The sequence below is a fragment of the Salmonella enterica subsp. diarizonae genome, from assembly GCF_008692785.1.
In the GTDB taxonomy this organism is placed as follows: domain Bacteria; phylum Pseudomonadota; class Gammaproteobacteria; order Enterobacterales; family Enterobacteriaceae; genus Salmonella; species Salmonella diarizonae.
Map to the genome: position 1 here is coordinate 346,028 of NZ_VXJV01000006.1, position 56,726 is coordinate 402,753.

Consider the following 56,726-nt stretch of genomic DNA (forward strand, 5'->3'; position numbering starts at 1 on the left):
CCTTCTTCGATATCCACCAGCCATAACTCACTGACAGGTAACTCATCATAGCGTTTAATAAATCCATCAAGAAGTTCAGGAGTGTAACTACTTCCTCCTCCAATAGTCACTACTTTTAATTTTTTCATATATACTCCTGCTGTGAGCTCGCCAATTTCCGTCGGTAATTGCCTGGGGTGAATGAGGTCATTTTCTTAAAGTTATTGATAAAAATTCCAGGACTACTAAATCCGGCCTCAAAAGCAATATCAGCAACCGAAAAATTAGTGGTCTCCAGTTGTTTTTTACAATAGTTGATCCGAATAGCATTTATTATCTGACCGGGCGTCTTGTGATAATAACGATTAGTAGCCCGTGTAAGATAAGATTGCGTTTTCCCGGAAAGCCTTACCATATTATTCAACGCATCATCGGAAAACATTGATTTTTTGTGCATGTCGCTGACGAGTTGTTTTAGCCAGCCGGGTATTGCATCCGACCGTGAATTATCCTCATAATGCTGCAAACGATTGACGATATAAAAAGTGAGTAATTTATTGAACTCATCACATTCTCGTTGATGAATATCCATTGTTGATAAGGTCTGCTCTATAAAAGTTAAGAAAGCATTAGACATTGCATAAGGCTGAGACGCCACAAAACATGACGGGAGTATCGCCAGATAGTGTTCATCAAAATAGCGTCTACCTACCCCCATATTTAATATTCGCGTAACTCCATAGTCATAAAACGTTTGATGGTAAGACCCTACCGGGATAAAGACAAAATCACCACGTTCCAGCATTACACGTTTACCATTTATCTCCTGACTACAGCTTCCTGTCAGAACTAGCGTAAATTCATAGTAGTCATGCTGATGCAGTCCACTCACACTCTCCGTTTTGTCCAAAATAAAGAAATAAAAATCTTTACCTTTTAAAAACTGGCTTTCATGTACCGTGTTGATTTCCATGTTCACACCTCATCAAAATTTTAAGGCATTGGCGATATCTTCTTCGCTCTCATCCTCATCAATAATGTTTTGTGCTTTATTGGCAATAATGACAAAAGGGAGATAAATTAAGGTCGCTATGGCAAGGTTCACTAATGCCATAATGAGTGCAGCGATACTGCCGTTAGAATTGAAGAATGCCCCCAGCCCTACTGGCATTGTCCACGGCGCAAAATTTGTAGAGGGTGGAATAATACCTACTGAATAGACTAATAATGTGATACCAGCCAGAATAGGCTGAATGAGTACGAAGGGAATCATTAACGCCGGATTCATGATAATGGGCAGGCCAAACAGAATCGGCTCATTAATATTAAACAGTCCGGAGGGTAATGCCATCTTAGCTACCTGCCGATAGTCAGCACGGCGTGAGGCGATAAAAATAGCGAAAATCAGACTCAACGTTGCACCAGTCCCGCCGAGATAGACGTAAGACTCCAACATTGGCCCGGTCCAGAAATGAAAGGTTTTACCCGCAGCCAGCGCTGCGTCGATAGAACCATACTCAGTATAGGTCGCCATATTTTCCATTCCCCATGGGCCCAGAATTCCACTATTGAGCGCAGTTAATGCCAGTCCTCCATGTACGCCAAAAAACCACAGTAAGGCATTAAATATCACATATGCCCATCCAACGATGCTACCGAGCGACGCTAGTGGTGTCGCAATCGAATTCATAATCACCTGATGAAAATGGGTGCCAGCCAACGACAGCCCCCATGCAATCAGTCCCATCATGAAAAGAATAATAAAACCTGGGATTAATGCCGTAAATGAGCGCGAAACCGATTCCGGTACGCTGTCAGGTAATTTGATAACCCAGTTCTGACGGATAATAAAAGTGAATATCTCAGCAACGACCAGACCAATAATAATACCCGATATAATATTTGCGCCGCCAAGCCAGTTTGCGCCAATAGCGCTAACATCTCCTACTGTAAACGGCGTAACCGTCATAAAAGAGGCAATCGATAATAAGCCGGCAGCGAGCGCATCCACTTTACGCTCTTCAGCCAACGCCATGCCAATAAAAAATGGCGTCATCAATGACATTATTCCCAACGTTCCATTATATACGCTACTGCCTATAACTTTTAGTTGTTCCAGTGATGCAAGAGTATTCGCATCCAGGCGAATACCCATAGACCAGAAAAATGATCCTTCACCAAAATTCAACAAAACATTATTTATCAGAACAAATATCGCTCCAACAAGCGTTAATGGCATTAGCCTGATAAAACCATTTTTAATAGCGTTAACATGTATCTGTTTACCCAGCGTTACCGCAACAGGTAAAATCACCCTTTCCAGAGAACTTATTGCGCCAGACATAATGAATACCCTCAAATGGAACACTTGATATGGAAAAAATGTAAATCTCTTTGACGGATAAAAACACAAACTGAATATTTCTCTCTGAATGACAAACAGGATACATGAGGCCCCTAAAAGGCAGTAATGAGCCAGATCCATAAATTCTTTTTCATTGACCTTTTGACATGACGATTTTCACATTTCAGGGAATTAAGTAGAAGTGCTAAGCCAATGAGCAAGGTGAGAGAATCTTCGCGAATAGCTTGTTTAGTCACCAATAGCGGCAAGATTTAATTTGGTCTGATGACCTGGGTTATGCCTGATGGATTCTCACTCTTAGTACCTAAACACAACCTCTCATTAACACATACCTTACACTCAAGCCCAATTTTCGCTATTGTATAAGGATAAGCGTTGCCGCTGATGCATTACGGCAATATAATGAGAATTATTATCATTACATATGATTTATAGGAGTGAGAGTATGGCTGTAACTAAGCTGGTTCTGGTACGTCACGGTGAAAGTCAATGGAACAAAGAGAACCGTTTCACCGGCTGGTATGATGTTGACCTGTCTGAAAAAGGCGTAAGCGAAGCAAAAGCAGCAGGTAAACTGCTAAAAGAAGAAGGTTTCAGCTTTGATTTTGCCTACACTTCCGTACTGAAACGCGCTATCCATACGCTGTGGAACGTACTGGATGAACTGGATCAGGCGTGGCTGCCGGTGGAAAAATCCTGGAAACTCAATGAACGTCACTATGGCGCATTGCAGGGGCTGAATAAAGCGGAAACGGCAGAAAAATATGGTGACGAGCAGGTTAAGCAGTGGCGCCGCGGTTTTGCCGTGACGCCACCGGAACTGACCAAAGATGATGAGCGTTATCCGGGTCACGATCCACGTTATGCCAAACTGAGCGAGAAAGAACTGCCGCTGACCGAAAGCCTGGCGCTGACCATCGACCGCGTTATTCCTTACTGGAACGACACCATCCTGCCACGTATGAAGAGCGGTGAGCGCGTGATCATCGCAGCTCACGGTAACTCATTGCGTGCGCTGGTGAAATACCTGGATAACATGAGTGAAGATGAGATTCTTGAGTTAAACATCCCGACCGGCGTGCCGCTGGTATATGAGTTCGACGAAAACTTTACGCCGATAAAACGCTACTATCTGGGCAATGCTGACGAGATCGCAGCGAAAGCGGCTGCCGTGGCGAATCAGGGTAAAGCGAAGTAATCACGTTTGCCGTATCCGGCCTACGAGCAATGGGTAGGTCGGATAAGCGCAACGTCATCAGGCAACAGTCTTAAACATCGATCACTCCGTCAAGCACCACCTGTAATCTGCCCTGCGAACAGCGCTCCACGCGTCCTCGTACCCGGTACACTTCAGCCAGACGTTCCGCGGTAATCACCGTCTCCGGCGCGCCGCTGGCGACCAGCCTGCCGTCTTTTAGCATCAGTACATGTTCACCATGACGCAGTGCAATATTAATGTCATGCACCACGACTATCGTCACCCTATTTTGCGCCTGGGTATCCCGACGCACGAGATCCATTACGTGAAACTGATAGTTTAAATCCAGCGCGCTGAACGGCTCATCCAGTAACAGCAGTTCAGGGCAACGAATCAGCGATTGTGCCAGACCAACTAACTGCCGCTGACCGCCGGAAAGCTGGTCGAGATACTGCAACGCCAGGTGCGTTATGCCTAATTGCTCAAGGATAGCCAGTATCTGCGCCCTGTCCTGCGCATCGCCTCTGCCGCCTGATGCCCGCTGCGCCACGATAATCGACTCCAGTACATGCAGATGCACACCCTGCGGTAAGGACTGCGGCAAAAACACGACCTTCTGCGCCCGCTCGGCAAACGATAACGACATAAGATCCTCGCCATCAAGTCGCGCCTCGCCGTCGGCGTTATTCAGCCCGGCCAGCGAACGTAGTAACGTCGATTTACCACAGCCGTTCGGCCCCAGCAAAACGGTAATTTTCCCGCGCGGCAGTAAGGGAACGTTGAGATCTGCAATAACCGGCTGAGTGGAATAGCCGGCGCTAAATGACCGGAGCATTAACCCACGCATCAGAGACTCCCCCGATGTCGCAATACAATGCTTAAAAAGAACGGAACCCCGACCAGCGAGGTGACAATCCCCACCGGCACCATTACGCCCGGAACACTATTTTTCGCCACAATAGAGGCCAGCGATAACACCAGCCCGCCGATCAGCGCGCTGCCCGGAAGGTAGAAACGGTGATCTTCCCCCAAAAGTATTCGCGCGATATGCGGCGCAACGAGACCAATAAAACCAATCGGCCCGACGAAAGCTACCGCCAGCGCTGATAACAAGCTGATACGCAACAATGACAGCAGACGTAAACGGCGGACATGAATCCCAAAGCTCAGCGCCCTCTCTTCGCCCAGACGTAATGCCGTTAGTTGCCAGGCGCTTCGTAACGACCCAAAAAGCACAGCAATAAACACAACGGCCAGTACGCCCAATTTTTCCCACGACGCACGGACCAGGCTCCCCATCGTCCAGAATACCAGCCCCTGCAGCGTATCTTCATCAGCCACAAACTGCATAATGGCGACCAATGCGTTAAAGGTGAATACCAGCGCAATACCGAACAATACTACCCCGGATGCGGCGACGCCTGTCCAACGGGTAATACCGTCCAGGAGTAACGCGGACAAAAGCGCAAAGATGAACGCATTGGCCGGGATAAACCAGGCGGCAGGAATACCGGGAATACCGAGCCCCAGCACAATCGCCAGCGCAGCGCCAAAAGCCGCGGCGGACGATACGCCGAGGGTAAACGGCGTTGCCAGCGGATTATTTAAAATGGTTTGCATTTCGGCACCCGCCAGCCCTAGCGCCATGCCCACCAGCAGCGCCATCAGGGCGTAGGGTAAGCGAATATCCCAGACAATAACGTGTACGCCCGCATTCACCTTTTCCGGCTGGAAAAGCGCCTGCCACAGCGCGCTGAGCGGTAAACCAGAAGACCCACAGGTTACATCCACCATCAGTGAAGCCATCATCGCCAGCGCAATAGCTAACATGAGCACGGCCCTTTTGCGGATGATCTGGCGATAACGCGGAATGACTGGCGTGGAAGCGAGACTGGGCGCTAAAAGTGATTTGTCCTGACAGGTCATGGTTCGGGCTACGTTATTAATCAGAGGAGAATTATAGCGCCGAATGATTTCGTTATATATTTATTTATATTTCGAGTAATGACACGGTGGGCTATCTCATCTGTCTCCGATAAAAAACCGGCCTTGCAGGCCGGTTTAACACGTAATGAAGATTAACCACGGCGGGCTTTTACCGCTGCCGACAACTGACGTAGCAGCGCATCGGTATCTTCCCAGCCAATGCAGGCGTCAGTAATGCTTTTACCGTAGGTCAGCGGCTGACCGCTTTCCAGGCTCTGGTTTCCTTCTACCAGATGACTCTCTACCATCACGCCAATAATCGCTTTTTCACCGCCCGCTATCTGCTGGCAGACATCGGCACAAACCTCCATCTGTTTTTGAAATTGCTTACAGGAGTTAGCATGGCTGAAATCAATCATGACCTGCGGCGTCAGTCCCGCTTTGGTGAGGCCTTCTTTCACCTCCGCAACATGCTGCGCGCTATAGTTTGGCGCTTTACCGCCGCGCAGAATGATATGGCAGTCGCCGTTGCCGCTGGTATTCACAATCGCTGAATGACCCCATTTAGTGACGGAGAGGAAGCAGTGCGGCGCACCGGCGGCGTTGATCGCGTCAATCGCGACTTTAATCGTGCCATCAGTACCATTTTTAAAGCCGACCGGACAAGAGAGGCCGGACGCCAGTTCGCGATGAACCTGGGATTCAGTAGTCCGCGCGCCAATGGCGCCCCAGCTCATCAGATCGGCCAGATATTGCGGCGTGATCATATCGAGGAATTCACCGGCGGCAGGAAGACCGCTGTCATTAATATCCAGCAGCAGTTTGCGCGCAATACGCAGACCGTCGTTAATCTGGAAGCTGTTATCCATGTGCGGATCGTTAATCAGCCCTTTCCAGCCGACGGTGGTACGCGGTTTCTCAAAATAGACGCGCATGACAATTTCAAGCTCGCCTTTAAGCTCATCGCGTAGCGCCAGCAAACGGGCGGCATACTCTTTCGCCGCTGCCGGATCATGAATTGAACAAGGACCAATCACCACCAGCAGACGATCGTCATTGCCTTTGAGTATTTTATGGATGGCTTTGCGCGCGTGGGCAACGGTATTTGCTGCATTTTCCGTTGCGGGAAACTTTTCCAGCAGCGCGACCGGAGGTAATAACTCGTTGATTTCTTTAATGCGTAAATCGTCGTTCTGATAATTCATGTTTATTCCAGTGTTGCCGTACTTATCCCAATGAATGCAATCCCTCCAATCTATCTCTTCAATTAAATAGTGTAAACGGGCTTTTACACTTTGAACGGAATAATCCTGGAATTCAGGAAAAAAACGCACAAATGTAGCGAAAAATGGGATCTAACCTACAATTTTTAACTGTAACCACTCTGTTTATGAATTATTGCAAGATTCTCTGCTGCGTTACCAGGCGGCGGCGAAAGCTTTTTATCCCTTATTTGAGGATTTGACTGACACGTGCACTGTTGGAAGAGGTTATCCGACATATCCACCATAACAGGAGCATCTTATGAAAATGACAAAACTGACTACGCTTTTACTCACCGCTACCCTCGGCCTTGCCAGCGGCGCAGCGTTAGCTGCTGAATCTAACGCGCAGTCCAGTAATGGCCAGGCGAACTCGGCGGCAAATGCCGGCCAGGTTGCCCCGGACGCCCGCCAGAATGTGGCGCCGAATGATGTGAATAACAACGACATCAATACCAACGGCAATACTAACAGTACGATGCAGCATCCTGACGGTTCAACCATGAATCATGACGGAATGACCAAGGAAGAAGAGCATAAAAATACCATGTGTAAAGACGGTCGCTGCCCGGATATTAATAAAAAAGTGGAAACCGGTAATGGCGTCAATAATGACGTGAATACCAAAACCGACGGTACCACACAGTAATTCAGAAAAAAGTCTGATAACGGGAGAGCTTTCGCTCTCCTTTTTATTTTGTCAGCGAAAAATCAGTATGATGTCTACAGTATTGATGAGAATAACAAAGGAATGACGTTATGGCGCACTCACACTCTCATGCCGATTCACACCTGCCGAAAGATAATAATGCTCGTCGCCTGCTTTTTGCCTTTATCGTCACCGCCGGATTTATGCTCATTGAGGTGGTGGGCGGGATACTCTCCGGCTCGCTGGCGTTGTTGGCGGATGCGGGACATATGCTCACCGACGCGGCGGCCCTTCTCTTTGCGCTGCTGGCGGTTCAGTTTTCCCGTCGCCCCCCGACGGTTCGCCACACTTTTGGCTGGCTAAGACTCACCACTCTGGCGGCCTTTGTGAATGCCATTGCGTTGGTGGTCATTACCCTCCTTATTGTCTGGGAAGCGATAGAGCGCTTTTACACGCCACGTCCGGTGGCAGGCAGTCTGATGATGGTGATTGCGGTCGCGGGTCTGCTGGCGAACCTGTTTGCGTTCTGGATTCTTCATCGGGGAAGCGATGAAAAAAACCTGAACGTTCGCGCTGCCGCGCTACATGTGATGGGCGATTTGCTGGGCTCCGTCGGCGCAATAGCCGCTGCGCTGATTATTATCTGGACCGGCTGGACGCCAGCGGACCCGATTCTCTCTATTCTGGTTTCGGTACTGGTGCTACGCAGCGCCTGGCGTTTGTTAAAAGATAGCGTCAACGAATTGCTGGAAGGCGCGCCGGTTTCACTGGATATTAATGCCTTACAGCGCCATTTAAGCCGGGAAATCCCCGAAGTTCGCAACGTACACCACGTGCATGTCTGGATGGTCGGCGAAAAACCGGTCATGACATTGCACGCTCAGGTCATTCCGCCGCACAACCATGATGCGCTGCTGGAACGTATCCAGGATTTCCTGATGCACGAATACCATATTGCGCACGCTACAATTCAGATGGAGTATCAAGTGTGTCACGGCCCGGACTGCCATCTGAATCAGATGGCATCCGGGCATGTTCATCACCATTAAGGGGAAAGCGCGCGCGATCCTCGCTCCCGCGCGCTGTTTATCCACATGCGGCTACCGTTCACGGCGATAAATGTCAGGATCAGATACTCCAGCGACATCGCATAGACGCCCTGCAAAGCAAAAATCACCACGCTGATCACGTTGATTATCACCCACAGTAGCCAGTTTTCGACATATTTGCGTGTCATCAGAATCATCGCCGCGATAGACAGCACCATCATGCAGGAGTCCCAAAACGGGAAGGCGTCCGGTTGCAGTATGGGCATTGTCACCTGTAACCCCAGCATCTGCATAATGGCGACGGCCACTCGCGTCAGGACGGCGAATACGGGATCGATATATCGCGTCATCAAACCGATGGCTATCACACATATCGCCAGCCATGCCATTGCTTTTGACAACGGCAGCCAGCGGATTTTAAGCTCGGCTTCATTATCATTTGTTTGCCGCGACCACGCATACCAGCCATAAATATTGGCGGCAAAGAAAAAGAGTTGCAGCAACAGACTGGCATAGAGCTGGATCTGAAAGAAAATAATCGCAAACAGGGTGACGTTAACCAGCCCAAAAAAGTAGTTGCTGATCTTCTCCAGACTGGCAAGCCAAATACAGAGCAGGCCGGCGATGGTTCCTACCGCTTCGATCCACGAAAGATCGTAACCGCCGGTGCCGATCGGAATATGAACCAGTATGTTGTGCGTACTAAAAAAATCCATTCTCTCCCCCCAAGATTTCCGTTTTTATGCCCGAAGTGTAGCCGCAAAATCCAGCATCCGGTTGAGGGGCAGTAATGCGCCCTCGCGTTGCGCCGTATCAACCTGTATCTCATGCGCTGCGCCTCCCTGCTCCAGCCCTTCAGCGATGGCTTTCAGGCCATTCATCGCCATCCACGGACAGTGCGCGCAACTACGGCAGGTCGCCCCCTCGCCAGCCGTAGGTGCTTCAAGCAACTCTTTTTCAGGCACCGTCTGCTGCATTTTGTAAAAAATGCCGCGATCGGTCGCCACAATAAGCTGTCTGTGCGGCAGCGTTTTTGCCGCCTTAATGAGCTGACTAGTTGAGCCCACCGCATCGGCCATCTCGACAATGGACTGCGGCGATTCAGGATGAACCAGAATAGCGGCATCGGGATAGATTTTTTTTAAACGGGTCAACGCCTGGGTTTTAAACTCATCATGTACAATACACGCCCCTTGCCAGCACAGTACATCGGCCCCGGTCTGTTTTTGCACATAATTCCCCAGGTGTCTGTCCGGCGCCCAGATAATTTTTTCCCCCAAACTATCCAGATACTCAATCAGTTCTACGGCAATACTGGAGGTCACAACCCAGTCTGCACGCGCTTTAACAGCAGCCGAGGTGTTAGCATAGACCACTACGGTTCTGTCAGGATGGGCATCACAAAAAGCGCTAAATTCGTCTATTGGGCAGCCTAAATCCAGCGAACATTCCGCCGCCAGGGTAGGCATAAGAATAGTTTTTTCCGGGCTGAGAATTTTGGCGGTTTCCCCCATAAACCGTACGCCTGCTACCAGCAGCGTGGATGCGGCGTGCTTCGCGCCGAAACGGGCCATTTCCAGCGAGTCGGAAACACACCCACCTGTTTCTTCAGCAAGTTGTTGAATTTCCGGATCGGTATAATAATGCGCCACCATCACCGCATCCCGTTCGCTGAGGAGTCGTTTGATTTTCTCACGATAAAATTGCTTTTCCTCAACGCTTAACGGCGCTGGCTTTAGCGGAAACGGATAGATTGCGGCTTGTGGGTCAAACATTACGCTCATCGTGGCTTCTCGTTTTACTGGCTTAACGAAACAACCGAATGAAAGCGCAATAAACGCTACAATCGGTTAATTTGTTTTATATGCTAAACAAGATAGCCGATCAAATAAGGAAAGTCACAATAATTACGTAGCCCGTGTCTGATGGCGGCGTAACGTCTTATCTGGCCTACGTGAGCGGTACCGTCTGTAGGCCTGATAAGCGCAGCGCATCAGGCAAGACCCAAACCTGCTGCAGGTTCGAATCTTCCATATTGCAGATAGCAAAAAGGCGCCTTTAGGGCGCCTTTTTACATTGGTGGGTCGTGCAGGATGACTCGGCTTCGCCTCGCCCTACGGGCCGTTGCTGGCGCAACGTTATCCTTCACGCTCAACATCTGAGTTTGATGTTAAATTGGTGGGTCGTGCAGGATTCGAACCTGCGACCAATTGATTAAAAGTCAACTGCTCTACCAACTGAGCTAACGACCCCTTAGATAAGGGTTACTGCTTCAATCATTCAGGATGGTGGGTCGTGCAGGATGATTCGGCTTCGCCTCGCCCTTCGGCGCCGTTGCTAAAGCAACGTTATCCTTCACGTTCTCTACCAGTTACCACCTTGTATATTGGTGGGTCGTGCAGGATTCGAACCTGCGACCAATTGATTAAAAGTCAACTGCTCTACCAACTGAGCTAACGACCCATACGGGTGCTGCCTGAAAGATTTTACTCGGACCATCTAAAGATGGTGGGTCGTGCAGGATTCGAACCTGCGACCAATTGATTAAAAGTCAACTGCTCTACCAACTGAGCTAACGACCCGAGTGGTGGGTGATGACGGGATCGAACCGCCGACCCCCTCCTTGTAAGGGAGGTGCTCTCCCAGCTGAGCTAATCACCCGATACTACGCTGGATATTACTGACTAACCGAAATTAGTGGTGGGTCGTGCAGGATGACTCGGCTTTGCCTCGCCCTACGGGCCGTTGCTGACGCAACGTTATCCTTCACGTTTTATTCTCGTTTCCACCGAACGATTGGTGGGTCGTGCAGGATTCGAACCTGCGACCAATTGATTAAAAGTCAACTGCTCTACCAACTGAGCTAACGACCCACTTTTACGTTGCTTTCGAGTTGTTTAATATCCCGTGGCAACGGCGGCATATATTACTGATTTCAGATTTGAGCGCAACAAAAATTTCGACGCAAGGGGCTCAACTGCTTAGGAATCGCACGACGCGACCAGAAAAAAGGCGTTTTCTGGTCGCATGGTACGCATTACATTGCGTTAAGACGCTTCTGCGCCTGTTTCGCGCCATCAGTGCCAGGATATTTGCTAATTACCTGCTGATAAACCGCTTTCGCTTTTGCCGTATCACCTTTGTCCTGCATGATAACGCCAACTTTGTACATCGCATCCGCAGCCTTCGGCGACTTAGGATAATTTTTCACTACCGAGGCGAAATAATAGGCAGCATCATCTTTTTTACCCTTGTTATAATTCAACTGGCCCAGCCAATAATTGGCGTTCGGCTGATAAGTAGAATCAGGGTATTTCTTGATGAAGTTCTGAAACGCCACAATCGCATCATCCTGGCGGGACTTATCCTGCACCAGCGCAATTGCCGCATTGTAATCGGTATTCGCATCGCCACTTTGTACCGGCACCCCGGAGGTTGCCGTACCGGCATCCGGGGCGGGGGTCGTAGCGGTTGCCGCCCCGCTCTGGTCGCCGGCCGCAGGCTGCGCTGCGCCGCCATTATTCAAGTTCCCTAGCTGCAGCATGATTTGCTTCTGGCGCTCCATCACCTGATTCAGTTGATACTGATTTTCCTGGATTTGACCGCGCAAAGAATCGATATCGGACTGATTATCGGAGAGCTGTTGCTGAAGTTGGGTTAAAAGCTGGCTGTGAGCGTTAGAGATACGCTCAAGTTGAGTGACGCGGTCTTCGACCGAGCCTGAGCCGACACTACTGATTGGCGCCTGAGCAAAAGCGGCCCAGGGGGCCGCTATGCCAACCAGTAACGACAGACTCAACAGATGATGTCTGAAGTTACTGCTCATGCAATTCTCTTAGTAAACCAGTACAGCGCGACGGTTCTTAGCGTAAGCCGCTTCGTCGTGGCCCAGTACTGCAGGTTTTTCTTTACCGTAAGAAACGATGGAGATCTGGTCTGCTGAAACGCCTTTACCCTGCAGGTACATTTTAACGGCGTTAGCACGACGTTCGCCCAGGGAGATGTTGTACTCAGGCGTACCGCGTTCGTCCGCATGACCTTCTACGGTGACTTTGTAAGACGGATTGCTACGCAGGAAATTAGCGTGCGCGTCCAGCATTGCCGCGAAGTCAGAACGGATATCATACTTGTCCAGATCAAAGTAGACGATATTGTTCTGCTGCAGCTGCTGCATCTGCAGACGCGCTTGCTCTTCAGATGACATGTTGCCGTTACCGTTAGCGTCCATACCCGTGCCGGCACCGTTCAGCATGCCGCCTTCGCTACCGTCATTGCTGGCGTTCTTGTTAGAAGAACATGCCGCGATTGCCATAACAGGCAGGGCAATCATCAGGCCCTTCAGCACTTTGTTCAGTTGCATTTCTTTAATTCCTTTAGTAATCAATTAATTATTATCACAGATACGGCGACCAGGCAGGCGATTTCACCTGACCATCAGTTGCCGGAAGACGCGCTTTGAAACGCCCATCTGTAGAAACCAAATTCAGCACAGATCCCATCCCCTGAGAAGAGCTGTAGATTACCATCGTGCCGTTAGGTGCCAGACTTGGCGTTTCATCCAGGAACGTTGACGACAGAACCTGTACGCCACCCGTCACCAGATCTTGTTTGGCAATGTGCTGCTGCCCGTTATTTGAGCTTACCATTACCATAAATTTACCGTCGCTGCTGACATCCGCATCCTGGTTTTGCGAACCTTCCCAGGTAATACGCTGCACCGCACCGCCGTTAATGTTCATTTTATACACTTGCGGACGTCCAGCCTGGTCAGAGGTAAAGGCCAGAGTCTGGCTGTCAGGGAACCAGGTCGGCTCCGTATTGTTGCTACGCCCGTCCGTTATCTGACGAATCTGGCCGGAGGCGAGATCCATGATATACAGGTTCAGACTCCCGGTTTTCGATAACGCGAACGCCAGTTTCGTCCCATCCGGCGAGAAGGCCGGCGCGCCGTTGTGACGCGGGAAGGACGCAACCTGACGTACTGCGCCGTTTGCCAGCGTCTGGATAACCAGCGCGGAGCGGCCGCTTTCAAAAGTCACGTAAGCCAGTTTTGAGCCGTCCGGAGACCACGCCGGAGACATCAACGGCTGCGGAGAACGGTGCACCACGAACTGATTGTAGCCATCGTAATCTGACACGCGCAGTTCATACGGGAACTGACCGCCGTTAGTTTGCACCACGTAGGCGATACGGGTACGGAACGCGCCCTTAATACCCGTCAGTTTTTCAAAAACTTCGTCACTGGCGGTATGGCCTGCATAACGCAGCCACTGCTTGTTCACTTTATAAGAGTTTTGCGCCAGTACAGTACCCGGCGCGCCACCAGTGTCAACCAGTTGATAGGCGACATTGTAGGAACCGTCCGGATTCGGCGTCACCTGCCCAACGACGACGGCGTCAATACCCAGCGCAGACCATGCGGCAGGCTGAACTTCCTGAGCGGTGGCTGGCTGCTGCGGCAGTCGGGACCGGTCTAACGGATTAAATTTACCGCTGTTGCGTAAATCTGCCGCCACGATGCCGCCGATATCTTCAGGCGCAGCACCCGGCCCGGCCCATTTAAAAGGCACAACGCCAATCGGGCGCGCCGAGTCCACCCCCTGGGTGATCTCGATATGGACTTCTGCGTGCAGCACCGCCGCCCACAGCATCAGAAAACCAAATGCTACTCGTAATGCCTGCTTCATCATATCTCCCATACCTGGACCTGTGGCCCACGATAATTTAGCAGAATGTTAACAAACTCAAATACACAAAACCACCAGGACCAGTAACAACTCAACCGCTCCAACTTCCATAGAGGAAAGTATCTACAGTTTAAAGTCTAGTTTGGCATCCTTTATTTTCTCATAAACAGCCTGGCTTGGCGGTTTAGGAATTTTCGCGGTTTTTGCCGCCATTAACGCCGCCTGACAAAGCGCCGGATCGCCGCCCTCAGACGTAATGCTTTTTAATGAGCCATCCGGCGCCAGGCTTATATGCAAGACACATTGTTTGCCCTGGTACAGACTCGCATCATACAGACGGCTCTGAATCGCGACCTGAATCTGTTTCGCGTAGGCGCTGATATCAGCGCCTGTCGCCCCACCGTTAGCGCCCGATGTACCGCTATCTTTAGATGGCTGACCATTCCCTTTCGCGCCGCCACCGGTTTTCGGCGCATTCTTACCCGAGCTGAGATCGCCAAGCAGATCATCGACCCCCTCTGCGGCGGCCGCTTTTTCGGCAGCCGCTTTTTTAGCCGCTGCTTTATCCGCTGCGGCTTTCTTCTCTGCTGCCTTTTTATCCGCCGCGGCTTTCTCTGCGGCGGCCTTTTTGTCAGCCGCAACTTTTTCGGCGGCGGCTTTCTTCGCTGCCTCAGCCTGAGCCTGCTTCGCCGCCTCGGCTTCCGCTTTCTTCTTCGCATCCGCCGCTGCTTTCTGAGCCTCGGCCTCCGCTTTTTTCTTCGCGTCCGCCGCTGCTTTCTGAGCCGCTTCAGCCTCGGCTTGTTTCTTCGCATCGGCTACCGCTTTCGCTGCTTCAGCCTCAGCTTTCTTCTTCGCGTCCGCCGCTGCTTTCTGAGCCGCTTCTTCGGCCTGTTTCTGTTGCTGTTGCGCCAGTTTTGCCGCTTCTTCGGCCTGCTTTTGCTGCTCCTGAGCCGCTAAACGTTCCTTTTCAAGTTGTTTCAATCGCTCCTGTTCGGCAGCCTGCTTCTGCTGAAGCTCCTCTGCCTGCTGCTGTTGCAGCTTTTTACGCTCTTCTTCCGCGCGTCTGGCGCTGGCCTGTTGATCCTGCTGACGGTTGTACTGCTGCACAACGGCGCCAGGATCGACCATCACCGCGTCGATAGCGGAACCACCGCCGCCGCCGGCAGAAGTCTCTATATGCTCATCAAACGAACTCCAGATCAGCACTGCAAATAAGATGATATGCAGCACGGCTGAAATCATTATCGCCCGTTTGAGCTTGTCGTTTTGTTCGGTTGCCTTTGACACTCTCGGTTCCCAAAAAACTGTTCGCCTGTTACTCGCCGTCTTTCAAGCCAGCGGGACGCAGACTTCAGATTGGCTGCGTCATTAAGCCAACCGATTTTACGCCCGCGCTGTGTAACAAGTTCAGCGCTTTAATTATTTCATCGTACGGCACCTCTTTCGCGCCGCCGATTAAAAAGACTGTTTTCGGATTAGCCTGCAGGTGACGCTTTGCTTCTGCGATCACCTGTTCAGACGGCAGTTGATCCATTCGCTCTTTATCAACCACTACGCTGTATTGCCCTACTCCGGAAACCTCAATAATGACCGGTGGATCGTCGTTACTACTGACCGCCTGCGACTGATTCGCCTCCGGCAGATCGACTTCCACGCTCTGGGTAATAATCGGCGCGGTTGCCATAAAGATCAGCAGCAGCACCAACAGTACGTCGAGCAGCGGTACAATATTGATTTCGGACTTAAGTTCGCGACGACCTCGTCCACGCGTTCTGGCCATGGCTTACCCCTTGTTGCTTTCGCTTACGGTAAACGCCTGGCGGTGCAGAATCGCGGTGAACTCTTCCATAAAGTTGTCGTAATTCAGTTCCAGCTTGTTCACGCGCTGATTCAGTCGGTTGTAAGCCATAACCGCAGGAATGGCGGCAAACAGACCAATCGCCGTGGCAATCAATGCTTCTGCAATACCCGGCGCAACCATTTGCAGAGTCGCCTGTTTCACCGCCCCCAGGGCGATAAACGCATGCATAATCCCCCATACGGTGCCAAACAGACCGATATAAGGACTGATAGAGCCTACCGTGCCAAGAAACGGAATATGAGTTTCCAGCGTTTCCAGCTCTCGATTCATGGAGATACGCATCGCACGCGACGCCCCTTCTACCACTGCCTCCGGCGCATGGCTGTTGGCGCGATGGAGCCGGACAAACTCTTTGAAACCGCTATAAAAGATTTGTTCCGAGCCCGACAGACTATCGCGTCTCCCCTGGCTTTCCTGATACAGGCGCGATAGTTCGATTCCGGACCAAAATTTATCTTCAAACGCTTCCGCCTCACGCGCAGCGGCGTTCAGAATACGCGTTCGCTGGATAATGATGGCCCAGGATGCTATTGAAAAACCAATCAAAATCAACATGATAAGTTTAACCAGAAGGCTTGCCTTCAGGAACAAATCAAGGATATTCATGTCAGTCACTGCTTAAACTCCGCGACAATAGACTTAGGAAGCGCACGAGGCTTCATTTTGAGTGGATCAACGCAAACAATCAGAACCTCTGCTTCATTTAGCAGCGTGTTCTCTGCGTTGACAATGCGTTGCGTGAAAACCAAAGCGGTGCCACGCATTGACGTAATTTCTGTTTGAACTTCAAGCATATCGTCGAGCCGCGCAGGCGCATAGTATTCCAGCGTCATCCTGCGCACCACAAAGGCGACCCGCTCCGCCAGCAGCACCTGTTGGCTGAAGTGGTGGTGACGCAGCATCTCCGTGCGCGCTCTTTCATAAAAAGCGACATAACTGGCGTGATAAACTACACCGCCGGCGTCCGTGTCTTCGTAATAAACCCGAATCGGCCATCGAAACATATACTTATTCATTCCTGTTGCCTCTTTGTTAGCTTCATCCGCTCACCGCAGGTACTTATTCTTATAAGTTCCTGGTGGTTCGCGCACTCGCCGCCGCAATGCTTCAAGAATGCCCTTGTATATCGCGTTGTATTCACTTTACATCCCGGTAATGCAACAAAAGTAGAGCTTTTAAACGTTGCTACTATACGCGTGGGAATGAGGCTTGGGAATGGGGGAAAGTTAAGGGAGAGTAAAAATATATGGGCTTATGCAAGCCCCTATATTTTTAAGGAGGTTTTCTTATTCACAAGAAGAAGAAAATCAGGCCGACGATGAGGACGATATCCGCAAGCAGCGGACAAAAAATCCCTTGCCAGTGTACGGATTCAAGGCAAAAACCCACGCCGTGGATTATGCCTGCGCAAACCGCCCACATCAGCAATAATCCGTGCCAGATTTCAAGCGTGCTGGTCCTCGCAGCAAATCGTGACGGGTCCCAGAACATACATCCTGCCAGCACTATCGCCATCACGAAGGAAAGCGCCCTTAACGGGCGCTTGTCCATTACCGCATACAGTTTTGCGATAATAGGGGTCATTAGCTTTCTTCTTGACCGGTTTTACCCGCTTCAACGTGCTCAAGCGCCAGGGCGGTAATGATCCCGAATGCACAGGCAAGAAGCGTTCCCAGAATCCATGCGAAATACCACATTTTAAGCTCCTTACTTAGTACAAAGAGTGGGTATTGCTTTCAATATGTTCTTTGGTGATACGACCGAACATTTTCCAGTAACACCAACTGGTGTAGATCAGAATGATCGGTACGAACACCGCCGCAACCCAGGTCATCAGGTTCAGCGTCATCTGGCTGGATGTCGCATCCCACATGGTCAGGCTGGCATTCATCATCGTGCTGGACGGCATCACAAACGGGAACATAGCGATACCCGCCGTCAGAATAATGCAGGCCAGAGTCAGCGAAGAGAACAGGAATGCCCACGCGCCTTTCTCCATACGGGAAGTCAGGATAGTCAGCAGCGGCAGAACCACGCCCAGTGCCGGAATCAACCACAGGATCGGAGCATTATTAAAGTTCACCAGCCAGGCGCCGGCTTCACGCGCCACTTCTTTAGTTAGCGGGTTAGAGGCGGCATGATGGTCAATCGCGGATGTCACGACATAACCATCAATACCATACATTACCCAAACGCCCGCCAGCGCAAAGCACACTAATGTCACCAGCGCCGCAATCTGCGAGGTGGCGCGCGCGCGCAGGTGCAGTTCGCCAACGGTACGCATTTGCAGGTAAGTCGCCCCCTGCGTGATGATCATCCCTACGCTTACGATGCCCGCCAGCAGACCAAACGGGTTCAGCAACTGGAAGAAGTTACCGGTGTAGTACAGACGCAGATACTCATCTACGTGGAACGGTACGCCCTGCAACAGATTGCCAAAGGCCACGCCAATCACCAGCGGCGGCACAAAACTACCGATGAACACGCCCCAGTCCCACATGTTGCGCCAGCGCGGGTCTTCAATCTTAGAGCGGTAATCAAAACCGACTGGACGGAAGAACAAAGACGCCAGCACAAGGATCATCGCCACATAGAAACCGGAGAACGCCGCGGCGTAAACCATCGGCCAGGCGGCAAACAATGCGCCACCCGCCGTGATCAACCACACCTGGTTACCGTCCCAGTGCGGGGCGATAGAGTTAATCATAATTCGACGCTCGGTGTCGTTACGACCGAGGAAACGGGTGAGCATCCCCACCCCCATGTCGAACCCATCGGTGACGGCGAAACCAATTAGCAAAATGCCAACCAGCAGCCACCAGATAAAACGTAGTACTTCATAATCGATCATTTGACGACTCCTGTCTTAGCGTGCCGGCTGAGAAGTCACGGTGGACTGCTCAAAGTGATAGCGACCGGTTTTCAGGCTGCTTGGGCCAAGGCGTGCAAATTTGAACATCAGGAACAATTCTGCCACCAGGAACAGGGTATACAGGCCGCAAATCAGGAACATGGAGAACAGCAGATCGCCCACGGTCAGCGATGAGTTCGCCACGGCAGTCGGCAACACTTCGCCGATCGCCCACGGCTGACGACCATACTCGGCGACAAACCAACCTGCTTCAACCGCAATCCACGGCAGTGGAATACCGTACAGCGCCGCGCGCAGAAGCCATTTTTTCTCACCGATGCGGTTACGAATCACGCTCCAGAAGGAGAGCGCGATGATCGCCAGCAGCAGGAAGCCGCATGCCACCATGATACGGAAGGCGAAGTACAGCGGCGCAACGCGAGGAATGGAATCTTTCGTCGCTTGCTGAATCTGCGCTTCGGTCGCGTCAGTCACATTAGGCGTATAGCGTTTCAGCAACAGACCGTAACCGAGATCTTTCTTCATGCTGTTGAACTGGTCGCGAACAGCCTGGTCGGTAGAACCGGCACGCAGCTGTTCCAGCAGTTCATAGGCTTTCATCCCGTTACGGATACGCTCTTCATGCTGCACCATGAGGTCTTTCAGGCCAATAACCGGCGTGTCCACGGAACGCGTAGCGATAATGCCGAGCGCATAAGGGATCTGAATCGCCAGATGGTTTTCCTGTTTGTCCTGGTCAGGAATACCGAACAGGGTAAAGGAGGCCGGAGCAGGTTGCGTTTCCCATTCTGCTTCAATCGCAGCGAGCTTAGTTTTCTGCACGTCGCCCATTTCGTAACCGGATTCGTCGCCAAGTACGATAACGGACAGCACGGCAGCCATTCCGAAGCTGGCGGCAATAGCAAAGGAACGTTTAGCAAAGGCGAAGTCACGGCCTTTCAACATGTAGTAAGCGCTGATACCGAGGATGAACATCGCGCCGGTAACATAGCCGGACGCCACAGTGTGAACAAATTTCACCTGTGCTACCGGGTTCAGCACCAGCTCAGAGAAGCTCACCATTTCCATACGCATGGTTTCGAAATTGAAATCCGCAGCGATTGGGTTTTGCATCCAGCCGTTCGCTACCAGAATCCACAACGCGGAGAGGTTGGACCCCAGAGCCACCAGCCAGGTGACGCACATATGCTGAACTTTACTCAGACGATCCCAGCCGAAGAAGAACAGACCTACAAAGGTGGATTCGAGGAAGAAGGCCATTAAACCTTCGATTGCCAGCGGCGCACCGAAGATATCCCCAACATAGTGGGAGTAGTATGACCAGTTTGTCCCGAACTGGAACTCCATGGTCAAACCGGTAGCCACACCCAGAGCAAAGTTGATACCAAACAACTTGCCCCAGAACTTGGTCATATCTTTATAAATCTGTTTGCCGGAAAGGACGTATACCGTTTCCATAATGGCCAGCAGGAACGCCATACCGAGCGTTAGCGGCACAAACAGGAAGTGGTACATCGCGGTCAAGGCAAACTGTAAGCGCGACAGTTCGACTATATCTAACATCATGACTCCTTGCTCATCGCATGAAGACTCCGAGAGTGAACCCCGTTAGAAAGGGTCACACGCATGCCCCAATACAAATTTATTTGCCGCCTCTCATCGTACTATCCCCTCGGGAAGGAAACAGTAATGATGAAAGGTTACAAACATGTTAATAAAAAACCCAAATTGATCCCGCAAATATATTACGCCGTAAAACCCTTACAATAAACAGGTTTTTAGTGGGTCAGATTTGCTTTTTTCGACAGCGATCAATTTATGCCTAACCTATCGCTTTTCAGGGAATTTGATCACGGGCAATTTAACCAGTTTTGATGCTCTTTTCCAACATTTAAATATTGATTAAAATCAATTTTTAAAGTTAATGTTAATAATGTTTATTCATTGAATGCATGGTGAATTTTTTGTTAACTTTTTGTTTTTACAAAGAGTAATTTCCAACCCTCTGCAAAAAGAGGCTTATTCGGTAAGGCTAAACATTTTGTGCGTTTTTTACTGCCCCGCATCCAGTAAAAAACATTCCACATTGATGTTCAATTATTGCTAAATAGCTCACAGATTTTTTCTGCTGGTTATCAACACTTATTATTTTATACATTTAGTCTATTTTTATTTTACTTATAATTAACACCGCAAAGAAACTATCTCATTGCACACGCGCCCTCTGGCTCTCCACGTTAACCTTCACAGGCCTCCCCTCCTCTGTCAGCTATCGGCGCCGCTCATCGCGTCGGATTATCCCCTTAATTATTGCGGCCTGGCTTTCCAGCCCGTCAAGGTCAAACAAACAATTTATTAGCTAATTTTTCTTTATTTTAACAAAACAGTGTTCATCTCTATATAATAAATATATCGAAGATTCTGTTACTATCCTCACAAGTTTATCCTGAATTTCTACAGCGCTAATAGGCTAAAGGCTGATATTTGCCCCGAAAAATAAAACTGGAGTTATATCACAAAAATAACACATAGTTATTTTTGTAGTTTTTTTAGAAAGCAAAAACCCTCTCAGGAGAAACAAAGCAACCATTTGATAATTAAGCTATTTTATATTTTCACAACCAAAATAATCATTTTAAGAAGGTTATTTTGAAAATAGATCAATTGCTTCACCCATCGCTTATAAAGACACTCATTCAATATTAACAGAGTGCAACTTCCCGCATTCTAAATATTAAAAGAAGCACTACTTTACAACAATCCCTGGAGAGGATTACCCATGAAAAAATCAACGCTTGTTATTGGCGTCATTGGCGCGGACTGCCATGCCGTAGGCAATAAAGTTTTAGATCGTGTTTTTACTGCCCATGATTTTCGCGTAATCAATCTGGGAGTAATGGTGAATCAGGATGAATATATTGACGCCGCCATCGAGACCGGCGCCGATGCGATCGTCGTTTCATCGATTTACGGGCATGGCGATATCGACTGCCTCGGACTACGCGAGCGCTGCATCGAACGCGGCATCGGCGACATCCTGTTGTATGTCGGCGGCAATCTGGTGGTCGGCAAGCATGACTTTGCCGGGGTGGAAGCAAAATTTAAAGAGATGGGCTTTAACCGCGTCTTCGCGCCAAGCCACGATCTTGAAGACGTTTGTCAGCTGATGGCGAACGATATCAACCAGCGCCACGGCGTGGAGCAGCATTGTCTTGAAGAGGCTCTGTGATGCAGATAGTTTCTGTCGATATCGGCTCAACATGGACGAAGGCCGCCCTCTTCGCCCAGGAAGGGGACGCATTAACGCTGGTTAATCACGCGCTGACGCCGACGACGACGCATCATCTGGCAGACGGATTTTTTGCCAGTCTGAACCAGGTGTTAAATGTCGCCGACGCGCGCCCCCTGCTGAAAAACGGCGACATACAGCTTAAATACTCCTCTTCCGCAAAAGGCGGGCTGGCCGTCGCCGCGATGGGGCTGGTGCCATCAATCACCCTGGAATCGGCGAAAGTCACCGCCCACTCCGCTGGCGCGAAAATCGCCCAGTATTACGCCTATAAACTCAACCAGCATGATATCGCCGAGCTGGAGGCCTCGCCGCCGGACATTCTGCTCTTCACCGGCGGTACTGACGGCGGCGAAGAGAGCTACGGTCTGGCTAACGCCCACGCGCTGGCGGAATCAGCGCTGGACTGCGCCATTATTTACGCCGGCAACCGCGACATTCAGGACCAAGTCCAGGCGATTCTGGGCCATAAAGATCTCATTACGGTGGACAATATTCTGCCCGATCTCGATCACCCCAATCCTTACGCCGCGCGCAAAGCGATTTGCGATGTCTTCCTGTCGCGCATCGTGAAAGGCAAAGGCCTGGACGTTATCGTCAGTGAAACCGGGGAAGAGCCAATGCCGACGCCGTGGACGGTTTACGAACTGGTGAAGGCGATAAGCGACATCGATAACGCATGGAAAGAGTTCATGCTCATCGACATGGGCGGTGCCACCACCGACGTTTACTCCGCCTGCGCCAATACGCTCTCGCCCGATACGGTGTTGCACGGCGTGCCGGAACCGTTCGTCAAACGTACCGTTGAAGGCGATCTGGGCATGCGCGTCTCCGCCGTCGTGGTGGGAGAAAGCACTGAAGAACTGGTGAAAGTGGTGTTCGCTCAACAGCCGGAGCGTCAGCAGGCTTTTTATCACTATTTGCGTCATCTGACGGCGCAGCCGGATTATCTGCCGCGCAGCGAAGAAGAACAATACTTTGATACCCTCCTCGCCGGTTTGTGCGTCGGCTATGCCAGCGAGCGTCACGCAGGAACGAAAAAGCAGGTCTGCACCTGTGTCGGCAATGTCGATCTGCAGATGGGGCGCGATCTGACCACCGTGCGCAAAGTGATTGGTTCCGGCGGCTGGCTCTCCCGCGCCGGTCAGTTTGATATTCATCGCTGGTTGAAATACCGGGAGCTTAATGACGACGGCAAACGCATTCTCCTACCAAACCAGTTTGACTATTACCGTGATTCGAAAGGCCTGCTTCCTCTGCTGGCGAATGTCGCCAGACTCTACCCGCAGCTCGCCGCTCGCACCAGCATTCACTGTTTAACCCGATAAAAACTAAGGCAGCAACGAATGGAACTCCAGAATAAGAAGTTAACCCATGATGAATTCATGACCGAACGGCATCAGGTGTTGCAGACCTGGCATACCGGTAAAGAGGTTGAAAATTTTGAAGATGGTGTGAAGTATCAACAAACCATTCCTGAGCAAAAACGTTTCTCGCAGGCCTTGCTGAAGGCCGATCGGGAAGGCAGAACCCTGAGCCAGCCGCGCGCGGGCGTGGCGCTGATGGATGAGCACATTGCGCTGCTTAAAACCCTGCAGGAAGAGTGCGATCTGCTGCCCAGCACAATTGATGCCTATACCCGTCTGAACCGCTACGAAGAAGCGGCGGTCGGTATTCAGAAATCGATCGAGGCGGGAACCTCCAAACTGAACGGCTTGCCCGTAGTTAACCACGGCGTGGCGGCCTGCCGCCGGATGACCGAAGCGCTGGAAAAACCGATTCAGGTGCGTCACGGTACGCCGGATGCGCGCCTGCTGGCGGAAATTGCCATGGCCAGCGGCTTCACCAGCTACGAAGGCGGCGGCATCTCCTACAACATCCCTTATGCCAAACGCGTGACGCTGGAAAAATCGATCCGCGACTGGCAGTACTGCGACCGCCTGATGGGCATGTACGAAGAGCACGGCATTCGTATTAACCGCGAACCGTTCGGCCCGTTGACCGGGACGTTAATTCCGCCGTTTATGTCGCACGCGGTGGCGATTATCGAAGGCCTGCTGGCGCTGGAACAGGGTGTGAAATCCATCACCGTCGGCTACGGCCAGGTGGGTTGTCTGACCCAGGACATCGCGGCAATTCAGTCGCTGCGCGAACTGTCCCACGAATATTTCCAGAACTACGGCTATGACGATTATGAGCTGAGCACCGTATTCCATCAGTGGATGGGCGGTTTCCCGGAAGATGAATCCAAAGCGTTTGCCGTCATCTCCTGGGGCGCGGCGGTAGCGGGTATGTCCGGCGCGACCAAAGTCATTACCAAGAGCCCGCACGAAGCGTTCGGCATTCCAACCGCTGCCGCTAACGCGCAGGGGCTGAAAGCCTCACGCCAGATGCTCAATATGGTTAGCGATCAGAAATTCCCGCCCTGCCCCGCCGTCGACCAGGAAGTCGAGCTGATTAAGAGCGAAGTGCGCGCCGTACTGAAGAGAGTCTTTGAGTTAGGCAATGGCGATGTAGCGCGCGGAACGGTGCTGGCCTTCGAAGCGGGCGTACTGGATGTGCCTTTTGCGCCAGCCGCCTGCAACGCCGGCAAAATCCTGCCCGTACGCGATAACACCGGCGCGATTCGCGTGCTGGAAGCGGGCGCGGTTCCGCTGCCGCAGGACATTCTCGCTCAGCACCACGATTACGTCGCCGAGCGCGCGCATTTTGAAGGACGCAAGCCCTCATTCCAGATGGTTGTTGATGACATCAACGCGGTATCCCACAGTAAATTAATAGGAAGACCATAATGAAAATTAAACAAGCCCTTTTCACCGCGGGTTATTCTTCATTCTATTTTGACGATCAGCAGGCGATTAAAAACGGCGCGGGTCATGATGGATTCATTTATACCGGTGCGCCGGTCACCCCTGGCTTTACCTCCGTGCGCCAGGCTGGCGAATGCGTTTCCGTTCAGCTGATTCTGGAAAACGGCGCGGTGGCGGTTGGTGACTGCGCCGCCGTCCAGTACTCCGGCGCGGGCGGCCGCGATCCGCTGTTCCTCGCGGATCACTTTATCCCGTTCCTGAACACCCATATTAAGCCGCTGCTGGAAGGCCGCGATGTCGACACATTCCTGCCGAACGCCCGCTTCTTCGACAAGCTGCGCATTGACGGCAACCTGCTGCATACCGCCGTTCGCTATGGCCTTTCTCAGGCGCTGCTCGACGCTACCGCGCTGGCGACAGGCCGCCTGAAAACAGAAGTGGTGTGCGACGAATGGCAACTGCCGTGCGTACCGGAAGCCATTCCGTTATTTGGCCAGAGCGGTGACGATCGCTACATCGCCGTTGATAAAATGATCCTTAAAGGCGTCGATGTCCTGCCTCACGCACTGATCAACAATGTCGAAGAGAAGCTCGGCCTTCAGGGCGAAAAACTGCGCGAATACGTGCGCTGGCTGTCCGACCGCATTTTAAGCCTGCGTACCAGCCCGCGCTATCACCCGACGCTGCATATCGACGTCTACGGCACGATCGGTCTGATCTTCGATATGGACCCGCTGCGCTGCGCTGAATATATCGCCAGCCTGGAAAAAGAGGCGCAGGGCCTGCCGCTGTACATTGAAGGCCCGGTCGACGCGGGCAATAAACCGGATCAAATCCGCCTGCTGACCGCGATTACCAAAGAGCTGACCCGCCAGGGCTCCGGCGTGAAGATTGTCGCCGACGAGTGGTGTAACACCTATCAGGATATCGTGGATTTCACCGACGCCGGTAGCTGTCACATGGTGCAGATCAAAACCCCGGATCTCGGTGGCATTCACAACATCGTTGACGCGGTGTTGTACTGCAACAAACACGCCATGGAGGCCTATCAGGGCGGAACCTGTAACGAAACCGAGATCAGCGCCCGCACCTGCGTCCACGTCGCGCTGGCCGCGCGCCCCATGCGGATGCTGGTGAAACCGGGGATGGGTTTCGATGAAGGTCTCGACATCGTATTTAACGAAATGACTCGCACCATCGCGCTGTTACAGGCTAAGGAGTGAGAGATGGCTCGTACCTTTAAAATTCTATCGCCAACCGCTATTCTGGGATATGGCTTCCCGGAGGAAAGTTTTCGCAAAGCGATGGAGGAATCGCCGGATCTGATTGCCGTCGATGCAGGTTCTTCCGATCCGGGCCCTCACTATCTGGGGGCAGGTAAGCCCTTTACCGATCGGGCCGGAGTGAAACGCGATCTGCGCTATATGATTATCGCTGGCGTAAAAAATAACATTCCGGTGGTGATCGGCACTGCCGGCGGTTCCGGCGCCGCGCCGCACCTGGCGTGGTGTCGCCAGATAATCCTTGAGATTGCGCAGGAAGAGAATCTCACTTTCTCACTGGCGCTTATCCCCTCCGATGTGGATAAAGCGATCGTCCATCAGGCGCTGGATAACGGCAAAATTACCGCGCTGGAGTTCGTGCCGGAACTGACCCACGAGGCCATTGAAGAAAGTACTTATATCGTCGCGCAAATGGGGATCGAGCCTTTCCAGCGGGCGCTGGAAGCCGGCGCGCAGGTGGTGCTGGGCGGCCGCGCCTACGATCCGGCCTGCTTCGCGGCGTTGCCAATTATGCAGGGCTTTGATGAAGGACTGGCGCTGCACTGCGGTAAGATCCTGGAGTGCGCGGCGATTGCCGCCACGCCGGGGTCCGGTTCCGACTGTGCAATGGGCATCATTGACGACAACGGCTTTACGCTGAAAACCTTCAATCCGCAACGTAAGTTCACCGAAACGTCCGCCGCGGCGCACACCCTGTATGAGAAATCCGATCCGTACTTCCTGCCGGGGCCGGGTGGCGTGCTGAATCTGAAAGGGTGCAGCTTTAAAGCCGTCAACGATGGCGAAGTGTACGTCAGCGGTTCCCGTCATGAAGCGACGCCATATGCGCTGAAACTGGAAGGCGCGCGTCAGGTCGGCTTCCGCTGCCTGACCATCGCCGGCACGCGCGACCCGATCATGATTGCCGGAATTGACACGATCCTTGACGAGGTGAAAGCCAGCGTGGCGCGTAATCTGTCTCTAACCGATGACAGCATCCGCATGACTTTCCATCTGTACGGGAAAAATGGCGTCATGGGCAACCATGAACCGATGCAAACCGCCGGACACGAACTGGGGATTCTGCTGGACGTGGTCGCCCCAACGCAGGATATCGCTAATAGCGTCTGTTCGCTGGTACGCTCTACCCTGCTGCATTACGGCTATGAAAACCGGATCGCCACTGCGGGCAACCTCGCCTTCCCGTTCTCGCCGTCTGATATTCAAAGCGGCCCGGTGTATGAGTTTTCTATTTACCATTTGATTGAAGCCAGCGATGCGTTGCGCTTTGATTTCCGCCTCGAACAGGTAACGCCAGAAGGAGTCCAGGCATGAAACAGTCTATTTGTTCACTGGCGCAGGTCATCCGATCCAAAAATGCTGGCCCCTACGAACTGGTATTAGATATTTTATTTAAGACCCGAGAGGATTATCAGCGCGTCAAAGCTTCGGAACAATTAACGCCGCAGCTTATTGCCGGTTTATATAATGTGAAGCCTGATTTTATTCATCGTATTATTTGGTTTGATCCGGCTAACGCCGTAAAAATCGTGATGCCCCGAGATATCATTTCCGGGAACGTCGGCGATAACGACGTATACGGCGCGCAACAACATGCACCCTTACTCGCTATTGAGTTAGAGCTGTAGGCATAAATATAACAACATCCATTGGGGTACAGGATTCTGCTGTTACTTCGTACTCCTGATTATTCATGCGGTTGGTCACAACAGACGAACGCTTGAGCGGTCTTTCGGCTCAGGCGTTCGCCGCCCTACAACTTATACGCCAACCTTTATCCGATGGAGCAATAATGAAGAAAATAAACTTAACAAAAATGATCATTTTAGGTTTGATACTCGGTATGATTGCCGGAGTGGTCATTAATAATATGGTCTCGGCAGGGGCCGCGAAAACATATGCTCAGGAAATTTCTATTTTCACCACTATTTTCTTACGCCTGGTGAAAATGATTATCGCCCCGTTGGTTATTTCAACTCTGGTCGTCGGTATTGCGAAAATGGGCGATGCCAAAACGCTGGGGCGTATCTTCTCTAAAACTTTTTTCCTGTTTATTTGCGCCTCGCTGTTATCCATTGCGCTCGGTCTGGTGATAATAAACTTATTCCAGCCGGGCGTGGGCATTAACTTTGTACCGCACGATGCGGGCGCCGTTGCCGCCGTTCAGTCCGAACCCTTCACTCTGAAGGTGTTTATTTCTCATGCCGTGCCGACCAGTATCGTGGATGCGATGGCGCGTAATGAAATTCTGCAAATCGTCGTGTTCTCTATTTTCCTCGGCTGCAGCCTGGCGGCAATCGGCGAAAAGGCGGAACCGATCGTTAAGGTGCTCGACTCACTGGTCTACGTGATGCTGAAACTGACCGGTTACGTAATGTTGTTCGCACCGTTAACCGTGTTTGCCGCGATTTCCGGACTGATTGCCGAACGCGGGCTGGGGGTAATGGTCAGCGCCGGGATCTTTATGGGTGAATTCTATCTGACGCTGGGTATGCTCTGGGCAATTCTGATTGGGCTGTCAGCCATGATTGTCGGCCCTTGCATCAGCCGTTTGACGAAAGCGATTTTCGAACCCGCGTTGCTGGCCTTCACCACTTCCAGCTCTGAAGCCGCGTTTCCCGGCACGCTGAATAAACTGGAGAAATTTGGCGTCTCGTCAAAAATCGCCAGCTTTGTCTTACCGATTGGCTACTCCTTTAACCTGGCCGGTTCGATGGCCTACTGCTCCTTTGCCACCGTATTTATCGCCCAGGCCTGTAACGTCCATCTCAGCATGGGCGAGCAGATCACTATGCTGCTGATCCTGATGCTGACCTCCAAAGGGATGGCGGGCGTACCGCGCGCGTCTATGGTGGTTATCGCCGCCACGCTTAACCAGTTCAATATTCCGGAAGCGGGTCTGATTCTGCTGATGGGCGTCGATCCATTCCTCGATATGGGCCGTTCCGCCACTAACGTGATGAGTAACGCAATGGGCGCGGCGATTGTCAGCCGTTGGGAAGGCGAACACTTCGGCGCAGGCTGTCGGGGTAAAGCCCCGGAGAAGGCGACGGAGCGGGAACAACCTGCCAACGAGCCGTCTGAAGTCGCGATGTCCTGATACGAAACACTTGCCGGATGGCGCCTGCTATAGGCCAGATAAGGGGCTTGTACCGCCATCCGGCAATATGATCATCAAACCAACAGGGTTGCACCATGAACGTAAAATTTTTTGGCGCGAGCATATTAACCTTCAGCTTATTGTTTAGCGTAAATACGCTGGCGCAAACCACGCCGGACTACGCCTCGCTTATCGAACAGGCGCACCAGAAGTTTAAAAGCAATCATGACGGTAAAGTCGCCGACTACATCCCCGCGCTGGCGACCTATAGCCCCAACAATTTCGCCATTACGCTCGCCACGGTCGACGGCAAAATTTATCAGGCTGGCGACGTGAAAAAAGCGTTTCCGATGGAGTCCTTGGGCAAAGTCTTCACGCTGGCGCTGGCGATGGAACAACACGGGCCGCAGGTAGTGCTGGATAAACTTGGCGCCAACGCCACCGGTCTGCCTTTTAATTCGGGTTTAGCCGTTGAACTCACCAAAGGCGCGCCAGAAAATCCGCTGGTCAATGCCGGCGCCATGAGCACCGTCAGCCTGATTGAGGCGAAAGACAAAACCGATCGCTGGAACAAAATCCTCGATAACCTGAACGCATGGGCCGATGCCTTACTCACCGTTAACGAACCCGTATTCCAGTCGGAAATGGAAACTAATCAGCACAACCAGGCGCTGGCGATGCTGATGAATTCTTATAACAGCTTTTATGGCAATACTCAGGAAGCCGTCGAAATTTATACCCGCCAGTGCTCCGTAGATATCACCGTTGAGCAGCTCGCCAAAATGGGCGCGGTACTCGCTAACAAAGGCAAATCGCCTTTCAACGGCAAGCAGTTGCTCAATGAAAGCTACGTGCCGCAGATACTGGCGGAAATGGCGATAGCAGGGCTGTATGACGGCAGCGGCAAATGGCTGTACACCGTCGGTATGCCGGCGAAATCCGGCGTTGGCGGCGGGATGGTTGCCGTAGTACCGGGGCAATACGCTATCGCTGTCTACTCTCCGCCGCTGGATGAGGCCGGTAATAGCGTTCGCGCCCAGCAAACAATTGCGTATATCGCCCATGCGACACAGGCCAATCTCTTTATAGCGCATTAAATAATGTCGGCTCGCGCATTTTCCCAGGCCGGATAGCACGGTACGCCGCTATCCGGCAAAAAAACTTAAAGGTGAGAAGTAACTATGTCAAAACCATTTGTCTGGCAGGAACTTTTTGTTCAGAGTGAAGATAATACGGAATATCAACTCCTCAGCGATCGGTATGTTACGGTGAGAGAGCTGGATGGCGAAGAGGTAATTAGCGTAGCGCCGGAAGCGCTGACCCTGTTGGCGCAACACGCCTTTTACGAAGCCTCTTTCTTTTTGCGCGCCGCGCACTTGCAACAGATTGCCGACATTCTGCACGACCCGCAGGCCAGTCATAATGACCAGTACGTCGCCCTGCAACTATTACGTAACGCCGAAGTGTCGGCCAAAGGCGTTCTGCCGAACTGCCAGGACACCGGCACCGCCACGATTGTCGCAAGCAAAGGGCAGCGTATCTGGACTGGCGGCGATGATGCCGAGGCGTTAAGTAAAGGCGTCTATCTTACCTTTCAGGAAAATAATCTGCGTTATTCGCAAAATGCGCCGCTGGATATGTATACCGAGGTGAATACCCAAACCAACCTTCCCGCGCAGATAGACATTAGCGCCACGCCGGGCAGCGAATACCGTTTCCTGTTCGTCAATAAAGGCGGCGGTTCGGCCAATAAAGCCGCGCTATTCCAAGAGACAAAGTCAATTCTGCAGCCGGAAAAACTCACCGCATTCCTGGTAGAAAAAATGAAAACGCTGGGAACCGCCGCCTGCCCGCCGTACCACATCGCTTTTGTCGTGGGCGGCTTATCCGCCGACCAGGCGCTGAAAACGGCGAAACTGGCCTCAACCAAATATTACGATAACCTGCCTGACCACGGGAATGAACTGGGCCAGGCGTTCCGCGATACCGAGCTTGAGACCGCTCTACTCAACGCCAGCCGCGAATTTGGCATTGGCGCGCAGTTTGGCGGTAAGTATTTCGCCCACGACATCCGCGTGATCCGCCTGCCTCGCCACGGCGGCTCCTGCCCCATCGCGATGGCGCTCTCCTGCTCCGCCGACCGTAACATCAAAGCGAAAATCAATAAACACGGTATCTGGCTGGAAAAACTTGAGCACCATCCGGGAAAATTTATTCCTGAATCCTGCCGCGTGGAAAATAACGCGCAAAGCATTCAGCTCGACCTGAATCGTCCGCTATGCGATATCCGGCGCGATCTCGCCGCGCTACCGGTCGGCACGCGTCTTTCATTAAGCGGCCCGATTGTGGTCGCCCGCGACATTGCCCATGCCAAAATTAAAGCGCGGCTGGATAGCGGCGAACCGATGCCGGACTATATGAAAAACCATATCGTCTACTATGCCGGCCCGGCCAAAACACCGGACAACCTTGCCTGCGGATCGCTTGGCCCAACCACCGGCGGGCGCATGGATGGCTATGTGGACGCCTTCCAGGCGGCGGGCGGTAGTTTAATCATGCTCTCGAAAGGCAACCGCAGCCAACAGGTGACCGAAGCGTGCCGGAAGCATGGCGGCTTTAACCTCGGCAGTATCGGCGGCGCGGCGGCCCTACTGGCGCAGCAGTATGTAAAAAACCTGCGCTGCCTCGAATACCCCGAACTGGGAATGGAAGCGGTCTGGATGATGGAAGTCGAAGGTCTGCCCGCCTTCGTGCTGGTGGACGACAAAGGCAATAATTTCTTCAGCCAGTTTGAGCAACAGCATCGCTGCGCCTCCTGTCCGGCAGGCCAGTAAGGAGATCTTAATGGAAACGCGAGACAATACCGAACGCCATCGCCAACGGCAGCAGAGGCTAAAAACGCAGGTGGATACCCGCGTGGCGGCGGCGACGGTTAAAAAAGGGGTGCTGATCGTCTTTACCGGCAATGGAAAAGGTAAGTCTACCGCCGCCTTCGGCACCGTGACACGCGCCGTCGGCCATCACAAAACGGTTGGCGTCGCGCAGTTCATCAAAGGCCAGTGGGATAACGGCGAATACAACGTGCTGCATCCGCTTGGCGTGGAATTCCATATTATGGGAACGGGCTTTACCTGGGAGACGCAGGATCGCGAAGCGGACAAAGAGGCGGCAGAAGCGGTCTGGCTGGAGAGTAAGCGAATGCTGGCCGATCCGCGCTACGATCTGGTCGTGCTGGATGAGTTGACCTGGATGCTGTCTTATCACTATCTGGAGACCCAGGAGGTGATCGACGCGATTAGCAACCGTCCTCCGGCGCAAAGCGTGATCGTTACCGGACGCGGATGCCACGCCCGGCTTCTGGAGCTCGCCGATACGGTTAGCGAGCTTCGCCCGGTGAAACACGCTTTTGACAGTGGGATTCAGGCGCAGGCGGGTATTGACTGGTAACATATTTTATGCCGGATGGCGCTTGTGCGCTTATCCGGCTTATTGAGCTTAGTTCTCCCTGGAAACCGCTGATTTTTTCAATAGCCACTCGCGAAAGACCTGAAGATGACAGGACTCCGTTTTATCTTCGCGCCAGGTCATGATAAACCGATTCCCGGTACGTATCGGGACATCACACGGAATCACCATATCGCCATTATCCAGATCGTGCTGAATGGCAAACCGGGGCAATAGCGCCACACCCAGGTTAGAGCGCACCGCCGCGATCAGCATCGACAAGAGATCAAAACGCGGTCCTTTATTGACCTGTAGGCTGCTGACGCCTGAAAGCGCGAACCACTCCTGCCAGCCATTGATGCGCGTGCTTTGGTGCAAAAGCGTAAATTCGTTCAGTAGCTCATCAACCGCCAGCTTTTGCCGCGGCTGAGACAGTAAGCTCCCGCTGCATACCGGCAAAATATCTTCTTCGAATAAGTATTCTCTTTCTGACCACGGAGAACAGAAGTCCTCCCGCATAATGGCGGCGTCGTACTCCCGGTTAAGAAAATCGCCAATATTGGCCAGCGAATGGATATTGACAATAATATCCGGATTTAATTTATTAAATTCACGTAAGTTCGGGATTAGCCAGTGGGTACTAAAAGTGGGATTTACCGCCAGTTCGATAACCTGAACGGTAGGTTGCCAGGTCATAATAGAGTTTGTATCTCGCTCCAGTTTGTTAAGCGTTTCTTTAACGATACTCAGATAATGCTTTCCGGCAGCATTTAAAAAAATCCTTTTTTTGGCATGATTAAATAATGAGGTATGCAAAAATTCTTCCAGCGCATTCACTTGTCTGAACACCGCACTCTGCGTTAGCGCCAGCTCCTCGGCTGCCCGGGTATAACTTTCGTGACGCGCGACTACTTCGAAGGTTACCAGCAATTCAGTCTTGGGTATTTTTCCTCTCATAACGTCTTCCATATGCAGCGTACAAAAAAAAGTTTAAATAATAAAATTAATATAGCCACTCAGATTCCCACTGAGAGTTATATTTTATTTCCTCTATAAATTTCATTGACCCATCCCATGTTTCAGACATACTGGTGGCGATCAAATATTAACCAATAATACGCAACTACAGCAATAAACACAATTTAAACGTGATTAATTGCGAACGGATAGTGTCAATAAGTTCTTAATAATTTCTCAAGTTAACCTGTCTCAACCTGAAAAAGTTCATGTAGTTTATAAAACACTTTCTCTAATACTTCAGGAAAATAATACCAGTGTTCTTATTAGCAAAAAGAGATGTTTTATTACATCGTTAAACAAGCGATTTACGCCGGCGGTACATCTGGGGAGACATGTGATAGGTAGCATGAAAAACACGGCAAAAATAACTGGTTTGCGCGTATTGCAGCTTTCTGGCGATATTATCGATGGTCTGATCGGTATGACAAAGTAACTCACCGGCGCGCTGCATTCGTCTTTGATTAACCCAGGTTTTAAAGTTTATACCCTGCCGTTTTTTAAAGAAACGGCTAAAATAGTTCGGACTCAGACAAACATACGCGGCCACAGATTCAAGCGTCAATTCGCTATAGAGGTTATCTTCAATATAACGCAATGCGGCAACGCGTTTTTTCTCATGTCGGGAAAGAGAATGATCCGCCTCAGTTACCGCTATCAGATTTTCCTGAGCATCGGCATCACTATTTGACGAGAGAGAGTTAATGACAAAACTGAGTAAATTTACCGCCGCCGTCAAACGATTATTATCAATGATCTTTAGATTCTGCCATACACGGTTTAAGAGCGCGTCATTCTCCCAGTCAGCAATATTCATCAAATCAATAGCCCTGTACTCCTGATATTTTACCCGCACCTTACCACAAAGAATAAAACCGCAAACCTGCTGATTGTCCACTAACGGAACAGCGAAAAAGCTTAATCCGGCATAACAGTTCAGGATCTGCGGTTTTGCCATATGTAAAGCGTGCCAGGCGCAATATCTGTCGCATTGCTGGCAATATTGCGCGTAATCATCATGAGCGCGCATCAGGGCGCAAAACGGATTGCAGACCATATTTTCGGCCTGCGTTTTCCCGTTAATATCAACAACGAAAGTGGTAAAGTCAGTCGCCGCAGTAAAAAGCCTGGCGAGGGTATAAAAACGTTGTAAATAGCGTTCCTGACGACATGGCAGTGACATACGTATTCCCCGGCAATGGCTCGACTAAAGGCAATAATATGCCGTATTGTCTCTCAGGGAAAAATGATGCTTTTCGCAAAAAATAATACCTTTTAAACAAAACAACATGAGTCGCAGGCAAGACATCGCCATAAAAAAGGCCACCGCAAAGGTGGCCAACCATGTCGAAAACGGACATTTATCTGTTCCCTCAGGAACAGCGAGTTTTTATTTTATAATTGCTTTCAGCGCTTCACCGATATCGGCCAGGCTGCGAACGGTTTTCACGCCTGCGGCTTCCAGCGCGGCGAATTTTTCATCCGCAGTGCCTTTACCACCCGCAATGATGGCGCCCGCGTGGCCCATACGCTTGCCTTTCGGCGCGGTGACGCCCGCGATATAACCGACAACCGGCTTGGTGACGTGATCTTTAATGTACGCCGCCGCCTCTTCTTCCGCGCTACCGCCGATCTCGCCGATCATCACGATTGCTTCAGTCTGCGGATCTTCCTGGAACAGCTTCAGGATATCAATGAAGTTAGAGCCCGGAATCGGGTCGCCGCCGATACCCACACAGGTAGACTGGCCGAAACCGTAATCGGTGGTCTGCTTAACCGCTTCATAGGTCAGCGTACCGGAACGGGAAACGATACCCACTTTACCCGGCTGGTGAATGTGACCCGGCATGATGCCGATTTTGCATTCGCCCGGGGTGATAACGCCTGGACAGTTCGGGCCGATCATGCGTACGCCAGCTTCATCCAGCTTCACCTTCACGGTCAACATATCCAGCGTCGGGATACCTTCGGTGATGGTGATAATCAGTTTGATGCCCGCATCGATCGCTTCCAGAATGGAGTCTTTGCAGAACGGCGCCGGAACGTAGATAACGGTGGCGGTTGCGCCGGTCGCTTCTACCGCTTCGCGGACGGTGTTGAACACCGGCAGACCCAAATGCGTGGTGCCGCCTTTACCTGGCGTCACGCCGCCCACCATCTGCGTACCGTAAGCGATCGCCTGCTCGGAGTGGAACGTCCCCTGGCTACCGGTAAAGCCCTGACAGATAACCCTGGTGTTTTTATCGATTAAAACGGACATTATTTCCCCTCCACTGCGGCAACAACCTGCTGAGCTGCATCCGTCAGACTTTTCGCTGCAATAATATTCAGGCCGCTGTCAGCCAGTTTCTTCGCGCCGAGTTCGGCGTTATTGCCTTCCAGACGAACCACCACCGGAACATTAACGCCCACTTCTTCCACCGCACCGATGATACCGTCGGCAATCAGGTCACAACGGACGATACCGCCGAAGATGTTAACCAGAACCGCTTTCACGTTGTCATCCGAGAGGATGATTTTAAACGCTTCGGTTACGCGCTCTTTGGTCGCGCCGCCACCAACGTCAAGGAAGTTAGCCGGTTCGCCGCCATGCAGCTTAACGATGTCCATGGTGCCCATCGCCAGGCCCGCGCCGTTAACCATGCAACCGATGTTGCCGTCCAGCGCGACGTAGTTCAGTTCCCACTGCGCCGCCTGGGCTTCACGCGGGTCTTCCTGCGACTGGTCGCGCATTTCACGCAGATCCGGCTGGCGGAACAGCGCGTTGCCGTCAGCGCCCAGCTTGCCGTCGAGGCAAATCAGATCGCCCTGCTTAGTGATAACCAGCGGATTGATTTCGATTAGCGCCAGGTCGCGCTCAAGGAAAATGGTTGCCAGGCCCATAAAGATTTTGGTGAACTGCTGCACCAGTTTACCTTCCAGCCCCAGTTTGAACGCCAGTTCACGCCCCTGATAAGGCATCGGGCCGGTTAGCGGATCGAGCGCAACTTTGTGGATCAGGTGCGGGGTTTCCTCCGCGACTTTTTCGATCTCCACGCCGCCTTCGGTAGATGCCATAAAGACCACGCGACGGGAACTACGGTCAACAACCGCGCCGAGATACAGTTCTTTGCCGATATCGGTCGCCGCTTCAACCAGAATCTGGTTTACCGGTTGGCCATTAGCGTCTGTTTGATAGGTCACCAGACGTTTGCCCAGCCAGTTTTCCGCAAAGGCGCGAATGTCCTCTTTGCTGTTTACCACCTTCACACCGCCCGCTTTGCCGCGGCCGCCAGCGTGAACCTGACATTTCACTACCCACGGGCCGGCGCCGATTTTAGACGCGGCTTCTTCGGCTTCACGCGGAGTAGTACAGGCATAACCCACCGGCGCCGGTAAGCCATAGCGGGCAAAAAGTTGTTTTGCCTGATATTCATGTAAGTTCATGTGTTCTGTCCATCCTTCAGGTAATCGTTATCTTTAGACCTGTAGGCCTGAAAGCTGCGCGCCATCAGGCAACCGTCGCCGGATGGCGGCGTGAACGCCTTATCCGGCCTACAGGTAGCAGGTGATGCTCTTGTTGACTACACGTCCAGCAGCAGACGGGTCGGATCTTCCAGCAACTCTTTGATGGTGACCAGGAAACCCACGGATTCGCGACCATCGATCAGGCGATGATCGTAAGAGAGCGCCAGGTACATCATCGGCAGAATTTCCACCTTGCCATCCACCGCCATCGGCCTGTCTTTAATGGCGTGCATTCCCAGAATCGCGCTCTGCGGCGGGTTGATGATCGGGGTAGACATCAGCGAACCGAATACGCCGCCGTTGGTAATGGTAAAGTTACCGCCGGTCAGGTCTTCTACGGTCAGCTTGCCGTCGCGGCCTTTGACGGCCAGTTCTTTAATTTTCTTCTCGATGTCAGCCATGCCCAGCGTATCCACGTCACGCAGTACCGGCGTGACCAGGCCGCGCGGCGTAGACACCGCCATGCTCACATCAAAGTAATTGTGGTACACCACGTCATCGCCGTCGATAGAGGCGTTCACTTCCGGATAACGTTTCAGCGCTTCAACTACCGCTTTCACGTAGAAGGACATAAAGCCCAGGCGGATGCCGTGACGTTTTTCAAACACTTCGCCGTACTGCTTACGCAAATCCATAATCGGCTTCATGTTGACTTCATTGAAGGTCGTCAGCATAGCGGTAGAGTTTTTCGCTTCCAGCAGACGCTCGGCCACGCGCTTACGCAGGCGGGTCATCGGCACGCGTTTTTCGCTGCGCGCGCCCAGAGCCGGTTGTGCTGCAGGTTCAACAGCAGGCGCTTTAGACTCGTCTTTCGCTGGTGCTTTCGCCAGATGTTTTTCCACATCTTCACGGGTAATACGGCCGCCGACGCCGGTCCCTTTGATAGCGCTGGCTTCCAGATTGTGTTCAGCCAGCAGGCGACGGATCGCCGGGCTGAGCGCATCATTGTTTTGTTCTTCCAGCGACGCCTGCTGACGCTGTGCCGGCGTAGACGCTTTCTCTTCAGATTTCGCGCTGGTCTCTTTACCCGCGCTGTTGCCTTCACGCAGGCGACCGAGGATCTGGCGAGAGGTGACAGTAGTCCCCTCCTCTTCCAGAACCGCATCCAGAATGCCGTCCGCTGATGCCGGTACTTCCAGTACCACTTTGTCAGTTTCGATTTCTACCAGCACTTCGTCACGAACAACCGCATCGCCCGGTTTTTTATGCCAGGTGGCGACGGTCGCGTCCGCTACGGACTCAGGCAGGTCGGGAACAAGAATATCTACGCTACTCATTATTTATCCTTTATTTAATCGACGTTCAGCGCGTCATTAACCAGATCTTGTTGCTGTTTCTGGTGAACGGACATATACCCTACCGCCGGAGAGGCGGAGGCCGGGCGACCTGCGTAACGCAGAGCGGCCCCAAACGGAATAACTTCACGGAAATGATGCTGACTGCAGTACCATGCGCCCTGGTTGAGCGGCTCTTCCTGGCACCAGACAAAATCATGGACGTGAGCGTATGGTTGCAGCGCTTCCTGCACCGCTTTATGCGGGAACGGATAGAGCTGCTCGATGCGCACGATAGCAACATCTTTTTGATCGTTTTTACGCCGTTGTTCCAGCAGGTCGTAATAAACCTTACCAGAACACATTACCACGCGTTTTACGGCTTTAGGGTCCAGCTCGTCAATTTCGCCAATGGCCGGCTGGAAGGAACCGTTAGCCAGTTCATCAAGCGTGGAGACTGCCAGCGGGTGACGCAGCAGCGATTTCGGCGACATCACCACCAGCGGACGACGCATCCCGCGCAGCGCCTGACGACGCAGCATATGGTAGACCTGCGCCGGGGTGGATGGCACGCAAACCTGCATATTCTGCTCGGCGCAAAGTTGCAGGTAACGCTCCAGACGCGCGGAGGAGTGCTCCGGCCCCTGCCCTTCATAACCGTGCGGCAACAGCATCACCAGACCGCACATCCGGCCCCATTTCTGCTCGCCGGAGGAGATGAACTGGTCAATCACCACCTGCGCGCCGTTGGCAAAATCGCCAAACTGCGCTTCCCAGATAGTCAGGGTACGTGGTTCCGCCGTGGCATAACCGTATTCAAAGGCCAGCACCGCTTCTTCAGACAGCACGGAGTCCCAGACTTTAAACTGTCCCTGACCGCTGTGAATATGCTGCAATGGCGTATACGTTGAGCCATTCGTCTGGTTGTGGATCACCGCATGACGATGGAAGAAGGTGCCGCGACCGGAGTCTTCCCCGGACAGGCGTACCGGAATGCCTTCATCTACCAGAGTGGCGTAAGCCAGATTTTCCGCGCCGCCCCAGTCAAACAATTTCTCGCCTGCCGCCATTGCCTGACGGTCGCCATAAATTTTCGCCACACGGGACTGCATTTCAATAGCTTCCGGCACGGTGCTGATACGTTTTGCCAGCTCCTGCAGGCGCTTCATTTCTACCTTGTTCGGGTATGCTTCATCCCATTCGTGGTTTAGATACGGCGACCAGGTGAACGAGTGCATATTCATCGGACGCCACTCTTTCACCACGCATTCGCCCGCATCCAGCGCATCGCGATAGAGGTTGACCATTTCGGTGGCGTCTTCGAGCGTTGCGACCTTATCAGCTTCCAGTTTGTCGGCGTAGATTTTACGCGGCGTCGGATGCTTTTTGATTTTCTGGTACATCAGCGGCTGGGTTGCGCTTGGCTCGTCGGCTTCGTTGTGACCGTGACGGCGGTAGCACACCAGATCGATAAAGACATCGCGTTTAAAGGTGTTACGGAAGTCCAGCGCCAGACGGGTCACAAAAGCGACAGCTTCCGGATCGTCCGCGTTGACGTGGAAAATGGGTGCCTGGACCATTTTACCGATATCGGTGCAGTAAGGCGTTGAACGCGCATCCAGCGGGTTAGAGGTGGTAAAACCAACCTGGTTGTTGATAACGATACGTACCGTACCGCCCACTTCGTAACCGCGCGCTTTCGACATGTTCAGAGTTTCCTGAACCACGCCCTGGCCGGTCACCGCGGCGTCGCCGTGAATGGTGATCGGCAACACTTTGTTGCTGCTCGGTTCGTCCAGTCTATCCAGACGGGCACGCACGGAACCCATCACCACCGGGCTAACAATTTCCAGGTGCGATGGGTTAAACGCCAGCGCCAGGTGAACCAGACCGCCTTCGGTTTCGATATCTGACGAGAAGCCCATGTGATACTTCACGTCGCCGGTACCAAGATGTTCTTTATGCTTACCAGCAAACTCGTCGAACAGATCCTGCGGTTTTTTACCCAAGACGTTGATTAGCACGTTCAGACGACCACGGTGCGCCATCCCCAGCACCACTTCGCGAGTGCCGCTGTTACCCGCATGGCGAACCATCTCTTTCAGCATGGGTACCAGAGCATCCCCCCCCTCCAGCGAGAAACGTTTCGCTCCGGGGAATTTGGCACCCAGGTAACGTTCCAGTCCTTCAGCGGCAGTCAGTTCGTTCAGGAAGCGTTTTTTCTCGTCAGCGCTAAAGGCCGCGCGACCGGATTCAATGCGCTGTTGGATCCAGCGTTTCTCTTCGGTGCTGGTGATGTGCATATACTCAGCGCCAATCGGGCCGCAGTAGGTCTGTTTGAGCGCTTCGAGCAGCTCGCCCAGCTTCATCGTCTCTTTGCCGCTGGCAAAGGAGCCAACATTGAAGGTTTCCTGGAAATCGGCCTCGGTCAAATCATGGAAAGAAGGGTCCAGATCCGCCACGCGTTCTTGTTTCCACAGTCCCAGCGGATCGAGGTTTGCATGCTGATGGCCACGGAAACGATAAGCGTTGATAAGCTGCAGGACTTTAACCTGCTTCACATTGGTGTCAGGGTCGGAAATCGTAGAAGAGTAACGTGAGCCAGCCAACGCCTGCCGCCGGAAATATTCACGTGTTTTTGAATGGAGTTGATCCGGTTTGACTCCGGTACCAGGTAACTGCTGGAACGTCAAACGCCAGTTAGCGTCTACCGAGTCAGGATCGGTTAAGAAGTCTTCATAGAGCTGTTCTATCCAGCTCTGATTCGAACCAGAGAGGTAAGAAGAGTCCAACCAGGCTTTCAAAGCGCTGTTCTGCATCGTGATCCCTTAAGCATTCGTATGCTTACTTCGCCGTGGATACTAACCACGCATACGCCGTATGCGTGCCGGGGTTCACTTGTTGCGGACTGTCGTGTCATCTGCGTCCGCTAAGGAACCTTTAAAAACTGTCTAATAATCGTCATCGTTCAGGCTGCGACTGCGTTGCGCCCCTCACTCACGCCGGTCACATAGTTAACTATGCACCCGAAGATTCGTTCCGTTTGCGCCTGGTCTCGCGCTGAACATCTCGATTATTGTTATCAATATGGCAGTTTTTAGAGATTTCCTGCACGACCGGGGAATCTCTTCCCCGGCAACTACAACTACTTATGCGCTACGCTGCAACAGCATCGACTTAATATGACCGATAGCGCGCGTCGGGTTCAGCCCCTTAGGACATACACTGACGCAGTTCATAATGCTGTGACAGCGGAATACGCTGAATGCATCGCTCATCCCTTCCAGACGACTGTCGGTCTCGGTATCACGGCTGTCGATCAGGAATCGATACGCCGCGAGCAGACCCGCCGGACCGATAAACTTATCCGGATTCCACCAGAATGACGGGCAGGATGTTGAGCAACAGGCGCAAAGAATACATTCATACAGCCCATCGAGTTTTTCACGCTGCTCCGGCATCTGTAAATGCTCACGAGCCGGTGGATTTTGCCCATTATTCAATAAGTAAGGCTTAATCTTCTCATATTGTGCGTAGAATTGCCCCATGTCTACTACCAAATCGCGGATCACCGGCAAACCGGGTAGCGGGCGAATCACCATCTTCTTACCTGGCTGATTCAGCGCCGAAATGGGGGTGATACAGGCCAACCCATTCTTACCGTTCATATTCAAACCATCAGAACCACATACACCTTCGCGGCAGGAACGGCGGAAAGAAAGGCTGGGATCTTTTTCTTTAAGCTGGATTAACGCATCCAGCAGCATCATGTCACGCCCTTCTTCGCCTTCCAGGGTGTAATCCTGCATACGCGGAGCGTTATCGACATCCGGGTTATAACGATAAATCGAAAATTCGAGTTTCATCATCCTGTCTCCGCAATTAATAAGTACGAATCTTCGGCGGGAACGCCGGACGCAGTTTCGGTTCCATATTGACGCTTCGGCGCGTCATGGATTCCGTTTGCGGTTGATACAGGGTATGACACAACCAGTTGGCATCATCACGCTCCGGGAAATCGAAGCGGCTATGCGCGCCGCGGCTTTCCGTCCGGAAGTTGGCGGATACGGCAGTGGCGTAGGCGGTTTCCATCAGGTTATCCAGCTCCAGGCACTCAACACGCTGGGTATTAAACTCGCTGGACGTGTCATCCAGACGGGCGTTTTTCAGACGCTCGCGGATCACTTTCAACTGCTCAAGCCCTTTCGCCATCGCGTCGCCTTCACGGAATACGGAGAAGTTATGCTGCATACACTCCTGCAGTGCTTTGCGGATAGCCACCGGATCTTCGCCATTGCGGTTGTTGTTCCAGCGATTCAGGCGCTCCAGAGAACCTTCAACGTCAGACTCGCTGGCATCGCGCAGCACGCCCTGCTCGGCGATGGATTCCTGTAAATGCAGCCCCGCCGCGCGGCCAAAGACCACCAGATCCAGCAGCGAATTACCGCCCAGACGGTTGGCGCCGTGAACCGATACACAGGCGATTTCACCCACCGCGAACAGCCCCGGAATAACCACGTCTTCGCCCTGCTCGTTCACGGTCAGCGCCTGACCGGTCACTTTAGTCGGAATACCGCCCATCATGTAGTGGCAGGTCGGGATAACCGGAATCGGCTCTTTCACCGGATCGACGTGGGCGAAAGTACGGGACAGCTCCAGGATACCCGGCAGGCGAGATTCCAGCACCTCTTTACCCAGGTGATCCAGTTTCAGTTTAGCGTGCGGCCCCCACGGACCGTCGCAGCCGCGACCTTCACGGATTTCGATCATGATGGAACGCGCCACCACGTCACGACCCGCCAGGTCTTTGGCGTTCGGCGCATAACGTTCCATAAAGCGCTCGCCGTGTTTGTTCAGCAGGTAACCGCCTTCGCCGCGGCAGCCTTCTGTCACCAACACGCCCGCCCCGGCGATACCGGTCGGGTGGAACTGCCACATTTCCATGTCCTGCACCGGGACACCGGCACGCAGCGCCATACCGACACCGTCACCGGTGTTGATGTGAGCGTTCGTGGTGGACTGGTAGATACGGCCTGCGCCGCCGGTCGCCAGCACCGTCGCGCGGGCTTTGAAATACACCACTTCACCGGTTTCGATGCACAGTGCGGTACACCCTACCACCGCGCCATCCTGGTTTTTCACCAGATCCAGCGCATACCATTCGGAGAAAATCGTGGTATGGTTTTTCAAATTTTGCTGATAGAGCGTATGTAGCAAGGCGTGACCGGTACGGTCAGCCGCCGCCGCGGTACGTGCCGCCTGCTCGCCGCCAAAGTTTTTCGACTGGCCGCCGAACGGGCGCTGATAGATACGTCCATCATCAAGACGGGAGAACGGTAGCCCCATGTGCTCCAGTTCCAGAATCGCTTCCGGACCGGTCTTACACATATATTCGATGGCATCCTGGTCACCAATGTAATCCGACCCTTTTACGGTATCGTACATGTGCCATTCCCAGTTATCTTCATGGGTATTACCGAGCGCCACGGTGATGCCGCCCTGCGCGGAAACGGTATGCGATCGGGTTGGGAACACTTTAGATAGCAGCGCACAGGTTTGGCCGCTTTGGGAAATTTGCAGCGCCGCGCGCATACCTGCGCCACCGGCACCAATCACAACAGCATCAAATTCTCTGACTGGCAGTTTCATTACACACCCCACACCACAACAAATCCATAGATGACGTAAACCACCAGAGCAACAACGATAACGAGTTGCAGTACCAGGCGCACGGCCAGTGGTTTAACGTAGTCGGTCAACACCTGCCACATGCCGATCCAGGCATGAATCAAGATGGAAAAAAGCGCCAGCAGGGTGAAGACTTTGGTGAAGGCCGATGAGAAGAAACCGGTCCAGGCTTCAAAGGTCAGCTCGCCGCTCGTGGCGAAAAAACCCACCATGTAGATGATGTATAACGTCAGAACGATAGCGGTAGCACGGACCAGGATGAAGTCATGTACGCCATTGCGTCCTAATGCGGAGGCGTTGCTTACCATACGAGGACTCCTGCGAGAAGTGAAAGCACGACAGTGATAACAAAAGAGATTTTGGCAGAGCGTTGACCCGCTTCGAATGTTTCTTCCAGATAGCCAAAATCCATTAACATGTGACGAATTCCAACGATGACGTGATACGCCAGCGCGGTAAGGATGCCCCACATGATAAATTTAACGATGAAGCCGTCCATGATGTCGGCGGCCTGCTGGAATCCTTCCGGGGAAGAGAGGCTGGTGCCCAGTAGCCACAGTAATATGCCGACGGCGATGAAAGTAATCACACCGGATACGCGATGGAGAATGGACGCTATCGCTGTGATGGGGAACCGAATCGTTTGTAGATCCAGATTGACAGGTCTTTGTTTTTTCACATTTCTTATCATGAATAACGCCCACATGCTGTTCTTATTATTCCCTTAAGACTTCGGTTACAGAGGTGAATCTACCTGTAGCCAGAAAGACGACGGGATTTCCTTCCTCCGGTCTGCGTGCGGGTCAGACAGCGTCCTTTCTATAACTGCGCGTCATATAAAACACTGCTTCCAGTAGCTAAAACGACACGTTACAACGCTGGGTGGCTCGGGATTGCAGGGTATTCCGGAGACCTGGCGGCAGTATAGGACGTTCACAAAATCATTACAATTAACCTACATATAGTTTGTCGGGTTTTATCCTGAACAGTGACGCAGGTCACGATAACAACATTTTTTTAATTTTCAATCATCTGATTTGACAAACATTAAACAAAGTTGTTACAAACAACACCAGAAAAAGCATATAATGCGTAAAAGTTATGGGGTCACTCTTTCACCTGCGAATAAGTTATGCAACAGTGTGATGATATTGACCCATTCTTTCAGGACAGTTATTAGTGATAGACAGGTTACATTACTCGGATTGCTACGTTCCTGATTTGCTGCTAATTCGATATTAATCAAGCCGTTACCTGCAAGCGCCCATTGCTCTGTACCCAGGTCATCCCCTCTTTCACAGAGCGGCGAGCCAAATAACAAACTGGTAACGGTTGATTGATACATACACAGAATCTTTCATGCACTAACGACGAGGAAGATGACGTGGAGAAGGCAAGTCTGAGTTCCGGCAGTCTTAAGCAATAAGGCGCTAAGGAGACCGTAAATGGCTGATACAAAGGCAAAAATCACCCTCACGGGTGACACTGCTATTGAACTGGATGTGCTAAAAGGTACACTCGGTCAAGATGTTATTGATATTCGTAGTCTTGGTTCAAAAGGAGTTTTCACTTTTGACCCTGGTTTCACCTCTACCGCATCCTGCGAATCTAAAATCACCTTCATCGACGGCGACGAAGGCATTTTGTTGCATCGCGGTTTCCCGATTGACCAGCTTGCTACCGATTCCAACTATCTGGAAGTCTGTTACATCCTGCTGTATGGCGAAAAACCGACGCAGGAGGAGTATGACGAGTTCAGAACGACAGTCACACGCCATACGATGATCCATGAGCAAATCACTCGCCTGTTCCACGCCTTCCGTCGCGACTCACATCCGATGGCGGTGATGTGTGGGATCACTGGCGCGCTGGCGGCGTTCTACCACGACTCGCTGGATGTGAACAATCCGCGCCACCGTGAAATCGCGGCGTTCCGCCTGCTGTCCAAAATGCCGACCATGGCGGCGATGTGTTACAAATATTCAATCGGTCAGCCGTTTGTTTATCCGCGCAACGACCTGTCCTACGCCGGTAACTTCCTGAACATGATGTTCTCCACGCCGTGTGAAACCTATGAAGTGAATCCGGTACTGGAACGCGCGATGGATCGTATTCTGATCCTGCACGCTGACCATGAGCAGAATGCCTCTACGTCAACAGTACGTACCGCAGGCTCAAGCGGCGCCAACCCGTTCGCCTGTATTGCCGCCGGGATCGCCTCCCTGTGGGGACCCGCGCACGGCGGCGCAAACGAAGCTGCGCTGAAAATGCTGGAAGAAATCAGCTCTGTTAAACACATTCCGGAATTTGTTCGTCGTGCGAAAGACAAAAATGATTCTTTCCGCCTGATGGGCTTCGGTCATCGTGTTTACAAAAACTACGATCCACGCGCCACCGTGATGCGTGAAACCTGCCACGAAGTGCTGAAAGAACTGGGTACGAAAGACGATCTGCTGGAAGTGGCCATGGAGCTTGAGCACATTGCACTGAATGACCCATACTTTATCGAGAAAAAACTGTACCCGAACGTAGACTTCTACTCCGGTATCATTCTCAAAGCGATGGGCATTCCATCTTCAATGTTTACCGTGATCTTCGCGATGGCGCGTACCGTCGGCTGGATAGCCCACTGGAATGAAATGCACAGCGAAGGCATGAAAATCGCTCGTCCTCGTCAGCTTTACACCGGCTACGATAAACGCGATTTTAAATCGGTGCTGAAGCGTTAATTGACAACCGGATGGCGACAACCATCGCCATCCGGTACATTTTTCCTTTTTTCTTATCCTCATTATTTTATTCTTATCCCGTTACTCTCTATGATTAATTAAGGTTTCGCTAAATATCATTCAGGGAGCATGGAATGCCGATTTTGCAGTGGTTTTTGTTGTTCCTGTTATCGCTGCTTATTTCCCTTATTTTTCTCTGGCTGCACCTTCCAGCGGCGATGCTGCTCGGTCCAATGATTGCGGGTATCGTGTTGAGTTTGCGAGGTAGTTCGCTACAACTTCCGCGCGGTATTTTTCTTGCCGCGCAGGCGATTCTCGGTTGTATGATCGCCCAAAATCTAACCGGTTCGATATTGACCACCCTCGCCCTCTACTGGCCGGTCGTGCTTCTGGTGTTGCTGGTGACGCTGCTTTCCAGCGCGATAGTCGGCTGGCTGCTGGTACGTTACAGTTTGCTGCCCGGCAATACCGGCGCATGGGGGTCTTCGCCGGGCGGCGCGGCGGCAATGGTAGCGATGGCGCAAGATTACGGGGCGGATATCCGCCTGGTGGCGTTTATGCAGTATCTGCGGGTACTGTTTGTCGCTGGCGCGGCGGTGCTGGTGACACGCCTGATACTCGGCGACAGCGCGGCAGCGGTCAGCCAACAGTTGGTCTGGTTTCCGCCGCTTAGCGGTAATTTATTGACGACGCTGCTGTTAGCGATCGTGGCGGGCATTGCCGGTCGCCTGATGCGTATCCCTTCCGGCACGATGCTGCTCCCCATGCTGGCAGGCGCGCTTCTCCATTCGCACGGCATCATTGAGATTGAATTACCCGAATGGCTGCTGGCCGTGGCCTATATGGCGATTGGCTGGCGTATCGGGCTGGGCTTCGACAGACAGGTATTTTTTATGGCGCTGCGGCCATTGCCGCAAATCTTATTTTCAATTTTCGTGCTGATGGCGATTTGCGCCGCAATGGCGTGGGGAATGGCTCACTACATGCAGATTGATTTTATGACGGCTTATCTCGCCACCAGTCCCGGTGGTCTGGATACAGTTGCCGCGATCGCGGCCGGAAGCAGCGCCGATATGGCGTTAATCATGGCAATGCAAATCCTACGGCTGTTCAGCATTCTGTTAACTGGACCAGCAGTGGCCCGTTTTATTTCAACCTATGCGCCAAAACAACCTTTGTAGGCCCGATAAGCGTAGCGCCACCAGGCAATAGCCGCCCGCCGATGGCGGTTCCGACTATTTCTGGCAATGTGGGCACCAGTAAAACGGGCGTGAGGAAAGCGTTGTCTTTTCGATAATGCCGCCGCACCGCTCGCACACTTCGCCGTCCCGGTGGAAAACCTTAAAGCGAAACAGCGCGCCATGATGCTTGTTTTCATCCGCCTGGCCGCGAGTAGCGTAGGAAAGACGCGGAATATCCAACAGCGCGTGAGATAGCGCGTTCAGTTGCGCCTCGCTGAGATCTCTCGCTTTATGCTGTCCGGTTAACCCTATCTGCCAGAGGATTTCAACGCGCAGATAATTCCCCAGTCCCGCCAGAAAGGCCTGATCCAGCAACAGCCCGGAGAATTGTCGGTTGCGAAAACGCGGCGACAGCAATCGAGCTTTAACCTCTTCCGGGGTAAGACGCGCGTCCAGCACATCCGGACCGACTCGCTGTAAAAAAGGGTGCGTCGTGAGCTGCTCTGCTGTCAGCATTTCGATATCAGACGCGCTGTAAAGCAGAATAGTTTTATCCGCCGTCTGTAGCCTGACGCGTAATATACGCGTGGTCTGCGGTATTTCACCGGTGTCGATCACCCGCCATACGCCATAGAGTTGGTTGTGGCTGTAGAGCGTCAGGCCATTTGAAAAGTGGGTCAATAACGCTTTTCCCCGCGTTTCTATCCGGGTAACAATTTGACCGGTAAGCTGCGATTCATACGGTTTTAACTGCGCAAAGGCAAACCAGACATCGGTTAAGGTTTTGCCTTTGATTGCCGCCTCCAGATTATCCGCCGCACGACGAATTTCCGGGCCTTCAGGCATGATAATATCCTTTATTAACAGATAATTAATGGACTACACCGCCTCTGCGCAACCATAGACATAACAATCAATTGCTGCCTCTGTCGGTCTGGAATACACATCGAACGCCATAATGAACATCCACAGCGGATGGACAAACAGGCGGCGGCATCCAGTGATAATAACATTATCACGGCACGAGACCACTTCCCCGTCAGGGTTAACGTGATCGCGCCGGGGGATAGTCGACTCTGCCCTTGTCGGGTGAGCGCCCAATAATCATTATCTACCTTCCGGAATTAAATGACGCTTAGTTATATTTTACCCAAAATTTTTTCCTGTTGATCCTTTTAAAGCCTTCTTTCCAATAACTGGCATTCAACTCTTTGATATAATTTTCTCCGGGAAAAAGTTTATCCTTTAAAGGCAGTTTTTTGGCTAGCACAATTCTTTCTGCATTAGATCCTGCGGACTCTGAATGCGTGAGGGAAGATAAGGCGTCCAGTTGAGCGCTTGAGGGTCTGGCTATCAATTCAAAAAAAGGCTCTGACAATACAACGCTATTAAGTGCTGCATAATTTCCTTTTTGTATGAACGGTTTTACATACTCAAAAAAAGAAATACACTCACCAAAAGACTGAGTAGTCATGACACATATTCAGGGGTCCAGGAGTCGTCATCATCTATAAAACATAAATAATTAGATTTAGACATCTTAATAGCATTAAAGATACACTTTTTGTCGTAAATAATATTGTATTTACTTGCTAACTCTTTTAGAAAAAATCATCTATATGGCGAGACACCTCCTTCCTCATACAGAAGATGACGATTTTTTTTGAACACCTTGTCATTAATGGATTTCAAAATTCTAATTAATAGACGAGTATGACCAAGTTTATGTCTGACAATAACCAAAAGACGCTTTCCATATTCTAATTTCGCGTCTCACGGCTTATATAGATTAACACTTTATTAATGAATGCTGAAATTGGATAAGGATTATGATATTTTAGCGGACTAATAACAAATGAGACCTTGACAATGGAACCATGCTTCAGAATACTATTTTCATCATCATATAATTTAAAATATCGGTATAATCCCCATCAGAATAACTTACACCACAATTAATATTTATCTTCATATTTTTTATTGAATTTTTTATACCAGAAAAGTTTTGAAGTAAGATAGGGCAAACTATTTTTCATCTCTTTTTTTGCAGATTTAAACCGATAAAAGTTTTTTACTGCCGTAAACAAGCCATCTATAACAACACTAAAAAACTCAATTTTTGAGTGAGTAAGTTTTAACAACTTGCCATTTTCAATATTTAGATGATAGATAGTAGTTCTTCGAAATGAATACTTCGTAGGGTGATAATGACGATAATCAACCACAATTGGTTTTTTAATTAAAAAGAAAGCTGGAATTAAGTGTCCATTAAGAGTTATGCATCTAAAAATTTTATGGATGATTTTTTCTTTGCCTGAACATGGGTAATCAACACTACCATTAACAATATCAATATTTTCTAAATTGAACTTTTCATTATGAGTTATCGCATTAATTCTTTTTCTTATTTCCAGAAGATCTGCATTACCTTCCCAAAAATCCCGCCCAGAAAGACAGTCTTTATATGACATAATCATTGCTCTGGCAACTTCATAGCGACATGAAAAACTCGCAAGAAAGACTTCCCTTATAAAGAAAACACTTAATAATAGTGCAGCAAACTTTCTTTTACTAATTAATGCAGGTACAGCAACAGTCCTGAAGTTCAAATAGCTATTTAGAACCGATATTTTTCTTTCAAAATCCATTTGCCACGAAGCCACACCATTAAGAGTGACAATATTATGTTTTTTATGCATATATCCAAATAGCAAGTCATCACCACGAACAAAGAAAGGGAATGAATAATATTCAATGGCGTTAATATTAAAGGCAAAAAACCACCATCCACCGTACCCTATTTTATTTTCATTATCAAAACAATCTAAAGCGTTTATCTCGCGAGCATCCAAATAATGTTTATCTGGATAATGTAAAAAGTCTTTATGCCATATAGCACCAGATTCATGTATGATTGCTGGGTTATCCTCAAAAAGCATACAGCCAGTAACAACTGTATTTTTATCTTTAGCCATCAGTAAAAAAGCATGAGTTCGACAAATTGATTCAATTTCACATGAGCCGTCATCATCCATAAATATGACATATTTGACATCTTTTATTTTCTCTGCTTCTATCAAACCTCTCATAAACCCACCTGACCCACCGAGATTTTCATTATTGATAACCATAATACCGTTTCCTGACGGGTGATTAATCGCCTCTCCATTATTAACCACAATCAATTTAAAACGGTCTTTAAATTCATCCTGAGTTAAGAGTGTTTTATCAATTCTATTGATTGTTTTAGTAACAGCCTCTATTCTATTATAGGTTGTTATAACTAAAGCCATAGATGATTTACTAACACGGTCTTTAGTTAGAAATTCGAATCCATTTAAAATAGAGTCTTCATCAGATTGCCAATCCACATAGATATACCCAAAATTTATTTTTGATATATCTATTTCAATTTCATCGCCGATATTAGATGATGATTTGAAATTAACTTGCTTTAATACTCTAATGACACCATTCTCTTTATGCTTTACGGTTATAGTTCCGCATCCAGTTATCCTGGCCCGCAAAAAAAGAGAGGTTAAAGTTGTGTATTTTTTCCATTTCTTAATCGAAAATGCATTATAAAATGTATCAAAACACGCAACCCTGTGACGTGGAACAAACAAATCATATGACGTATAGTTATATTTTCCACCATAGCATCTAAAATAAAGTTCTTCTTCCGCACATACATCAATTTTTGGTAAAATTATTTTTTGAAGTAAAAAATACATAACTAACCTATAAATTTAAATTATCCGGGATAACGCTATTATAAAATCGTAAAATTACTTACCGCGTAGCGATATAAATACTATAATAAGAATATTAAAATCCACCTTTGCTAACTATCTCACCGTGCTCAAGCCTGATGAATTTATTACATACAGATTTAGCCAGTTCATCATCGTGAGTGGCCATTACCATAATGCCCGCTTTAGAAATAAAGCTATTTAATCTCATTTCTGCTTTTCTTTTAAAATCGCTATCACCCACGCTCATCCATTCATCCATCAGTAAAATTTCAGGATTAATTGCAGTGGAAATAGAAAAACCAAGCCTCAGAATCATACCACTAGAATATGTTCTAACGGGGATTTTAATAAAATCACCTAACTCGCTGAACTCGATAACATCTTCTGTAATATTTTTTATTTCATTTTTTGACAGACCGAGAAATAGTCCCCTCAGCTTTATATTTTCCAGGCCGGTAAGCTCACCATCCATTCCCATCATGGGATCAATGAGGCTGGTGACCCGGCCGATACATTCATACTTCCCTGAAGTTGGTTTATAGGCCCCTGCAAGTACTCTCAGAAGAGTTGTTTTGCCCGAACCATTGTGTCCGATAAGCGCAAGACGATTACCTTCAGTAAGCGTAAAATCAATTTTTTTTAATGCCTCTACTTCAATAATCCCGGTATTCGATGAGCCAATTCGTCCACCTGAAGCAGCCTGTAGAAAAGTTTTTTTAAATGAACGGTGGCTGGAGTTAAATATGGGGAGTATTACGCCAACATTTTTGCAAGAGATTTTCATTAATTATAACCAGTATACGATTCTTGAACGATATTTAGTCAACACTAAGGCTGAGACCATCAACATAATAATAGAGGTTATTATTGTGTAAAACCATATGGTTACATCGGGTACAGTTCCCATTAATGGTTTCCTGAGCATCTCCATAAAGTAATAAAAAATATTATAATCAACAAACTCCCTTCTTCCATCTGGTAATTGTTCCGATGTCCAAATGATGGGTGTTATAAAAAAACACAACGTTACTATACTTTGAACGACCGGCCCCATATCACGATATCTTGTGCAAAAAATGGCGAGAATCATACCTGTAGAAATTAATGAGATGGATGTTATTATAATTGCAGGTATAAAAAGGAGAATATCAAGATTTACCGATGTATTGGTAAAAAAAATCACGAAAGGTATTATGATAAAGTTATGCAACATAATCATAAACTGCCGATAGAAAACACGTAATATATATAAATATAACGGAAGGTCAGATTGCTTAATAATTGATGCGGACTCATTAAATATTCCGCATGACTCATTAATCGTTGCTGATAGAAAGGCCCAAAAGATCATACCTAAAGTAAGATGCATGATAAAATTTTCGGAACCAGAACTGAACAGCGAACCGTAAAGAGGTCCCATCGCTGATATGGTGACCCCCATCGAAATCGTTATCCAAAAAGGCCCTAATACCGATCGCCGGTATCGTCCCAGGACATCATTCCAACCTAGAGAAATCCAAAGTTGGTGCCTGGCCAGAGCTTCTTTCAAATCATTCATTGTTTCCGTGTCACCTTTACCTGAAGAACTTATTCTTTAACGATATGAAAATATAAATCATTTATTTTCTATAATACTTACATACTATTTATCTATACATTGACCTGCTTTATAAGCACTTTATGGCGTTAGCAACCAATAGTGTCTTTATAAATTTGCAATGTCTTATTTATAACTAATATGCTGGAAAACAATTCCTTTACACGTTTTCTTCCATTCATCCCCATCTCTAAGCGAATCTGTGGATTTTTTAACAAATACTCTAACTCTACCGCTAACTCCTGAGCTGAATTACTTTTCACAATCAATCCGTTATAGTTATGAATAATTAAGCTATCACATCCGCCGGTATCATAAGCAATACATGCGCGTCCTACAGATGATGCCTCTAATAAAAGCCGTGGAATCCCTTCAGGATAAACAGATGGTAATGCAACGATATTCGATTTCTGGATAAGCTCATATACATTCGAAGAACGTCCCAGCCAGTTAATCAGCCCCTCATTATGCCAGTGATGAATGAGTTCCAGAGGGATAGCATCTTTATCTCCCTCGGCCAAAATACCTGCAACATTCAAGATAAAATGAATATTCTTTTGTCTGAGGATCTTTTTTGCCTCAATGAGATCACCAAGACCTTTACTCCATAACATTCGACTTGCAAAAAGGACTATCGGTATCTTATATTTTTTCTCTATAGAGAATTTATAAATATCAGGGTTAATTCCAGCGCCTTCGATAACGATAGTTTTATGATAATCAATACCTACTAAACGCGATATTTTTCGCCGATCCCTGTCATGTTCAAAAATAAAAACACCACGCTTATTACCAGCAATGTATTTATAAACCAAAACGGTTAATACACGCAATGTTCTCATTAGCAATGTATTATATAAAAAGATTCGACCAAGGCCGACAAAGCTGATAACAACTGGACTATTACGTCTCCTGGCGCTAAACCCACCAATCAGGCAAGGTTTGAGTGTAATACAATGCAATAGGTCAGGATTAATCTCTTTAATAATCTTCCGAGCATTAAAGAATCCTCTAAAAAAAACAAACACATTAAACGACTGAGCAACAAGAGACACATTGTGACAAATAAAACCAAGCGTTTTAAATTTTTTTATAATCTCTTCACTAATAAAATGACTTATGATATGAATTTCATATCCCGCATCCCTTGCCGCTATTGCACGTTCTATCCAATGTAAATCAAAGTACCAGTCTGAATTCACAAAATAACATAACCTTTTCATCTCTTCGTCCTGCTAATGATATTTCCCACTAATACCTTTAAGTCCATGAAGTATTCCTTGCCAGATAAAATATAGATAAAGCAATTTCTTACGCTGCCATGGCAAAATGGCGAGGTATTTAGAGAGACGTAGCACTACAGAAAGAACACTGAATATCCTGGGAACGGGTAAAAGTTTTCTCAGCAGCAACAAATTTCTACAAAGATAATATACTTTCCATTCAGGGCAGATACATCTGCCCTGAATGGATACATCATGGGTAAATTTAATTTCTGGAGAGTAACGAATTTTCTGTCCGGATAATACTAATTTATAACCAAAGAAAAAATCATCATAATAAAGGAAAAGTTCATCATGGATATCGTTAAGATGGTTATTCAATACCTTTCGATCAATAACCATACCAACGAATGATACAGTTTGAACATCAGTAACCTGAGTTTTCGCTGGAGAAAACTTCTCTGGACGCATCGCATAATAAATAGTCTCAAACACCGTAGATGGAACCCTGATAAAAGGTAAATTCATCCGACAAGACCGCCCATCAGTGTCCTGAACTTGTGACATAAATATACGATAGCTTGATGTATCTAATAGCGAAAAATGTTTTAAAATATTAATTTCCGGATAAGCATCATCATCATAGAAAAATACCCAATCGGCATTACTATGTGAGCATATATATTGACTACCGATTTTAAATCCGCCAGCACCGCCAAGATTATTATTAAGATTAAGTATAGTGATGCCAGGTTCACTTAATGAAGAAAGCCATTCTCTGGTGCCGTCGCTTGAGCCATTATTAACGATAACAATGGAGGAAAATCCCGCCTCAACCGTCTCTCGCATGCTTTTTTTTAATTTTTCAAGACGGTTAAAAGTGACGATTAGCGCAGTACACTTCATCAAACAGAAACTGTAAAAGCTGGCATTTCTTTTTGTTCATGTAGCGACGTTAAGTATACGTCCGCCGTCTGTAATGCTTCAGCTATCGTGATGTCCATATCGAGATAACGATAAGTGCCAAGACGACCAATGAAAGTAATATTTTTTTCTTTTTTAGCACGCGATAGATATTTATTCAGCAAATCCATTTTATCCGCTCTGCGGACAGGATAGTAAGGTATATCATCAGCTTCACATTCCCGGCTATATTCTTGATAACATATTGAAGCTTCATGTTTCTCCCACGGAGAAAAATATTTGTGCTCAGTAATTCGAGTATAAGGAATATCTATTGAACAATAATTCATTACTGCACATCCTTGATAATCCTGCTGGCAAAGGATTTTTTTAAAGTCTAATGTACGATATTCCAGTCGGCCATATTGACAGGAGTAAAAGGCATCCAGCGCACCACTGAAAAAAACATGATCATAATCTGTCCGCATTTCCTGAGCGAAGGAGCGACATAGTTCAACAGTGATATTTTCGTGTTCGACAATGGACTTGACCATTTGTGTATAACCAAATTTTGGTATTCCCTGAAACTTATGATTGAAATAGTTATCATCATAATTAAAGCGAACAGGGATACGTTTCAATACAGAAGCAGGTAACGCGGAAGGATGAAGTCCCCATTGTTTAATGGTATAACCTTTAAAAAAGGCTTCATATAACTCTTCACCAATGAAACGCAAGGCCTGTTGTTCAAAATTCTGTGGTTCCAGAATGGTGCGATCACATTTTTGAAGCAGTAATTTCCTGGCGTCATCAGGTGAGCAGGCGACACCAAAAAATTGATTTATGGTATGAAGATTAATGGGTAGAGAAAATACCTGACCGTTTACAGTGGCTTTAACCTTATTAATATAAGGCATCATCTCGGCATATTTATTCACATAATCCCATACTGTTTCATTATCAGTATGAAAAATATGAGGACCATAAACGTGCACCATGATACCCGTTTGCTCATCGCGGGCATCATAAGCGTTACCACCGATGTGTGAACGTTGATCAATAATATTGACTATATGTC

At 49.9% G+C, this 56,726-nt stretch carries 52 protein-coding genes, 5 tRNA genes and 3 pseudogenes (1 of these 60 cut by a window edge); 16 read left to right on the forward strand and 44 right to left on the reverse strand.

Features of this window, described 5'->3' with window-relative positions; translation table 11 throughout:
• The 3 genes in view from F4V72_RS14745 to chbC are tightly spaced (at most 12 nt apart) and all read right to left on the reverse strand, a layout consistent with a single transcriptional unit that may run on beyond the window.
• Positions 1-128 carry the beginning of a 6-phospho-beta-glucosidase gene (locus F4V72_RS14745; RefSeq protein ID WP_070801865.1) on the reverse strand. 1,225 nt of this gene lie to the left of the window's left edge, so only the first 128 of its 1,353 coding nucleotides appear in the window; the start codon lies at positions 126-128; its stop codon lies beyond the left edge, outside the window.
• Positions 125-952 (reverse strand): transcriptional regulator ChbR, encoded by an 828-nt coding sequence (gene chbR, locus F4V72_RS14750; RefSeq protein WP_023248202.1) that lies wholly within the window; start codon positions 950-952, stop codon positions 125-127. The genes F4V72_RS14745 and chbR overlap by 4 nt, the downstream gene beginning before the upstream one ends.
• Positions 953-964: 12 nt before the next feature.
• On the reverse strand, positions 965-2,323 hold the full coding sequence (gene chbC / locus F4V72_RS14755) for a PTS N,N'-diacetylchitobiose transporter subunit IIC (RefSeq protein WP_023248203.1): 1,359 nt from the start codon (positions 2,321-2,323) through the stop codon (positions 965-967).
• Between the two features lie 466 nt (positions 2,324-2,789).
• Between chbC and gpmA the strand changes: the two genes are divergently transcribed.
• A complete protein-coding gene (gpmA, locus tag F4V72_RS14760) occupies positions 2,790-3,542 on the forward strand; it encodes a 2,3-diphosphoglycerate-dependent phosphoglycerate mutase (protein WP_023248204.1) in 753 nt (250 codons plus the stop codon).
• A gap of 70 nt (positions 3,543-3,612) precedes the next feature.
• Here the strand turns inward: gpmA and F4V72_RS14765 are convergent, their stop codons facing one another.
• The 3 genes from F4V72_RS14765 to aroG all read right to left on the reverse strand — a co-directional run bounded on the left by F4V72_RS14765 (position 3,613) and on the right by aroG (position 6,673).
• Positions 3,613-4,389, reverse strand: a complete 777-nt coding sequence (locus F4V72_RS14765; RefSeq protein ID WP_023248205.1) for an ABC transporter ATP-binding protein — start codon at positions 4,387-4,389, stop codon at positions 3,613-3,615.
• Positions 4,389-5,468: a FecCD family ABC transporter permease gene (locus F4V72_RS14770; protein ID WP_023248206.1), complete on the reverse strand. Its 1,080-nt coding sequence runs from the start codon at positions 5,466-5,468 to the stop codon at positions 4,389-4,391. Before F4V72_RS14770 ends, F4V72_RS14765 begins: the two co-directional genes overlap by 1 nt.
• Before the next feature lie 152 nt (positions 5,469-5,620).
• Positions 5,621-6,673, reverse strand: a complete 1,053-nt coding sequence (gene aroG / locus F4V72_RS14775) for a 3-deoxy-7-phosphoheptulonate synthase AroG (RefSeq protein WP_053510131.1) — start codon at positions 6,671-6,673, stop codon at positions 5,621-5,623.
• A 319-nt stretch (positions 6,674-6,992) separates the two neighbouring features.
• Between aroG and F4V72_RS14780 the strand changes: the two genes are divergently transcribed.
• A complete protein-coding gene (locus F4V72_RS14780; protein WP_023248207.1) occupies positions 6,993-7,379 on the forward strand; it encodes a YbgS-like family protein in 387 nt (128 codons plus the stop codon).
• 110 nt (positions 7,380-7,489) lie between these two features.
• Positions 7,490-8,428 (forward strand): CDF family zinc transporter ZitB, encoded by a 939-nt coding sequence (zitB, locus tag F4V72_RS14785; RefSeq protein ID WP_085347537.1) that lies wholly within the window; start codon positions 7,490-7,492, stop codon positions 8,426-8,428.
• Here zitB and pnuC read toward each other — a convergent pair.
• The 18 genes from pnuC to cydA all read right to left on the reverse strand — a co-directional run bounded on the left by pnuC (position 8,425) and on the right by cydA (position 20,411).
• Positions 8,425-9,144, reverse strand: coding sequence for a nicotinamide riboside transporter PnuC (gene pnuC, locus F4V72_RS14790; RefSeq protein WP_053529649.1), 720 nt, complete (start codon positions 9,142-9,144; stop codon positions 8,425-8,427). The genes zitB and pnuC overlap by 4 nt on opposite strands.
• 24 nt (positions 9,145-9,168) lie before the next feature.
• On the reverse strand, positions 9,169-10,212 hold the full coding sequence (gene nadA, locus F4V72_RS14795; protein WP_053529648.1) for a quinolinate synthase NadA: 1,044 nt from the start codon (positions 10,210-10,212) through the stop codon (positions 9,169-9,171).
• A gap of 392 nt (positions 10,213-10,604) precedes the next feature.
• Positions 10,605-10,680: transfer RNA gene (locus tag F4V72_RS14800), tRNA-Lys, on the reverse strand.
• Between the two features lie 135 nt (positions 10,681-10,815).
• Positions 10,816-10,891, reverse strand: a tRNA-Lys gene (locus F4V72_RS14805).
• Between the two features lie 43 nt (positions 10,892-10,934).
• Positions 10,935-11,010 (reverse strand) — tRNA-Lys (locus tag F4V72_RS14810).
• Between the two features lie 3 nt (positions 11,011-11,013).
• Positions 11,014-11,089, reverse strand: a tRNA-Val gene (locus F4V72_RS14815).
• A gap of 136 nt (positions 11,090-11,225) precedes the next feature.
• Positions 11,226-11,301: transfer RNA gene (locus tag F4V72_RS14820), tRNA-Lys, on the reverse strand.
• A 164-nt stretch (positions 11,302-11,465) separates the two neighbouring features.
• Complete coding sequence (gene cpoB, locus F4V72_RS14825; protein WP_023247151.1) at positions 11,466-12,254, reverse strand: cell division protein CpoB; 789 nt, start codon at positions 12,252-12,254, stop codon at positions 11,466-11,468.
• A 9-nt stretch (positions 12,255-12,263) separates the two neighbouring features.
• A complete protein-coding gene (gene pal, locus F4V72_RS14830) occupies positions 12,264-12,788 on the reverse strand; it encodes a peptidoglycan-associated lipoprotein Pal (protein WP_001176621.1) in 525 nt (174 codons plus the stop codon).
• Positions 12,789-12,822: 34 nt separating this feature from the next.
• Positions 12,823-14,115 (reverse strand): Tol-Pal system beta propeller repeat protein TolB, encoded by a 1,293-nt coding sequence (gene tolB, locus F4V72_RS14835; protein WP_136058619.1) that lies wholly within the window; start codon positions 14,113-14,115, stop codon positions 12,823-12,825.
• A gap of 123 nt (positions 14,116-14,238) precedes the next feature.
• Positions 14,239-15,402 carry a cell envelope integrity protein TolA gene (gene tolA / locus F4V72_RS14840; protein ID WP_053510183.1) on the reverse strand — a complete coding sequence of 388 codons (1,164 nt, stop codon included), beginning with the start codon at positions 15,400-15,402 and terminating at the stop codon, positions 14,239-14,241.
• 64 nt (positions 15,403-15,466) lie between these two features.
• Entirely contained in the window at positions 15,467-15,895 is a 429-nt protein-coding gene (gene tolR / locus F4V72_RS14845) for a colicin uptake protein TolR (protein WP_023247154.1), read from the reverse strand.
• A 3-nt stretch (positions 15,896-15,898) separates the two neighbouring features.
• Positions 15,899-16,591 (reverse strand): Tol-Pal system protein TolQ, encoded by a 693-nt coding sequence (gene tolQ, locus F4V72_RS14850; RefSeq protein ID WP_000131318.1) that lies wholly within the window; start codon positions 16,589-16,591, stop codon positions 15,899-15,901.
• The gene (gene ybgC, locus F4V72_RS14855) at positions 16,588-16,992 is read right to left on the reverse strand and encodes a tol-pal system-associated acyl-CoA thioesterase (RefSeq protein ID WP_023247155.1); all 405 of its coding nucleotides are present in this window, start codon (positions 16,990-16,992) and stop codon (positions 16,588-16,590) included. The genes tolQ and ybgC overlap by 4 nt, the downstream gene beginning before the upstream one ends.
• Positions 16,993-17,266: 274 nt before the next feature.
• Complete coding sequence (gene ybgE, locus F4V72_RS14860; protein ID WP_053510185.1) at positions 17,267-17,560, reverse strand: cyd operon protein YbgE; 294 nt, start codon at positions 17,558-17,560, stop codon at positions 17,267-17,269.
• Positions 17,560-17,673 (reverse strand): cytochrome bd-I oxidase subunit CydX, encoded by a 114-nt coding sequence (gene cydX / locus F4V72_RS14865; RefSeq protein WP_000270278.1) that lies wholly within the window; start codon positions 17,671-17,673, stop codon positions 17,560-17,562. The genes ybgE and cydX overlap by 1 nt, the downstream gene beginning before the upstream one ends.
• 14 nt (positions 17,674-17,687) lie before the next feature.
• Complete coding sequence (gene cydB, locus F4V72_RS14870; protein ID WP_000568255.1) at positions 17,688-18,827, reverse strand: cytochrome d ubiquinol oxidase subunit II; 1,140 nt, start codon at positions 18,825-18,827, stop codon at positions 17,688-17,690.
• A gap of 15 nt (positions 18,828-18,842) precedes the next feature.
• Positions 18,843-20,411, reverse strand: coding sequence for a cytochrome ubiquinol oxidase subunit I (gene cydA / locus F4V72_RS14875; protein WP_000884369.1), 1,569 nt, complete (start codon positions 20,409-20,411; stop codon positions 18,843-18,845).
• A 1,216-nt stretch (positions 20,412-21,627) separates the two neighbouring features.
• Here cydA and glmS point away from each other — a divergent pair.
• From glmS to cobO, 10 genes are all read left to right on the forward strand, one after another.
• Positions 21,628-22,077, forward strand: coding sequence for a methylaspartate mutase subunit S (gene glmS, locus F4V72_RS14880; protein ID WP_053510187.1), 450 nt, complete (start codon positions 21,628-21,630; stop codon positions 22,075-22,077).
• Positions 22,077-23,465, forward strand: coding sequence for a methylaspartate mutase accessory protein GlmL (glmL, locus tag F4V72_RS14885; protein ID WP_053510189.1), 1,389 nt, complete (start codon positions 22,077-22,079; stop codon positions 23,463-23,465). Before glmS ends, glmL begins: the two co-directional genes overlap by 1 nt.
• Positions 23,466-23,483: 18 nt before the next feature.
• On the forward strand, positions 23,484-24,929 hold the full coding sequence (locus tag F4V72_RS14890; protein WP_114048673.1) for a methylaspartate mutase subunit E: 1,446 nt from the start codon (positions 23,484-23,486) through the stop codon (positions 24,927-24,929).
• Entirely contained in the window at positions 24,929-26,170 is a 1,242-nt protein-coding gene (locus F4V72_RS14895; protein WP_114048672.1) for a methylaspartate ammonia-lyase, read from the forward strand. The genes F4V72_RS14890 and F4V72_RS14895 overlap by 1 nt, the downstream gene beginning before the upstream one ends.
• A 3-nt stretch (positions 26,171-26,173) precedes the next feature.
• Positions 26,174-27,544 (forward strand): acyclic terpene utilization AtuA family protein, encoded by a 1,371-nt coding sequence (locus F4V72_RS14900; RefSeq protein WP_114048671.1) that lies wholly within the window; start codon positions 26,174-26,176, stop codon positions 27,542-27,544.
• Positions 27,541-27,858, forward strand: a complete 318-nt coding sequence (locus tag F4V72_RS14905; protein ID WP_053510197.1) for a DUF4387 domain-containing protein — start codon at positions 27,541-27,543, stop codon at positions 27,856-27,858. The genes F4V72_RS14900 and F4V72_RS14905 overlap by 4 nt, the downstream gene beginning before the upstream one ends.
• A gap of 164 nt (positions 27,859-28,022) precedes the next feature.
• Positions 28,023-29,330, forward strand: a complete 1,308-nt coding sequence (locus F4V72_RS14910) for a dicarboxylate/amino acid:cation symporter (protein WP_136058405.1) — start codon at positions 28,023-28,025, stop codon at positions 29,328-29,330.
• 95 nt (positions 29,331-29,425) lie between these two features.
• Complete coding sequence (gene glsA, locus F4V72_RS14915) at positions 29,426-30,427, forward strand: glutaminase A (RefSeq protein ID WP_114048670.1); 1,002 nt, start codon at positions 29,426-29,428, stop codon at positions 30,425-30,427.
• Between the two features lie 84 nt (positions 30,428-30,511).
• The gene (locus F4V72_RS14920; RefSeq protein WP_053510203.1) at positions 30,512-32,164 is read left to right on the forward strand and encodes a class I fumarate hydratase; all 1,653 of its coding nucleotides are present in this window, start codon (positions 30,512-30,514) and stop codon (positions 32,162-32,164) included.
• A gap of 10 nt (positions 32,165-32,174) precedes the next feature.
• Positions 32,175-32,777 (forward strand): cob(I)yrinic acid a,c-diamide adenosyltransferase, encoded by a 603-nt coding sequence (gene cobO, locus F4V72_RS14925; RefSeq protein WP_053510206.1) that lies wholly within the window; start codon positions 32,175-32,177, stop codon positions 32,775-32,777.
• A gap of 48 nt (positions 32,778-32,825) precedes the next feature.
• On the opposite strand, the gene F4V72_RS14930 is transcribed toward cobO, so the two are convergent.
• The 10 genes from F4V72_RS14930 to sdhC form a co-directional block, all read right to left on the reverse strand.
• Entirely contained in the window at positions 32,826-33,731 is a 906-nt protein-coding gene (locus tag F4V72_RS14930) for a LysR substrate-binding domain-containing protein (protein ID WP_136058406.1), read from the reverse strand.
• A 355-nt stretch (positions 33,732-34,086) separates the two neighbouring features.
• A complete protein-coding gene (locus F4V72_RS14935) occupies positions 34,087-34,974 on the reverse strand; it encodes a PocR ligand-binding domain-containing protein (protein ID WP_053510210.1) in 888 nt (295 codons plus the stop codon).
• 207 nt (positions 34,975-35,181) lie between these two features.
• Complete coding sequence (gene sucD / locus F4V72_RS14940; protein WP_023247158.1) at positions 35,182-36,051, reverse strand: succinate--CoA ligase subunit alpha; 870 nt, start codon at positions 36,049-36,051, stop codon at positions 35,182-35,184.
• The gene (gene sucC / locus F4V72_RS14945; RefSeq protein ID WP_001048614.1) at positions 36,051-37,217 is read right to left on the reverse strand and encodes an ADP-forming succinate--CoA ligase subunit beta; all 1,167 of its coding nucleotides are present in this window, start codon (positions 37,215-37,217) and stop codon (positions 36,051-36,053) included. The genes sucD and sucC overlap by 1 nt, the downstream gene beginning before the upstream one ends.
• A gap of 137 nt (positions 37,218-37,354) precedes the next feature.
• Positions 37,355-38,575 (reverse strand): 2-oxoglutarate dehydrogenase complex dihydrolipoyllysine-residue succinyltransferase, encoded by a 1,221-nt coding sequence (gene odhB / locus F4V72_RS14950; RefSeq protein ID WP_079795969.1) that lies wholly within the window; start codon positions 38,573-38,575, stop codon positions 37,355-37,357.
• Between the two features lie 14 nt (positions 38,576-38,589).
• Positions 38,590-41,391 carry a 2-oxoglutarate dehydrogenase E1 component gene (gene sucA / locus F4V72_RS14955; RefSeq protein WP_001181510.1) on the reverse strand — a complete coding sequence of 934 codons (2,802 nt, stop codon included), beginning with the start codon at positions 41,389-41,391 and terminating at the stop codon, positions 38,590-38,592.
• A gap of 330 nt (positions 41,392-41,721) precedes the next feature.
• The gene (sdhB, locus tag F4V72_RS14960; protein WP_136058620.1) at positions 41,722-42,438 is read right to left on the reverse strand and encodes a succinate dehydrogenase iron-sulfur subunit SdhB; all 717 of its coding nucleotides are present in this window, start codon (positions 42,436-42,438) and stop codon (positions 41,722-41,724) included.
• A 16-nt stretch (positions 42,439-42,454) separates the two neighbouring features.
• Positions 42,455-44,221 (reverse strand): succinate dehydrogenase flavoprotein subunit, encoded by a 1,767-nt coding sequence (gene sdhA, locus F4V72_RS14965; RefSeq protein WP_000775561.1) that lies wholly within the window; start codon positions 44,219-44,221, stop codon positions 42,455-42,457.
• A complete protein-coding gene (gene sdhD, locus F4V72_RS14970; RefSeq protein ID WP_000254357.1) occupies positions 44,221-44,568 on the reverse strand; it encodes a succinate dehydrogenase membrane anchor subunit in 348 nt (115 codons plus the stop codon). Before sdhD ends, sdhA begins: the two co-directional genes overlap by 1 nt.
• The gene (gene sdhC, locus F4V72_RS14975; protein WP_000263340.1) at positions 44,562-44,966 is read right to left on the reverse strand and encodes a succinate dehydrogenase cytochrome b556 subunit; all 405 of its coding nucleotides are present in this window, start codon (positions 44,964-44,966) and stop codon (positions 44,562-44,564) included. Before sdhC ends, sdhD begins: the two co-directional genes overlap by 7 nt.
• 382 nt (positions 44,967-45,348) lie before the next feature.
• Here sdhC and F4V72_RS24830 point away from each other — a divergent pair, with 382 nt between their 5' ends.
• From F4V72_RS24830 to F4V72_RS14985, 3 genes are all read left to right on the forward strand, one after another.
• Positions 45,349-45,480 (forward strand): hypothetical protein, encoded by a 132-nt coding sequence (locus F4V72_RS24830; RefSeq protein ID WP_419178955.1) that lies wholly within the window; start codon positions 45,349-45,351, stop codon positions 45,478-45,480.
• Positions 45,481-45,705: 225 nt separating this feature from the next.
• Complete coding sequence (locus F4V72_RS14980) at positions 45,706-46,989, forward strand: citrate synthase (protein ID WP_023247162.1); 1,284 nt, start codon at positions 45,706-45,708, stop codon at positions 46,987-46,989.
• A 134-nt stretch (positions 46,990-47,123) separates the two neighbouring features.
• Complete coding sequence (locus F4V72_RS14985) at positions 47,124-48,170, forward strand: AbrB family transcriptional regulator (protein ID WP_023247163.1); 1,047 nt, start codon at positions 47,124-47,126, stop codon at positions 48,168-48,170.
• A gap of 54 nt (positions 48,171-48,224) precedes the next feature.
• On the opposite strand, the gene nei is transcribed toward F4V72_RS14985, so the two are convergent.
• The 10 genes and pseudogenes from nei to F4V72_RS15035 all read right to left on the reverse strand — a co-directional run.
• The gene (gene nei, locus F4V72_RS14990) at positions 48,225-49,016 is read right to left on the reverse strand and encodes an endonuclease VIII (RefSeq protein ID WP_023247164.1); all 792 of its coding nucleotides are present in this window, start codon (positions 49,014-49,016) and stop codon (positions 48,225-48,227) included.
• 87 nt (positions 49,017-49,103) lie between these two features.
• Positions 49,104-49,238 (reverse strand): annotated as a pseudogene (locus F4V72_RS14995) (hypothetical protein); the annotation flags it as partial.
• A gap of 67 nt (positions 49,239-49,305) precedes the next feature.
• Positions 49,306-49,617, reverse strand: a pseudogene (locus F4V72_RS15000) (HAD family hydrolase); the annotation flags it as partial.
• A gap of 26 nt (positions 49,618-49,643) precedes the next feature.
• Positions 49,644-49,862, reverse strand: a pseudogene (locus F4V72_RS24675) (glycosyltransferase family 2 protein); the annotation flags it as partial.
• Positions 49,863-50,125: 263 nt separating this feature from the next.
• Positions 50,126-51,904, reverse strand: coding sequence for a glycosyltransferase (locus F4V72_RS15010; RefSeq protein ID WP_136058407.1), 1,779 nt, complete (start codon positions 51,902-51,904; stop codon positions 50,126-50,128).
• Positions 51,905-51,998: 94 nt separating this feature from the next.
• On the reverse strand, positions 51,999-52,709 hold the full coding sequence (locus F4V72_RS15015; protein ID WP_023262607.1) for an ABC transporter ATP-binding protein: 711 nt from the start codon (positions 52,707-52,709) through the stop codon (positions 51,999-52,001).
• A 3-nt stretch (positions 52,710-52,712) separates the two neighbouring features.
• Positions 52,713-53,483 (reverse strand): ABC transporter permease, encoded by a 771-nt coding sequence (locus F4V72_RS15020; RefSeq protein ID WP_080070662.1) that lies wholly within the window; start codon positions 53,481-53,483, stop codon positions 52,713-52,715.
• 128 nt (positions 53,484-53,611) lie between these two features.
• Complete coding sequence (locus F4V72_RS15025; RefSeq protein ID WP_070801859.1) at positions 53,612-54,745, reverse strand: glycosyltransferase family 4 protein; 1,134 nt, start codon at positions 54,743-54,745, stop codon at positions 53,612-53,614.
• Positions 54,746-54,757: 12 nt separating this feature from the next.
• Positions 54,758-55,654 carry a glycosyltransferase gene (locus tag F4V72_RS15030; protein ID WP_170245765.1) on the reverse strand — a complete coding sequence of 299 codons (897 nt, stop codon included), beginning with the start codon at positions 55,652-55,654 and terminating at the stop codon, positions 54,758-54,760.
• Positions 55,651-56,726, reverse strand: a 1,076-nt coding sequence (locus tag F4V72_RS15035; RefSeq protein WP_085347541.1) for a UDP-galactopyranose/dTDP-fucopyranose mutase family protein, incomplete at its 5' end; no start/stop codon positions are given. The genes F4V72_RS15035 and F4V72_RS15030, both read right to left, overlap by 4 nt.

Excerpts from the sequence above, each read along its gene's own strand:
- chbR (WP_023248202.1), bottom strand. The coding sequence starts at position 952 with ATGGAAATCAACACGGTACATGAAAGCCAGTTTTTAAAAGGTAAAGAT.
- chbC (WP_023248203.1), bottom strand. The coding sequence starts at position 2,323 with ATGTCTGGCGCAATAAGTTCTCTGGAAAGGGTGATTTTACCTGTTGCG.
- gpmA (WP_023248204.1), top strand. The coding sequence starts at position 2,790 with ATGGCTGTAACTAAGCTGGTTCTGGTACGTCACGGTGAAAGTCAATGG.
- F4V72_RS14765 (WP_023248205.1), bottom strand. The coding sequence starts at position 4,389 with ATGCGTGGGTTAATGCTCCGGTCATTTAGCGCCGGCTATTCCACTCAG.
- F4V72_RS14770 (WP_023248206.1), bottom strand. The coding sequence starts at position 5,468 with ATGACCTGTCAGGACAAATCACTTTTAGCGCCCAGTCTCGCTTCCACG.
- aroG (WP_053510131.1), bottom strand. The coding sequence starts at position 6,673 with ATGAATTATCAGAACGACGATTTACGCATTAAAGAAATCAACGAGTTA.
- F4V72_RS14780 (WP_023248207.1), top strand. The coding sequence starts at position 6,993 with ATGAAAATGACAAAACTGACTACGCTTTTACTCACCGCTACCCTCGGC.
- zitB (WP_085347537.1), top strand. The coding sequence starts at position 7,490 with ATGGCGCACTCACACTCTCATGCCGATTCACACCTGCCGAAAGATAAT.
- pnuC (WP_053529649.1), bottom strand. The coding sequence starts at position 9,144 with ATGGATTTTTTTAGTACGCACAACATACTGGTTCATATTCCGATCGGC.
- nadA (WP_053529648.1), bottom strand. The coding sequence starts at position 10,212 with ATGAGCGTAATGTTTGACCCACAAGCCGCAATCTATCCGTTTCCGCTA.
- cpoB (WP_023247151.1), bottom strand. The coding sequence starts at position 12,254 with ATGAGCAGTAACTTCAGACATCATCTGTTGAGTCTGTCGTTACTGGTT.
- pal (WP_001176621.1), bottom strand. The coding sequence starts at position 12,788 with ATGCAACTGAACAAAGTGCTGAAGGGCCTGATGATTGCCCTGCCTGTT.
- tolB (WP_136058619.1), bottom strand. The coding sequence starts at position 14,115 with ATGAAGCAGGCATTACGAGTAGCATTTGGTTTTCTGATGCTGTGGGCG.
- tolR (WP_023247154.1), bottom strand. The coding sequence starts at position 15,895 with ATGGCCAGAACGCGTGGACGAGGTCGTCGCGAACTTAAGTCCGAAATC.
- ybgC (WP_023247155.1), bottom strand. The coding sequence starts at position 16,992 with ATGAATAAGTATATGTTTCGATGGCCGATTCGGGTTTATTACGAAGAC.
- ybgE (WP_053510185.1), bottom strand. The coding sequence starts at position 17,560 with ATGACCCCTATTATCGCAAAACTGTATGCGGTAATGGACAAGCGCCCG.
- cydX (WP_000270278.1), bottom strand. The coding sequence starts at position 17,673 with ATGTGGTATTTCGCATGGATTCTGGGAACGCTTCTTGCCTGTGCATTC.
- cydB (WP_000568255.1), bottom strand. The coding sequence starts at position 18,827 with ATGATCGATTATGAAGTACTACGTTTTATCTGGTGGCTGCTGGTTGGC.
- cydA (WP_000884369.1), bottom strand. The coding sequence starts at position 20,411 with ATGTTAGATATAGTCGAACTGTCGCGCTTACAGTTTGCCTTGACCGCG.
- glmS (WP_053510187.1), top strand. The coding sequence starts at position 21,628 with ATGAAAAAATCAACGCTTGTTATTGGCGTCATTGGCGCGGACTGCCAT.
- glmL (WP_053510189.1), top strand. The coding sequence starts at position 22,077 with ATGCAGATAGTTTCTGTCGATATCGGCTCAACATGGACGAAGGCCGCC.
- F4V72_RS14890 (WP_114048673.1), top strand. The coding sequence starts at position 23,484 with ATGGAACTCCAGAATAAGAAGTTAACCCATGATGAATTCATGACCGAA.
- F4V72_RS14895 (WP_114048672.1), top strand. The coding sequence starts at position 24,929 with ATGAAAATTAAACAAGCCCTTTTCACCGCGGGTTATTCTTCATTCTAT.
- F4V72_RS14900 (WP_114048671.1), top strand. The coding sequence starts at position 26,174 with ATGGCTCGTACCTTTAAAATTCTATCGCCAACCGCTATTCTGGGATAT.
- F4V72_RS14905 (WP_053510197.1), top strand. The coding sequence starts at position 27,541 with ATGAAACAGTCTATTTGTTCACTGGCGCAGGTCATCCGATCCAAAAAT.
- F4V72_RS14910 (WP_136058405.1), top strand. The coding sequence starts at position 28,023 with ATGAAGAAAATAAACTTAACAAAAATGATCATTTTAGGTTTGATACTC.
- glsA (WP_114048670.1), top strand. The coding sequence starts at position 29,426 with ATGAACGTAAAATTTTTTGGCGCGAGCATATTAACCTTCAGCTTATTG.
- F4V72_RS14920 (WP_053510203.1), top strand. The coding sequence starts at position 30,512 with ATGTCAAAACCATTTGTCTGGCAGGAACTTTTTGTTCAGAGTGAAGAT.
- cobO (WP_053510206.1), top strand. The coding sequence starts at position 32,175 with ATGGAAACGCGAGACAATACCGAACGCCATCGCCAACGGCAGCAGAGG.
- F4V72_RS14930 (WP_136058406.1), bottom strand. The coding sequence starts at position 33,731 with ATGAGAGGAAAAATACCCAAGACTGAATTGCTGGTAACCTTCGAAGTA.
- F4V72_RS14935 (WP_053510210.1), bottom strand. The coding sequence starts at position 34,974 with ATGTCACTGCCATGTCGTCAGGAACGCTATTTACAACGTTTTTATACC.
- sucD (WP_023247158.1), bottom strand. The coding sequence starts at position 36,051 with ATGTCCGTTTTAATCGATAAAAACACCAGGGTTATCTGTCAGGGCTTT.
- sucC (WP_001048614.1), bottom strand. The coding sequence starts at position 37,217 with ATGAACTTACATGAATATCAGGCAAAACAACTTTTTGCCCGCTATGGC.
- odhB (WP_079795969.1), bottom strand. The coding sequence starts at position 38,575 with ATGAGTAGCGTAGATATTCTTGTTCCCGACCTGCCTGAGTCCGTAGCG.
- sucA (WP_001181510.1), bottom strand. The coding sequence starts at position 41,391 with ATGCAGAACAGCGCTTTGAAAGCCTGGTTGGACTCTTCTTACCTCTCT.
- sdhB (WP_136058620.1), bottom strand. The coding sequence starts at position 42,438 with ATGAAACTCGAATTTTCGATTTATCGTTATAACCCGGATGTCGATAAC.
- sdhA (WP_000775561.1), bottom strand. The coding sequence starts at position 44,221 with ATGAAACTGCCAGTCAGAGAATTTGATGCTGTTGTGATTGGTGCCGGT.
- sdhD (WP_000254357.1), bottom strand. The coding sequence starts at position 44,568 with ATGGTAAGCAACGCCTCCGCATTAGGACGCAATGGCGTACATGACTTC.
- sdhC (WP_000263340.1), bottom strand. The coding sequence starts at position 44,966 with ATGTGGGCGTTATTCATGATAAGAAATGTGAAAAAACAAAGACCTGTC.
- F4V72_RS24830 (WP_419178955.1), top strand. The coding sequence starts at position 45,349 with ATGCGTAAAAGTTATGGGGTCACTCTTTCACCTGCGAATAAGTTATGC.
- F4V72_RS14980 (WP_023247162.1), top strand. The coding sequence starts at position 45,706 with ATGGCTGATACAAAGGCAAAAATCACCCTCACGGGTGACACTGCTATT.
- F4V72_RS14985 (WP_023247163.1), top strand. The coding sequence starts at position 47,124 with ATGCCGATTTTGCAGTGGTTTTTGTTGTTCCTGTTATCGCTGCTTATT.
- nei (WP_023247164.1), bottom strand. The coding sequence starts at position 49,016 with ATGCCTGAAGGCCCGGAAATTCGTCGTGCGGCGGATAATCTGGAGGCG.
- F4V72_RS15010 (WP_136058407.1), bottom strand. The coding sequence starts at position 51,904 with ATGTATTTTTTACTTCAAAAAATAATTTTACCAAAAATTGATGTATGT.
- F4V72_RS15015 (WP_023262607.1), bottom strand. The coding sequence starts at position 52,709 with ATGAAAATCTCTTGCAAAAATGTTGGCGTAATACTCCCCATATTTAAC.
- F4V72_RS15020 (WP_080070662.1), bottom strand. The coding sequence starts at position 53,483 with ATGAATGATTTGAAAGAAGCTCTGGCCAGGCACCAACTTTGGATTTCT.
- F4V72_RS15025 (WP_070801859.1), bottom strand. The coding sequence starts at position 54,745 with ATGAAAAGGTTATGTTATTTTGTGAATTCAGACTGGTACTTTGATTTA.